Annotated in this window: 46 protein-coding genes (2 of these 46 cut by a window edge); 9 read left to right on the top strand and 37 right to left on the bottom strand. The window is 55.5% G+C overall.

Features of this window, described 5'->3' with window-relative positions; all coding sequences use genetic code 11:
- The 8 genes from menE to QEN32_RS07230 form a co-directional block, all read right to left on the bottom strand.
- On the bottom strand, positions 1-759 hold the 5' portion of the coding sequence (gene menE / locus QEN32_RS07265; protein ID WP_265322259.1) for an o-succinylbenzoate--CoA ligase. The gene continues 609 nt to the left of window position 1, outside the view; 759 of the gene's 1,368 nt are visible here — the first part of the coding sequence; the start codon lies at positions 757-759; its stop codon lies beyond the left edge, outside the window.
- A complete protein-coding gene (menC, locus tag QEN32_RS07260; RefSeq protein WP_265322258.1) occupies positions 756-1,718 on the bottom strand; it encodes an o-succinylbenzoate synthase in 963 nt (320 codons plus the stop codon). Before menC ends, menE begins: the two co-directional genes overlap by 4 nt.
- Complete coding sequence (gene menB, locus QEN32_RS07255; RefSeq protein WP_000640014.1) at positions 1,718-2,575, bottom strand: 1,4-dihydroxy-2-naphthoyl-CoA synthase; 858 nt, start codon at positions 2,573-2,575, stop codon at positions 1,718-1,720. Before menB ends, menC begins: the two co-directional genes overlap by 1 nt.
- Before the next feature lie 14 nt (positions 2,576-2,589).
- On the bottom strand, positions 2,590-3,348 hold the full coding sequence (menH, locus tag QEN32_RS07250) for a 2-succinyl-6-hydroxy-2,4-cyclohexadiene-1-carboxylate synthase (protein ID WP_000979143.1): 759 nt from the start codon (positions 3,346-3,348) through the stop codon (positions 2,590-2,592).
- Entirely contained in the window at positions 3,345-5,015 is a 1,671-nt protein-coding gene (gene menD, locus QEN32_RS07245; protein ID WP_000116395.1) for a 2-succinyl-5-enolpyruvyl-6-hydroxy-3-cyclohexene-1-carboxylic-acid synthase, read from the bottom strand. The genes menH and menD overlap by 4 nt, the downstream gene beginning before the upstream one ends.
- 85 nt (positions 5,016-5,100) lie before the next feature.
- Entirely contained in the window at positions 5,101-6,396 is a 1,296-nt protein-coding gene (menF, locus tag QEN32_RS07240; RefSeq protein ID WP_000555674.1) for an isochorismate synthase MenF, read from the bottom strand.
- A gap of 100 nt (positions 6,397-6,496) precedes the next feature.
- A complete protein-coding gene (elaB, locus tag QEN32_RS07235; RefSeq protein ID WP_001519663.1) occupies positions 6,497-6,802 on the bottom strand; it encodes a stress response protein ElaB in 306 nt (101 codons plus the stop codon).
- A gap of 54 nt (positions 6,803-6,856) precedes the next feature.
- Complete coding sequence (locus tag QEN32_RS07230; RefSeq protein ID WP_000568155.1) at positions 6,857-7,318, bottom strand: GNAT family N-acetyltransferase; 462 nt, start codon at positions 7,316-7,318, stop codon at positions 6,857-6,859.
- Between the two features lie 60 nt (positions 7,319-7,378).
- Between QEN32_RS07230 and rbn the strand changes: the two genes are divergently transcribed.
- On the top strand, positions 7,379-8,296 hold the full coding sequence (gene rbn, locus QEN32_RS07225) for a ribonuclease BN (RefSeq protein ID WP_000419093.1): 918 nt from the start codon (positions 7,379-7,381) through the stop codon (positions 8,294-8,296).
- Between the two features lie 64 nt (positions 8,297-8,360).
- A complete protein-coding gene (locus tag QEN32_RS07220; RefSeq protein WP_000368560.1) occupies positions 8,361-9,362 on the top strand; it encodes a chemotaxis protein in 1,002 nt (333 codons plus the stop codon).
- A gap of 40 nt (positions 9,363-9,402) precedes the next feature.
- Here the strand turns inward: QEN32_RS07220 and QEN32_RS07215 are convergent, their stop codons facing one another.
- From QEN32_RS07215 to lrhA, 17 genes are all read right to left on the bottom strand, one after another.
- The gene (locus QEN32_RS07215; protein ID WP_080185193.1) at positions 9,403-11,193 is read right to left on the bottom strand and encodes a VWA domain-containing protein; all 1,791 of its coding nucleotides are present in this window, start codon (positions 11,191-11,193) and stop codon (positions 9,403-9,405) included.
- Between the two features lie 720 nt (positions 11,194-11,913).
- Positions 11,914-21,114, bottom strand: coding sequence for an autotransporter-associated beta strand repeat-containing protein (locus tag QEN32_RS07210; RefSeq protein ID WP_280144444.1), 9,201 nt, complete (start codon positions 21,112-21,114; stop codon positions 11,914-11,916).
- Positions 21,115-21,723: 609 nt separating this feature from the next.
- Complete coding sequence (nuoN, locus tag QEN32_RS07205; RefSeq protein ID WP_000156667.1) at positions 21,724-23,181, bottom strand: NADH-quinone oxidoreductase subunit NuoN; 1,458 nt, start codon at positions 23,179-23,181, stop codon at positions 21,724-21,726.
- Positions 23,182-23,187: 6 nt separating this feature from the next.
- On the bottom strand, positions 23,188-24,717 hold the full coding sequence (gene nuoM / locus QEN32_RS07200) for an NADH-quinone oxidoreductase subunit M (protein ID WP_000926428.1): 1,530 nt from the start codon (positions 24,715-24,717) through the stop codon (positions 23,188-23,190).
- A gap of 76 nt (positions 24,718-24,793) precedes the next feature.
- Positions 24,794-26,635 carry an NADH-quinone oxidoreductase subunit L gene (gene nuoL, locus QEN32_RS07195; protein ID WP_001056582.1) on the bottom strand — a complete coding sequence of 614 codons (1,842 nt, stop codon included), beginning with the start codon at positions 26,633-26,635 and terminating at the stop codon, positions 24,794-24,796.
- Entirely contained in the window at positions 26,632-26,934 is a 303-nt protein-coding gene (gene nuoK, locus QEN32_RS07190; protein ID WP_000612687.1) for an NADH-quinone oxidoreductase subunit NuoK, read from the bottom strand. The genes nuoL and nuoK overlap by 4 nt, the downstream gene beginning before the upstream one ends.
- A complete protein-coding gene (gene nuoJ / locus QEN32_RS07185; RefSeq protein ID WP_000393522.1) occupies positions 26,931-27,485 on the bottom strand; it encodes an NADH-quinone oxidoreductase subunit J in 555 nt (184 codons plus the stop codon). The genes nuoK and nuoJ overlap by 4 nt, the downstream gene beginning before the upstream one ends.
- Positions 27,486-27,495: 10 nt before the next feature.
- A complete protein-coding gene (gene nuoI, locus QEN32_RS07180; RefSeq protein ID WP_000172747.1) occupies positions 27,496-28,038 on the bottom strand; it encodes an NADH-quinone oxidoreductase subunit NuoI in 543 nt (180 codons plus the stop codon).
- 14 nt (positions 28,039-28,052) lie between these two features.
- The gene (gene nuoH / locus QEN32_RS07175) at positions 28,053-29,030 is read right to left on the bottom strand and encodes an NADH-quinone oxidoreductase subunit NuoH (RefSeq protein WP_000118515.1); all 978 of its coding nucleotides are present in this window, start codon (positions 29,028-29,030) and stop codon (positions 28,053-28,055) included.
- A complete protein-coding gene (nuoG, locus tag QEN32_RS07170) occupies positions 29,027-31,753 on the bottom strand; it encodes an NADH-quinone oxidoreductase subunit NuoG (protein WP_001518099.1) in 2,727 nt (908 codons plus the stop codon). Before nuoG ends, nuoH begins: the two co-directional genes overlap by 4 nt.
- Positions 31,754-31,783: 30 nt before the next feature.
- Positions 31,784-33,121 carry an NADH-quinone oxidoreductase subunit NuoF gene (gene nuoF, locus QEN32_RS07165; protein ID WP_000800048.1) on the bottom strand — a complete coding sequence of 446 codons (1,338 nt, stop codon included), beginning with the start codon at positions 33,119-33,121 and terminating at the stop codon, positions 31,784-31,786.
- Entirely contained in the window at positions 33,118-33,618 is a 501-nt protein-coding gene (nuoE, locus tag QEN32_RS07160; RefSeq protein WP_000545038.1) for an NADH-quinone oxidoreductase subunit NuoE, read from the bottom strand. The genes nuoF and nuoE overlap by 4 nt, the downstream gene beginning before the upstream one ends.
- Before the next feature lie 2 nt (positions 33,619-33,620).
- The gene (gene nuoC / locus QEN32_RS07155; RefSeq protein ID WP_000247855.1) at positions 33,621-35,423 is read right to left on the bottom strand and encodes an NADH-quinone oxidoreductase subunit C/D; all 1,803 of its coding nucleotides are present in this window, start codon (positions 35,421-35,423) and stop codon (positions 33,621-33,623) included.
- Positions 35,424-35,509: 86 nt separating this feature from the next.
- The gene (nuoB, locus tag QEN32_RS07150) at positions 35,510-36,172 is read right to left on the bottom strand and encodes an NADH-quinone oxidoreductase subunit NuoB (protein ID WP_000386728.1); all 663 of its coding nucleotides are present in this window, start codon (positions 36,170-36,172) and stop codon (positions 35,510-35,512) included.
- 15 nt (positions 36,173-36,187) lie between these two features.
- Entirely contained in the window at positions 36,188-36,631 is a 444-nt protein-coding gene (gene nuoA / locus QEN32_RS07145; protein ID WP_000062993.1) for an NADH-quinone oxidoreductase subunit NuoA, read from the bottom strand.
- Positions 36,632-37,025: 394 nt separating this feature from the next.
- The gene (locus QEN32_RS07140) at positions 37,026-37,178 is read right to left on the bottom strand and encodes a hypothetical protein (protein WP_001121022.1); all 153 of its coding nucleotides are present in this window, start codon (positions 37,176-37,178) and stop codon (positions 37,026-37,028) included.
- A gap of 79 nt (positions 37,179-37,257) precedes the next feature.
- Positions 37,258-38,196 carry a transcriptional regulator LrhA gene (gene lrhA / locus QEN32_RS07135; protein WP_000606288.1) on the bottom strand — a complete coding sequence of 313 codons (939 nt, stop codon included), beginning with the start codon at positions 38,194-38,196 and terminating at the stop codon, positions 37,258-37,260.
- A 933-nt stretch (positions 38,197-39,129) separates the two neighbouring features.
- On the opposite strand from lrhA, the gene alaA reads away from it, so the two are divergent.
- On the top strand, positions 39,130-40,344 hold the full coding sequence (gene alaA / locus QEN32_RS07130) for an alanine transaminase AlaA (RefSeq protein WP_000074540.1): 1,215 nt from the start codon (positions 39,130-39,132) through the stop codon (positions 40,342-40,344).
- Between the two features lie 93 nt (positions 40,345-40,437).
- Positions 40,438-41,037, top strand: a complete 600-nt coding sequence (gene yfbR, locus QEN32_RS07125; RefSeq protein ID WP_000813882.1) for a 5'-deoxynucleotidase — start codon at positions 40,438-40,440, stop codon at positions 41,035-41,037.
- 90 nt (positions 41,038-41,127) lie between these two features.
- Here the strand turns inward: yfbR and QEN32_RS07120 are convergent, their stop codons facing one another.
- From QEN32_RS07120 to yfbV, 4 genes are all read right to left on the bottom strand, one after another.
- Positions 41,128-42,954 carry an SLC13 family permease gene (locus QEN32_RS07120; RefSeq protein ID WP_001012857.1) on the bottom strand — a complete coding sequence of 609 codons (1,827 nt, stop codon included), beginning with the start codon at positions 42,952-42,954 and terminating at the stop codon, positions 41,128-41,130.
- Between the two features lie 76 nt (positions 42,955-43,030).
- A complete protein-coding gene (locus QEN32_RS07115; protein WP_077907360.1) occupies positions 43,031-43,708 on the bottom strand; it encodes a sugar phosphatase in 678 nt (225 codons plus the stop codon).
- Positions 43,701-44,195 (bottom strand): YfbU family protein, encoded by a 495-nt coding sequence (locus QEN32_RS07110; RefSeq protein ID WP_000426135.1) that lies wholly within the window; start codon positions 44,193-44,195, stop codon positions 43,701-43,703. Before QEN32_RS07110 ends, QEN32_RS07115 begins: the two co-directional genes overlap by 8 nt.
- Positions 44,196-44,277: 82 nt before the next feature.
- The gene (yfbV, locus tag QEN32_RS07105) at positions 44,278-44,733 is read right to left on the bottom strand and encodes a terminus macrodomain insulation protein YfbV (protein WP_000106617.1); all 456 of its coding nucleotides are present in this window, start codon (positions 44,731-44,733) and stop codon (positions 44,278-44,280) included.
- A gap of 339 nt (positions 44,734-45,072) precedes the next feature.
- Here yfbV and ackA point away from each other — a divergent pair, with 339 nt between their 5' ends.
- From ackA to yfcC, 3 genes are all read left to right on the top strand, one after another.
- A complete protein-coding gene (ackA, locus tag QEN32_RS07100) occupies positions 45,073-46,275 on the top strand; it encodes an acetate kinase (protein WP_000095689.1) in 1,203 nt (400 codons plus the stop codon).
- 76 nt (positions 46,276-46,351) lie between these two features.
- Complete coding sequence (pta, locus tag QEN32_RS07095) at positions 46,352-48,496, top strand: phosphate acetyltransferase (protein WP_000086692.1); 2,145 nt, start codon at positions 46,352-46,354, stop codon at positions 48,494-48,496.
- Between the two features lie 217 nt (positions 48,497-48,713).
- Complete coding sequence (gene yfcC / locus QEN32_RS07090) at positions 48,714-50,234, top strand: putative basic amino acid antiporter YfcC (RefSeq protein WP_000117932.1); 1,521 nt, start codon at positions 48,714-48,716, stop codon at positions 50,232-50,234.
- A 48-nt stretch (positions 50,235-50,282) separates the two neighbouring features.
- Here yfcC and QEN32_RS07085 read toward each other — a convergent pair whose 3' ends face one another.
- The 5 genes from QEN32_RS07085 to QEN32_RS07065 form a co-directional block, all read right to left on the bottom strand.
- Positions 50,283-51,236: a transketolase family protein gene (locus tag QEN32_RS07085; protein ID WP_000593026.1), complete on the bottom strand. Its 954-nt coding sequence runs from the start codon at positions 51,234-51,236 to the stop codon at positions 50,283-50,285.
- Positions 51,229-52,059 (bottom strand): transketolase, encoded by an 831-nt coding sequence (locus QEN32_RS07080; RefSeq protein WP_001103257.1) that lies wholly within the window; start codon positions 52,057-52,059, stop codon positions 51,229-51,231. Before QEN32_RS07080 ends, QEN32_RS07085 begins: the two co-directional genes overlap by 8 nt.
- Entirely contained in the window at positions 52,056-53,447 is a 1,392-nt protein-coding gene (locus QEN32_RS07075) for a PTS ascorbate transporter subunit IIC (RefSeq protein ID WP_001522266.1), read from the bottom strand. The genes QEN32_RS07080 and QEN32_RS07075 overlap by 4 nt, the downstream gene beginning before the upstream one ends.
- Before the next feature lie 20 nt (positions 53,448-53,467).
- On the bottom strand, positions 53,468-53,740 hold the full coding sequence (locus QEN32_RS07070) for a PTS sugar transporter subunit IIB (RefSeq protein WP_000699818.1): 273 nt from the start codon (positions 53,738-53,740) through the stop codon (positions 53,468-53,470).
- A gap of 80 nt (positions 53,741-53,820) precedes the next feature.
- Positions 53,821-54,264 (bottom strand): PTS sugar transporter subunit IIA, encoded by a 444-nt coding sequence (locus tag QEN32_RS07065; protein ID WP_000901810.1) that lies wholly within the window; start codon positions 54,262-54,264, stop codon positions 53,821-53,823.
- Between the two features lie 252 nt (positions 54,265-54,516).
- Here QEN32_RS07065 and QEN32_RS07060 point away from each other — a divergent pair, with 252 nt between their 5' ends.
- Positions 54,517-55,536, top strand: a complete 1,020-nt coding sequence (locus QEN32_RS07060) for a LacI family DNA-binding transcriptional regulator (protein WP_000026949.1) — start codon at positions 54,517-54,519, stop codon at positions 55,534-55,536.
- Between the two features lie 5 nt (positions 55,537-55,541).
- Here QEN32_RS07060 and yfcD read toward each other — a convergent pair whose 3' ends face one another.
- The 3 genes from yfcD to yfcF are packed head-to-tail and all read right to left on the bottom strand — an operon-like array spanning position 55,542 to position 57,404.
- Positions 55,542-56,096 carry an NUDIX hydrolase YfcD gene (gene yfcD / locus QEN32_RS07055; RefSeq protein ID WP_000230215.1) on the bottom strand — a complete coding sequence of 185 codons (555 nt, stop codon included), beginning with the start codon at positions 56,094-56,096 and terminating at the stop codon, positions 55,542-55,544.
- 56 nt (positions 56,097-56,152) lie between these two features.
- Complete coding sequence (yfcE, locus tag QEN32_RS07050) at positions 56,153-56,704, bottom strand: phosphodiesterase (protein WP_000772458.1); 552 nt, start codon at positions 56,702-56,704, stop codon at positions 56,153-56,155.
- A 55-nt stretch (positions 56,705-56,759) separates the two neighbouring features.
- Positions 56,760-57,404 (bottom strand): glutathione transferase, encoded by a 645-nt coding sequence (yfcF, locus tag QEN32_RS07045; RefSeq protein ID WP_265322255.1) that lies wholly within the window; start codon positions 57,402-57,404, stop codon positions 56,760-56,762.
- Positions 57,405-57,546: 142 nt separating this feature from the next.
- Between yfcF and yfcG the strand changes: the two genes are divergently transcribed.
- Positions 57,547-57,671: the beginning of a GSH-dependent disulfide bond oxidoreductase gene (yfcG, locus tag QEN32_RS07040; RefSeq protein WP_000566562.1), read on the top strand. It continues 523 nt past the right edge of the window; 125 of the gene's 648 nt are visible here — the first part of the coding sequence; it begins with the start codon at positions 57,547-57,549; its stop codon lies beyond the right edge, outside the window.

Here is a 57,671-nt window from a genome sequence, read left to right as displayed (position 1 = left end):
TTCAACCGGAATCACCGCGCCGCCGAGCAAAACGGCTTTCAGCGTCACCGCCGCCCGATTCGCCAGCAGCCGCCATAGCTGCGTCGGCACCAGCGAAGCATGAGTACACCCTGCCAGCATCTGCTCCAGCGGTTGCTTATCGCGTACCGTCATGCGCGCCCCGGCGAAGAGCCAGCGCCACATAATACCCTGCCCGGATACATGAAACAGCGGCAGCGATAGCAGCCAGTTATCCTGAGGGCCAAACGGCATTAGCGAAAGCACTCCCTGCGCGCTGGCAAGATGCGCCTGGCACGTATGTACAGCCGCTTTTGGCAATCCTGTGGAACCCGATGTCAGCGTCATGGAAACCAGACGCTGCGGTTGCCAGACCACAGCATACGCCGCTGTGCTCTTTTGTATCTGCAACGCGGTTAACCCGGAAAATACGTTTTCGCCTTCCAGTGTCAGCGCAAAACGCAGCGTTAACTTCGGCACCAGCGCTTCCAGCAATGTCTGGGGCAACTGCGGATTGACGGGCAGAACCCGCGCGCCGCACTGCATCAGCGCAAGCCATGCCAACAGAGTGCGCGGCTGATTCCCGGCGCGCAGCAGGACACCGTCGCCCTCGCGTACGCCCTGCGCGGCAAACCCGCCCGCCAGCGCATCAATACGCTCACAGAGGGCGCGCCAGCTGAGCACTTCATCGTTCAGGCGCAGAGCGGGCGCCTGGCTGCGAACCTGACGCCAGTGGCGCCACGGCCAGTCCGTGAATGTCATAACAGTCGTTCCAGCTCATCACGCTTCAGACAAGGCAACGCGCTACCGGGCCAGGGGCGAATCTGTTGCGCCTGCATCAGATGCAAGGTATCCAGTCCGGGCAGCGTTCCCGGCGTCAACCAGGCGGCAATCCGCGCCAGTTGCGTCAGGCCGAGGCTGGACTCGATTGAAGAGCTGATGACCGCCGTCAGTCCCAACGCATGGGCGGCAGCGACTTGCTCACGCACTTTATCAAGCGATCCGGTCAGCGTAGGTTTAATAACCACAGCCCTGACGCCCTCTTCGGCTTCAAAGGTGAAATCCGCTTCGCGCAGACTTTCGTCCCAGGCAATCGCGATGCCGGTTTCACGGGCAAAGGCGCGGGAATCATCCCGCGTCTTACATGGTTCTTCGAGAAAGGCGATACGAGCGCGGTAGTCCGGATTAACATACTTTGCGAACTGTTGGGCTTTTAGCGGCGTCCAGGCGCGATTCGCATCCAGACGCAGATGCAGATCCGGGATCGCCTCCAGCAGCAAATTAACCACCATACCGTCGCGTACCGCTTCATAGAGACCCACTTTGACCTTAGCGATTTTCTCGCCGGGCATATCGGCAAGCCGCAGCACCAAATCGTCAGGATCGCCAGTGCATAACGGCGCAGCGCGATAGTCCGCCGCCTCCGGCAAGACGCCAGTCAGTTCCGCCAGCGCGCAGCTTGCGCCAAACGCGACCGAAGGCATCTCGGGTAATCCCTCGCTCCCCTGAAGCCAGTAGTTCCCCCATGTTAGTAGCGCCGTCTGCGCCTCTTCCCACGTTTCCTGACTGAACCCCGGCAGCGGAGAGATCTCTCCCCATCCCTCACGCTCGCCGTCACGCAGACAAACATACAGCCCGTCGCGAGTTTTTAACCGCCTGTCGCGCAGAACCACCCCCGCGTCCATGGGGATCTGCCAGCGGTATACCTGCGCGCTACGCATTATGGGTTCCGTTTGAATTTGCTGAAGTCAGGCTGACGCTTCTGGTTAAAGGCGTTACGGCCTTCCTGCCCTTCTTCCGTCATGTAGAACAGCATAGTAGCGTTGCCGGCCAGCTCCTGCAGCCCGGCCTGACCGTCACAATCGGCATTCAGCGCCGCTTTCAGGCAACGCAGCGCCATCGGACTGTTTTGCAACATTTCGCGGCACCAGCGCACGGTCTCTTTTTCCAGATCCGCCAGCGGAACGACGGTGTTAACCAGCCCCATATCCAGCGCCTGTTGCGCATCGTACTGGCGGCACAGGAACCAGATTTCACGCGCTTTCTTCTGACCAACGATACGCGCCATATATGAAGCGCCCCAGCCGCCGTCAAAGGAGCCGACTTTCGGACCGGTCTGGCCGAAGATGGCGTTTTCCGCCGCGATGGTGAGGTCGCACATCATGTGCAGCACATGACCACCGCCGATAGAATACCCCGCGACCATCGCGACAACCGGTTTTGGACAGGTGCGAATCTGGCGCTGGAAGTCCAGCACGTTCAGGTGATGCACGCCGGAGTCATCCTGATAACCGCCGTAATCGCCGCGCACCTTCTGGTCGCCGCCCGCGCAAAACGCTTTATCGCCTTCGCCGGTCAGAATAATCACGCCCACGCTGTCGTCGTAACGGGCATCCGCCAGCGCCTGAATCATCTCTTTGACGGTCAACGGACGAAATGCATTGCGCACCTGCGGACGATTAATGGTGATTTTTGCAATACCGTCGGTGGATTTTTCATAACGAATGTCGGTGTAACCCTCCGAGCAGTCGTGCCATTCTACCGGTGCGTAAAGCATTGTTTCATCAGGATAGATCATAGTGTGTCCTTTAGTCAGAGACGCAGAATCTGAGCCAGACTGTCTACCACGCCTGCGGGGTTTTCCCGATGCGCGTTGTGTCCGGCGTTACGAATAACATGGCATGTCGCCGCCACTTCCTGCGCCAGGGCGCGGAATTTGCTGTCGCGTTCGCCATATAAATAATAAAACGGAAATGCCAGCGCGTTGAGCGCCTCGCGTAAATCCGGCTGGGCGGCAAGCGATGTCGCCTCCAGCATCGCAGCCAGCGTTTCGCCGTTATTCTGGCTACGCAGCGCCGTCAGCGCCTGCCTTTGCTGCGCCGTCAGCGAGGCGAACACCGGCTGCTGATACCAGTCGTGAAAAACCTCAGTCAGGGGTTCACGACGAAAACGCTCTGCCCAGCGCCCGTCGGACAACCGTCTTTCAGCGCGCGCCTGTTCATTTTGCAGCCCCGGATGACCGCCTTCGACCACCAGGCCGCACAGACCTGGTATTCCCTGGCAGGCTGCCATCATCGCCACCCGGCCGCCAAGGGAGTATCCCACCAACCAAAACTTTAGTATGTTGTAACTAATTAGCGTAGCGCGCAGTAATCTGATGACATCGGCAAAGCCGCCGACCGGAATAGCCGTAGATCCGCCATGTCCCGGTAAGTCAATATAAAGCCGCGAACAGCCGTGAAACTGTTCGCCAACCGGCTGCCATTCGCGGCAATCGCCAGAAAAACCGTGCAGGAAAACCAGCGAGGGCGCCCCAGGCTGTCCGGGCATGTGCTGCGCGTGCAACATCATAGATGGCTTACCTGAGCCAAAAGTTGCTGCAGCGTCTGCGCGCCATCCGTATCGTTTACCACCAGCTCAATCACCGTTGTCGCCGGGGTTCGCCACGCGCCAGCCAGCGCAGACTCCAGTTCTTCCCAGTTTTCCGGGCGATGATAGCGCAGGTTAAACATGGCGGCCGCATGGTCAAAATGGACGTTTTGCGGCATCAGATAAAAGCGCTCACGCTTACTTTGCGGCGTCGGCAGCAGGGAAAAGATCTGCCCGCCGTTATTGTTGACCACAATCAACACAAACGGCGCGGATACCTGACGTAGTAACGCCAGCGCGTTAAGATCGTACAGCGCGGATAAATCGCCGACGATAGCCAACGTCGATTTGGCGCTGGCGCGCTGCACGCCCGCCGCCGTGGAAAGCAGGCCGTCAATGCCGCTCGCCCCGCGATTGCTGTATACCGGATAGCCAGCCGGCAACTGCGACAGCGCGTCGATCAGACGCACCACCAGACTATTGCCCACGAACAATTGCCCCTGCTCCGGCAGATAGTCGCGGATACGGTGCGCCAGCTGCGCTTCGCCAAAGGTGTCTCGCTGCGCGACCACCCGTTGCCACGCCAGTTCCGCCAGACGCGGGATCTCTACACACCACGGTTTACGTTTTTCCGCCGGATGCATCTCCAGCCAGTCGGCGATTTTCGCTACCAGTCTGCGTCCACGATGGTGCGCCGGGTCCAGACGACCTTCAATATTGTCGATTACCCAGTACTCTTCCGGCTCGCAGGTTGCCTGCCATTGCAGTAAGCGTTTTCCGGTAAGGCTACTGCCAAGCTGGACGACAATCTGCGCCTGCTGCAGTTCGGTCACCGCTTTGGCGTTGCCGAGCCACAGGTCGGCGCACGGCAGCGGCTGCCCGGTTTGCGACAATACGTCGCCAATTAATGGCCATCCCAGAGTTTGCGCCCACTGCGCCACTTTTTTGCCTTCTTCCGCGCTCATACGCCCGGCGACAACGACGCCGCGTTTTTGTCGCCAGAAGAACCAGTCGCGCTGTTTGTCGCTTTCCAGTCGACGCGCTTCGCGCAGCCAGGGTTTTTCATCCTGCCACCAGTCGCCGAGGCGCTGCTGCCAGACCAGACCGGTGTCATTCATATCGCCATACAGCGGTTCGGCAAAAGGACAGTTAATGTGCAGCGCGCCCGCATGAAGCATAGCGAGCGCATTGTCGATGGTCGACACCAGCCAGCGCGCCGGAATATCCTGCGTGGGACGCGGCAACGACAGAGTTTGGGAGGGGTGAGAGGCAAACATCCCCGCCTGACGGATCGCCTGGTTGGCGCCGCAGTCAATCAGCTCCGGCGGGCGATCGGCGGTAAGTAAAATGAGCTTCTCGCCCGTCAGACCCGCCTCAATCAGCGCCGGATAGAGGTTCGCCACGGCGGTACCTGAAGTGACAATAACGGCAACCGGCTGCTGGCTGACTTTCGCCAGCCCTAACGCCAGATGACCAAGCCCACGCTCATCAAAGTGCGTATGGTGAATAAAAGCAGGATTCTCTGCCGCCGCCAACGTGAGCGGCGTGGAACGGGAACCAGGGGCGATACAAACATGCCTGACGCCATGACGGGTTAAGGCTTCCAGGATGACCGCCGCCCAGCGCCGGTTAAATGCACTTACTGACATGAGTTTGTCCGGTATCAATCATTGGGACTAAGTATAAAGAGCTGCAAAAATGGATTATTGATATGGGTCGGGAATATGTGACTCATTACGCATCCATCTGCAATAAGGTACGTAACCCGGCCGCTTTATTATCTATTTCCTGCCATTCCTGTTCCGGATCGGAGCCGCGGACGATTCCCGCGCCGGCATACAACCGCACCACATTGGCCGTCACTTTGGCTGAACGTAACGTCACGCAAAACTCACTTTGCCGCGTGGAGAGATAGCCTGCCGACCCGGCATACCATTCACGTTCGAACGGCTCATGTTGTTCTATAAAACAACGCGCGGGTTCACGAGGGATCCCGGCGACCGCTGCGGTAGGCTGTAACTGGTGCAGGCAGAGCGTGTCGTCCGCCTGATTAAGCGCCGTCCAGATACAGCGGCGCAAATGCTGTACCTTGCGCAGTCTGAGCACCTGCGGCGGCAGCACATCCAGCGAGTGGGTGCAGTTTTGCAGTCGCTGGCAGATGTCTTCGACAACCAGCATATTTTCTCGCTGGTTTTTATCGTCTTTCATTAACCATTCGCCAAGCTGCCAGGCTTTATGGTTATCCGGATGGTTCGCCACCGTCCCGGCCAGCGCTTCGGTACGCAGCGCCGTTTCACGCCGCCGCCAGAGCCGCTCCGGCGATGATCCCAGAAAGGCGGTATCGGCGGAAAAGGCCATAAAAAAGTGGTAGCAGTTGAGATTTAAACGACGACTGGACGCCATCATCGCGGCGGCATTGACTGGACGGGAGAATTGTAAGTCGGTGGCCCGCGCCAGCACAACTTTATCAAACGCCTCTTGCGCAATGGTGTGGGTGGCCTGCTGAATCAGCTTCACCCAACCGTCTTTGTCCGGCCAGTGTTGTTCGCTCGTGAGCGAAAGGCGCAGCGCCGGAACAGGCTTAATGCCGACCAGAGAAGCGAGAAACGCTTTCGCCTGGCGCGCATCATCGCGTAGCGAAACGTCACTGTGCAGATGTAAGCGTAAGGTCGCCGTCCCCCCGCTACGTCGCCACTCCAGCCGCGGCAGCAATAAGTAGCCCTCTTTCGGCTCGAACGCATTCAGCCCCCAAATACGCAGGTCAGGCTGCGCGTGCTGACGTAAAAACCGTTGCGCCAGATCGAGCGATGAAAAAACGGTGATTGCCCCGAGAACGGCAGCTTCTTCGTCGCCATTGCGCTGTTGCCAGTAGAATTGCGGAAAGGATGACTGGCTGGCCAGCCAGCTCAATGCATCGAAGGCATCGTTTAAAGGGAAAGGCGCATCGAAAACGCAAAGCCCTGGCGTCGCCGGTATCTCTTGCGATAGCTGGCGCGTCAGATTTTCCAGCGCAGTAGTAATAGAATGCACGCGGACCCTCCCTGTTAAAAACCCCACATTATACGGGGTACTGCCCTAAAAAAGCAGTACCTCATTTAGGGAGGGTTGCAATTCTGTTCAGTGGGGGGATTTAGCGCCGCGCCAGCAGCAGTCCAAGTACCAGTCCTACCGCCGCGCCTACGCCAATACCCTGCCAGGGTTTTTCATGAACGTAGTCATCCGCTTTATAAACGGCCTGCTTTGCCCGGTAATAATAGCTATCCGACGCATGGCTTACGCGGTTTTTCACCTCTTCCAGCGCTTGTTCCGCGCGGGCTTTCAGCTCAATGTATTTTTGATCGGCGGGATCGCCTGAGGAACGTAAAATCTCTTCCAGCGTTTCGCTGAGCAAAGTCAGATCATCATCAACACGTGATTCACCAAATTGATATGACATTCTCATTCTCCGTTGTGTTAACACCTGCTCCTAACTATAGTCAACGGTTTCGGTTTATGCCTGATGAACCTCCCGCGCCATTCCCCGGTGCGGAATGCCGTCTTCGTCATAAACATCGGTGACGGGAATAAAACCAAACCGCGCATAAAAAGGTTGCAGATGCGCCTGCGCCCCCAGATATAGCGGCTTATCCGGCCAGTGCCGCCCACAAGATTCCAGCGTTTTCGCCATTAATTGCTGGCCCAGTTTCGCCCCTCGCCAGGCGTCGCTGACGATCACCCGGCCAATGACAACCGGGTCTGATTCGTTATCGCTTTTCAGAATCCTCGCATACGCCACCAGCTCATCCTGATGCCAGCCCAGAATATGCCGATTGTCGCCGACTAAATCATCGCCATCCACATCCAGGTAAGGACAGCGCTGTTCTACCACAAAGACTGCGCAGCGCAATTTGAGTAACGCGTAAAGTTGAGGAACGGTAAGTTCGCTATGGTGGAGATCCTGCCAGTCAATCATGATGCGCTCCTGTGTTGTGGTAATCTTGGGTTAAACGATAACCAAACGTGTATGGACAAGATGGAATTAATTTTTTTAGGTACGTCCGCAGGCGTTCCCACGCGCTCACGCAATGTAACGGCAATTTTATTACATCTGCAACATCCAACGCAGCCGGGAGTATGGCTTTTTGATTGCGGCGAAGGGACACAGCATCAAATGCTTAATACCGCGTTTCATCCCGGTAAGCTTGAGCGCATTTTTATCAGCCATCTTCACGGAGATCATCTGTTTGGCCTGCCGGGTCTGCTATGCAGCCGGTCGATGGCGGGGAATCCCCATCCGCTAACCGTATACGGACCTCAAGGCGTGCGTGAGTTTATTGCAACCACACTGCGCCTTAGCGGTTCATGGACCGATTTTCCGTTGCAAATTGAAGAAATTAGCGCAGGCGATATTCTTGACGACGGTCTGCGTAAAGTGACCGCGTTCAGGCTGGAGCATCCACTGGAGTGCTACGGATATCGCGTTGTTGAACATGACAAGCCTGGCGCGCTGAATGCCAGGGCGTTAAAAGCCGCAGGCGTTACGCCCGGCCCGCTGTTTCAGGCGTTGAAGGCAGGAAAAACCGTCACACTTGCCGATGGAAGGCAGATCAATGGCGCCGACTACCTTGCTCCCGCCGTGGCCGGGAAATCAGTGGCGATTTTCGGCGATACCGCGCCCTGCGAGGCCGCCCTCGCGCTGGCGCAAGGCGTGGATGTGATGGTCCATGAAACCACGCTGGATGCGTCAATGGAGGAGAAAGCCAACGCTCGCGGACACAGCTCCACCCGTCAAACCGCGACGCTGGCGCGGGAAGCTGCCGTCGGTCGGCTGATCATGACCCATATTAGCTCACGCTATGACGATAAAGGCTGTCAGCGCTTACTGGCGGAATGCCGCGCTATTTTCCCGGCGACGGAGCTGGCTTACGATTTTTCTGTTTTCCCGGTTTAGCGCTCCATTTTTTGTCCTCATTGCCGATAACACTAAAAAGGCAGGCTTTCATAATGAGGTTAGGATGGACAATTTTCAGAAAGATATTGATGACAGGGCCAATTTAACCCTGTCCAACCGTTTTGAACTGCTGTTATTCCGTCTTGGTACATCGCTGCATGAACAGAAGTCAGAGCTGTTCGGCATCAATGTATTTAAGCTGCGCGAAATCGTACCAATGCCCGCCTTTACGCGCCCGGCAGGCATGAAAGCGCCGCTATTGGGCATGGTCAATATTCGGGATCAGGTCATTCCGGTGATTGATTTACCAGCGGTAGCGGGCTGCAAGCCGGAAACCGGGCTGAATATTTTGCTGATCACCGAATATGCGCGTAGCGTACAGGCATTTGCCGTCGAGTCGGTGGAAAATATTATGCGTCTTGACTGGCAACAGGTGCATACCGCCGAGAAAGCCGTCAACGGTCGCTACATCACCAGTATTGCCTGCCTGGATGACAACAAAGAAACCAACAACCTGGCGCTGGTGCTCGACGTTGAGCAGATTCTTTATGATATTGTCCCCTCCAGCCACGATCTGCGCGCCACCAATCTGAAGACCAATAAATTTTATATTACCCCTGGCGCGGTAGCCATTGTGGCGGAAGACTCCAAAGTCGCCCGCGCGATGCTGGAAAAAGGGCTGAACGCGATGGGAATTCCGCATCAGATGCATGTGACCGGCAAGGATGCATGGGAGAGAATCCAGCAACTGGCGCAGGAAGCGGAGGCCGAAGGTAAGCCAATTAGCGAGAAAATCGCGCTGGTCCTGACAGATCTTGAGATGCCGGAGATGGATGGCTTTACGTTAACGCGTAAAATTAAAACCGATGAACGGCTGAAAAAGATCCCGGTCGTTATTCACTCTTCCCTTTCCGGCAGCGCCAACGAAGATCATATACGTAAAGTGCAGGCCGACGGCTACGTGGCCAAGTTTGAGATTAACGAACTCTCTTCGGTCATTCAGGAAGTGCTGGAGCGCGCAGCAACAAACAGCCAGGGACCACTGATCAGCCGCAAAAGCGCCTGACGTAACAGGGGATGCCTACAGTACAGGCATCCCCTGACGCTTAGTGAGACAAGCCTTCCGCCAGTTTTACCAGTTTAATAAACTCCGCGCGATAGCCTTGTTTATCTTCCCCGCGCGCCTGTTCACCCCATTTAATAATTTGCGGCCAGCTCGTATCTGCCAGCGTTTCTGAGCCACGCAGTTTTTGCCCGAAAGCCGCTACCGCCGCGCGGAAACGAAAATCTTCAGAGGCGTCAGCAAAGATCGGCATCTTTCCCATAACGACCGGGAACTCGGCTAATGTACTTTCGCTGCCCTGCGGCGCTTTCCAGCGCAATTTGATCCACGCCAGCTCGCTTGATTTTGTTGGCTTTGAGGCGGCTTTGTCCTGAGCGTAGCGCAGTTTATCCACCGAGGCTTTCTGCCCGTTAAGCGTCAGTTCAAAGAATAGCGTGACGTGTTTACCCGCGCCGATATCGCCGGCATCAACCTTATCGTTATTGAAATCCTCGTCGCGCAGTTGGCGTTTTTCATAACCAATCTGCCGGTACTCAGTCACCCACTGCGGATTAAATTCGATTTGCGATTTTACATCTTTGGCAACGGTGACCAGCGTTTGATGCATCTCATCCTTGAGGACTTTTTGCGCCTCAGAGAGGGAGTCGATGTAGCTGTAATTGCCGTTACCCACATCAGCAATTCTCACCATCATGGCTTCGTTGAAATTGTCATCGCCGACGCCCAGCGTAGATAAGGTAATACCTTTCTCGCGCTCTTTTTTTACCAGCGCTTCGATGTCTTTGGGATCGGTAATACCGAGGTTAAAATCACCGTCGGTGGTCAACAAAATGCGGTTAACGCCGCCTTTGATAAACCCTTTTTCGGCCTGCTCGTAGGCTAGTCGTAATCCCGCTTCACCACCGGTACTCCCGTAAGCATCCAGATTATCAATTGCCGCTTTAATCGCGGTTGTGTTATTTCCCGCTGTAGACGCCAGCGCGACGTGAGTGCCGCCCGCGTAGGTCACAATCGTGATGTTATCCTGCGCACGCAGATCGTTCACCAACAGTTTTAGCGCCGACCGGATCAACGGCAGGCGTTCCGCTGGCTGCATAGAGCCGGAAGTATCAATGAGAAAAACCAGGTTGGCAGGTGGTAGATCTCTGGTCTGCATGTCCCGGGCCTGAACATCAACTTTTAATAGCGTACGCTGCGCGTTCCACGGCGAGGGAGCCAGTTCGTATTTAACCGCAAATGGCATCGGTATACAGGCCGCAATGGGTTTAGTGTTATCCTGCTTATCCGCAACGGGCTGAGGCGCGGGAAAATAGTTGAGCATCTCTTCTACCCGCACGGCTTCCGGCGGCGGCAGTTGCCCCTGATTCAGAAAGCGCCGCACGTTAGCGTAGCTGCCAGTGTCTACATCCAGACTAAACGTGGCGAGCGGCGCCTGACTTACCTGTTTAATCGGATTTTCATCGTAGTGTTCGTAACGCGCGGTCCCCATTACATTACCGCCTTGTGCAGCGAACGCTTTTGATGCCGCGGCACGTGTCCGCATTTCATATTGCGGTGCTTCAGCTGTTGTCAGAGATGCCGCTTTGGCATCTGCCAGGGCTTTGGCTTCAGCATTCGCTTTATATTCGGCTGCTTTTTTCGCAGCCTGTTGGGCGGCCTCGGCTTGTCTTTTCTGGACAGTGTCATCCCCGGCCTGAGCGCTATTTTCTTTCTGGATAGCCTGCTCCTGTTTTAACTCAGCCGGATTATTTCCCTGCGGGTCGGAGGGCTCCGGCCCACAGCCCGAGAGAACAACTCCACCCAACAACAGCATTAATGTTTTTCCATTAAGCATACAAATTCCTTTTCAATTATATTCGGGTAACTCTCTGCAGATGTCCTGCATTATATTCCGCTTTACTTTTATTATCTGCATGGCGAAAGTAGAAAATGGTATTACCTGAGTTAATAACCATCCATAATAAAAAAGATAATTATATTTTTGAGGCAAATAATATTTACGTTTAAGATGAACGGCTTAATCAGTTGCTGGCGTTCGACCCACAGATTCTGCGTGAAGAACACTATTTACAGGTGACCGATTTACCAAAATTGAATATATAAGATGGGGGACTATCTGCACTGTACCCTCGCCGAGACTTCCTTTTACAACCCACCAAACAGCAATCCATTAAGCCGTGCCGACACTCACGTTATTGATGGAAAGAGATTATATGCCGCCGTCACACGAAATAATGAACTGAGCGCGATCGTTGACGCCCTGAAAAACGCTGACAGAAATACGCTTCAGATCAAATTTTTCCCATTGAAGTCGATGAATAAACATTTATCCGGGAAACGGCTCACGAAAACAGTTGGGAGAGTTGTTCCACTGCCTGCTTGCGGAACCGGATACCGAATGTTGCGTTGCGCTCTACCCAACCTACGCCTCACCCAACGCCTGATGGCGCTTCGCTTATCAGGCCTACGAATTATCCTATATTGATAACCCTGCAGGCCGGATAAGGCGTAGCCGCCATCCGGCATAAATGTTGTACTATGCCTGGTCAGCAACCTACCAGTTATAGCGCATGTTCAGGCTAAAGCTGGCGTCGCCGTAGTCGTTCTTTCCCTTCTGACCAGCGGCCTGGACGTAAACGCTTAGCCGTTCGCTGACGTTTGCCTGAATCCCCACTTTCACTTCCATGCGGTCGTTCGGCAAATCCTGCGATACCTTCGTGTCGCCAAAGGTGGCCGAGGCATTGTCGCTGGCGTGCAGCCAGTTGACCTCCATAAACGGCTGGATCCTGCCGCTCTCTTTGTACAGTTTACCGTCCACACGCACGCCTAAGCGCGTCCTCCAGCTATCATCGTTCTGGCCGCTGATGCGGGTACCGCCATCGTCAATAACCGTGTCGGCGCTGTAGCGCTGCCAGGTGACCTGCGCCTGCGGTGTCAGGCTGACCGTGTTGCGGTTGCTTAACGCAATATCATAACGATAACCCGTTTCCAGCGAGACGGCGTGCGCGGCGGAGTCGTAACGGCTGGCGCTGAGTCCGTCGTTATCCACGCTGTTGTTGTAAGCGCCGTACTGATACCAGCTATCGATGTAAGCCCCGCGATGGCTTTGAGCATCGGCAAACCAGGTGGCGTAGAGGCCGAGGTTGTAGCCGTCCACGCTACCGTTGGCGGAGAACTGGCTGCCGTCCCCCCCCCGGTTGCCGGTGCTGTCGGTGCTGGCGTTGATGTAGCTGCCCATCAGGCCAACGGTGACGCTCTGCGCGCCGTCGCTCCAGGTCAGGATGTCGCCGCCGAGCTGGAACTGCGAGTAGTCGCTGTCGATATCTACATTGCCGTTAACCGCCTGCGATCCGGCTTTACCGGCCTTAAAACGCATCCAGATGCTACCGTCGGCGGAACGGTACTGGCTGCCTTCCCGGTCATAGAGGGTCTGCATTTGCAGGTTGCGCGCCATCCACTGGTTGCCGAGATAAACGCCAATGTCGGCGCGGTACTGCGGCGCCACGGGCGTGACGTCGCCGCCGTCAGGTGGAGTGATATCGCCGCCATCGTCAGGCGGAGTGATATCGCCGCCGTCGTCAGGCGGAGTGACCTCACCGTCATCGTCCGGCGGAGTGACCTCGCCGCCATCGTCCGGCGGGGTGACCTCGCCGCCGTCGTCAGGCGGAGTGACCTCGCCGCCATCGTCAGGCGGAGTGACCTCGCCACCATCGTCAGGCGGAGTGACCTCGCCACCATCGTCAGGCGGAGTAACCTCACCGCCGTCGTCCGGCACGTCATCAGACTCGGAGCGCAAGTACCAGTCGCCGCCGTCTTGTTTCAGCGTGTAGGTCCAGGCGTTAATATCAACATGCCCTTTGTAGAGCCTAAAATCACCGTCGGACTGACCGCCCACCTCAATAACTTCAATACCGTTAACCGTTTTTGCGCCCAGGCCATTGACGTTGGTGATATGCAGCGTGGTGCTGCCGGCGGTGTCGCCGGTGACGATCAGTTTATCGGTGGGCGAGCTGTCATCGCCCAGTTGGGTATTGAGATAGAGATGACCGTCGTTGCCGGTATAGTTTCCCGCGATCGTCAGCGTATTGTTGGGCTGGTCGCTGCCGCTTATCATCGCGCTGCTGTTGACGACATCGCCGTTGACGGTGAACGTATCGGCAAAGTACAGGCTGCCCAGGTTGTTAACATGGCCGTTCACCGTGGCGTTGTGGCCGCCAAAGGCGGCGTTCGCGGCGATATTAATCGCCTGCGCGCTCCCCGCAGAGCCGATAGTCGCCGTTTCGGCCAGCCATAGCGCGCCCTCCTGCACGTCGGTGTCGCCGCTGTAGGTATTTTGCGCCCCCAGGATCAGCGCGCCAGCGCCCCGTTTGATGAGCGATTTGCCGTCCCAGTAGGTGGCGCTGTCGGGATTGAGCGTGGCGTCAACGTCCGTCAGCGCGGTGTTCAGCGTGAAGCTATGACCTTGCTCGCTCAGGGTGAAGGTACCGTGGGCGTCGGTGGCGGCGTTGTCGCTGTCGGCATACCAGGACAACGAGGCGGTTACGTCATAGCGGGTGTCGTCGGCGGCGTTCACGCGCCCATCGACGGTGAGAAAATCCACCTGTTTGGCGTCCATACCGGCTACGGTGAATTGCGCAAAATCGCTATTGATGGCGCTGTCCGTGTCAATCAGCGTGTAGGCGTACGCGTCGCGGGTCCAGGATTTCGCCACGTTGCCGATGCCGGTAATATCCAGCGTACCGCCCAGGTTGGCGCGGTCGGCGGTGACGATGGCACCGCTGTTGCTGTCGGTCAGGTGTACGGCCAGGGTGCTGTTCGCCTCCTGCGTTAGCGTATTTGCCCGCAATGCGCTGCCTGCGCCGATTGCGGTGGTGGCGTTATCGTGAGTGGTGAGATTTGCCGTAACGAACTGGCCGCTGGCGTTCAGTTGCAGGCTGGCGTAATTGTCGATATCGCCGCTGCCCAGCGCCTCAACGTTACTGGCGACCAGCGTGCCGCCGTTGATGGTGGTACCGCCGGTGTAAGTATTGGCGCCGGAAAGCGTGAGCGTCTTATCGCCGGATTTTACCACCTGGCCGCGGCCGCTGATGGCATTGTCAAAATCACCGCCGGTATTCAGTTCCAGCGTGGCGTTGTCGGTGACGTCACCGGTGCCCAGCGCATCAACGTTGCTGGCGACCAGAGTACCGTCGCTGATAAGGGTGCCGCCGGTATAAGTATTGCTGCCGGAAAGCGTGAGCGTGTCTGCGCCCGATTTTACTACGTTGCCGCTGCCGCCGATGGCGTTGTCAAAATCGCCGCCAGTGTTCAGTTCCAGCGTGGCGTCGTCGGTGACGTCGCCGGTGCCCAGCGCATCAACGCTAGTGGCAACCAGCGTGCCGTCGTTAATGGTGGTGCCGCCGGTATAAGAATTGGCACCGGAGAGCGTGAGCGTCTTATCGCCGGATTTCACCACCTGCCCGCTGCCGCTGATGGCGTTGTCGAATGTACCGCCGGTGTTCAGTTCCAGCACGGCGTTGTCGGTGACGTCGCCACTTCCCAGCGCATCAACGCTAGTGGCAATCAGCGTGCCGTCGTTGATGGTGGTGCCGCCGGTATAAGTATTGCTGCCGGAAAGCGTGAGCGTCTCGTCGCCGGATTTCACCACCTGCCCGCTGCCGCTGATGGCATTGTCGAACGTGCCGCCTGTGTTCAGTTCCAGCACGGCGTTGTCGGTGACGTCGCCACTTCCCAGCGCCTCAACGCTAGTGGCGACCAGCGTGCCGCTGCTGATAAGGGTGCCGCCGGTGTAAGAATTGGCGCCGGAGAGTGTGAGCGTCTCGTCGCCGGATTTCACCACCTGCCCGCTGCCGCTGATGGCGTTGTCAAAATCGCCGCCGGTGTTCAGTTCCAGCACGGCGTCGTTGGTGACGTCGCCACTTCCCAGCGCATCAACGCTAGTGGCGACCAGCGTGCCGCCACTGATGAGGGTGCCACCGGTGTAAGTATTGGCTCCGGAGAGCGTGAGCGCGTCGTCACCGGATTTGACCACATGACCGCTGCCGCTGATGGCGTTGTCGAACGTGCCGCCGGTGTTCAGTTCCAGCACGGCGTCGTTGGTGACGTCGCCGGTACCCAGCGCCTCAACGTTGCTGGCAACCAGCGTGCCGCCGCTGATAAGGGTGCCGCCGGTATAAGTATTGCTGCCGGAAAGCGTGAGCGTCTCGTCGCCGGATTTCACCACCTGCCCGCTGCCGCTGATGGCGTTGTCAAAATCACCGCCGGTATTCATCTCCAGCGTGGCGTTGTCGGTGACGTCGCCGCTGCCCAGCGCCTCAACGTTGCTGGCGACCAGCGTGCCGCCGCTGATGGTGGTGCCGCCGGTGTAAGAATTGGCGCCAGAAAGCGTGAGCGTCTCGTCGCCGGATTTCACCACCTGCCCGCTGCCGCTGATGGCGTTGTCAAAATCACCGCCGGTGTTCAGTTCCAGCACGGCGTTGTCGGTGACGTCGCCAGTACCCAGCGCGTTTACATCGTTGGCGACCAGCGTGCCGCTACTGATAAGGGTGCCGCCGGTATAAGTATTGCTGCCGGAAAGCGTGAGCGTCTCGTCGCCGGATTTCACCACCTGCCCGCTGCCGCTGATGGCGTTGTCAAAATCGCCGCCAGTGTTCAGTTCCAGCACGGCGTTGTTGGTGACGTCGCCGCTGCCCAGCGCCTCAACGTTGCTGGCGACCAGCGTGCCGCCGCTGATAAGGGTACCGCCGGTATAAGTATTGCTGCCGGAAAGCGTGAGCGTCTCGTCGCCGGATTTCACCACCTGCCCGCTGCCGCTGATGGCGTTGTCAAAATCGCCGCCGGTGTTCAGTTCCAGCACGGCGTCGTTGGTGACGTCGCCAGTACCCAGCGCCTCAACGTTGCTGGCGACCAGCGTGCCATCGCTGATAAGGGTACCGCCGGTATAAGTATTGCTGCCGGAAAGCGTGAGCGTCTCGTCGCCGGATTTCACCACCTGCCCGCTGCCGCTGATGGCGTTGTCAAAATCGCCGCCGGTGTTCAGTTCCAGCACGGCGTCGTTGGTGACGTCGCCGGTACCCAGCGCCTCAACGTTGCTGGCGACCAGCGTGCCGCCGCTGATGGTGGTGCCGCCGGTATAGGTGTTTTCCGCATTCAGGATCAGCGTGCCTGCGCCCTGTTTGATCAGCGATGTGCCGTCCCAGCCGGTGGCGCTGTCGGGATCGAGCGTGGCGTCAACGTTTTCCAGCACCGTATTGACCGCAAAACTGCCGTCGGCATTGGTCAGGTTAAACGTGCCGTGGGCGTCGGTAACGGCGTCGTCGCGGTCGGCATACCATGTCAGGGCGGTGGTCAGTTCGTACTGCTTGCCCGTGTCATCAATGCGGCCATCGACGGTGATAAAGTCGGCCAGATCGGCGTCCATTCCGGCGACGGTAAGCTTTTCGAAATCGCCCGCAATGGTTTTATCTGACGCGATCAGGGTGAAGGTATCCAGATCGTCCGTGCTGGCGGGATCGCTGTCCAGCACATCGCCGACGCCGGTGATGTCCAGCGTACCGGCCAGCGAGACCTGAGAGGCGGCGTGGATAACAGGATCGGCGGTGTTGCTGTTCAGGTTGATGGTCAGCGTGCTATCGCTTTTTTGCGTCAGCGTGGTCGCCTGTAGCGTACTGCCTGCGCCGATTTCGGTGTTGCCGCCGCTTTCGGTGGTGAGATCCGTTACCGTAAACTGGCCGCTGGCGTCCAGCAACAGGCTGGCGCGGTTGTCGATAGCGCCCGTACCCAGCGCGTTGACGTGAGTGGCAATCAGCGTGCCGCCGCTGATGGTGGTAGCGCCGCTGTAGCTGTTGGCGCCTGAGAGCGTGAGCGTCTTGTCGCCGGATTTCACGACCTGGCCGCTGCCGCTGATGGCGTTGTCAAAATCGCCGCCGGTGTTCAGCTCCAGCGTGGCGTTGTCGGTGACGTCGCCAGTGCCCAGCGCGTCAACGTTGGTGGCGACCAGCGTGCCGCCGCTGATAGTGGTGTCGCCGCGATAAGTATTGGTACCGGAAAGCGTGAGCGTCTCGTCGCCGGATTTCACCACGCTGCCCGTACCGCCAATGTTGTTGGCGAAGTCACCGCCGGTGTTCAGCTCCAGCGTGGCGTCGTCGGTGACGTCGCCACTCCCCAGCGCCTCAACGTTAGTGGCGACCAGCGTGCCGCCGCTGATGGTGGTGCCGCCGGTATAAGTATTGCTGCCGGAGAGCGTGAGCGCGTCGTCGCCGGATTTCACCACCTGGCCGCTGCCGCTGATGACATTGTCGAACGTGCCGCCTGTGTTCAGTTCCAGCACGGCGTTGTCGGTGACATCGCCGGTACCCAGCGCCTCAACGTTAGTGGCGACCAGCGTGCCGCCACTGATGATGGTGCCGCCAGTGTAAGTATTGCTGCCGGAAAGCGTGAGCGTCTCGTCGCCGGATTTCACCACCTGGCCGCTGCCGCTGATGGCGTTGTCAAAATCGCCGCCGGTGTTCAGCTCCAGCGTGGCGTTGTCGGTGACATTGCCGGTACCCAGCGCCTCAACGTTGTTGGCGACCAGCGTACCGTCGCTGATAGTGGTGCCGCCGGTATAGGTGTTTTCCGCATTCAGGATCAGCGTGCCTGCGCCGGTTTTGGTAAGCGACTGGCCGTTCCAGCCGCTGTTGGCGTCAACGTTTTCCAGCACCGTGTTGACCGTAAAACTGTCGTCGGCATCCGCCAGGTTGAAGGTGCCGTGGGCGTCGATGGCGGCGTTGTCGCGATCGGCATACCACGTCAACGTCTCGACCAGATCATAGTGTGTGTCATTGACGTTTTTTTGCCCCACGACGGTAATAAACGCGTCCGGGTTCATGGCGTTGCCGTTGATAGTGATGCCGTCAAAATCGCCGCTAATGGCATTGTCCGATTCGATAAGCGCCAGGGAGATCAGATCGTCGGTGCTGCGTATCGGCTCCTGACTGGCGGGCGAGGCGACATTCAGCGTACCGTCCAGATTCACGTTTTTTGCGCGGATGGCGGGGCCGCTGGTCTCCGCCAAATCGGCCGTCAGCGTGCTGCCGTCCTGCTGGGTCAGGGTATTGGCCTGTAGCGTGCTGCCCGCGCCGATTTCAACGGTGGCGCCGCTGTGGGTGGTGAGATCCGCCACGATAAAGGGATCGCTGGCGCTTGCCGCGTCCAGTTTGAGGTAAGCGCGGTTGTCGATATTGCCGCTGCCCAGCGCGCCGCCAGCGGTGGCGGTCAGCGTTCCCTCTGCAATGGTGGTGCCGCCGCTGTAGCTGTTGTTGTTACTGAGCGCCAGCTCGCCGCCGCCCTGTTTTACCACGTTGCCGCTGCCGCTGATGACGCTGCCGTAGGCGGCGGCATCGCTGCGGTTAAACGTCAGCGTGCCGTTGTCAACGATGTCGCCGTTAAACGCGCCCAGCGTGCCGCCGTTGCCAATCTGCAGCGTCGTGCCGCTATCGACGGTCGCGCCTTTGGCGGTCATCGCGCCGTTCAGTATCAGCGTGCCGGATTTTACCCAAAGCGCGCTGTTGGTTGTTCCCGAGAGGTTCATCGTCGCGCCCGACAGCGTCCAGTCGCCGCTGCTGGTCACGCTGTTCAGGCCGCTGATGCTGCTGCCCAGCGTACCCTCTCCGTCCAGAATCAGATTATTGTTGGCGCTGGCGCTGTTGTTGTCGTCGGTAATGCTGCCGGATATCTCCGTACCGGTATTGAGGGTGAGGGTGTTGTTCTTGCTGCCGCTATTGATGAGAATGGCGTTGGTTCCGCCGGTTATTTTCCCCTGACTGGTCAGGGTGTTGCCGGAGCCGTTGATGGTTACGCCATTGGTGTCGCCGGAGATTGCGCCCGCATTGGCGAGCTTATTATTGTTGCCGTGGAACTGAACGGCGGTATTTGCCGTGATGGAGCCGCCGGCCAGGTTATTGAGCGTGTGGCCCGTGGTGACGTAGACGCCGAATACCGAGGAGTCCATCGTGCCGCTGTTGTTAATCGTGACAGCGCCGCCGTGGGCATAGACGCTCGCGTCCCCGGCGCCTTTACCCGTTGTGGTAATGGTGCCGGTGTTGGTGATAGTGCCGCTGGCGCCGCTATTGTACTGGATGCCGTAAGACATATTGGAGCCGGTCGCCGTGATGCTGCCGCCATTGGTGACGTTGTTGGCGCCGCTGTTAATCAGGATGCCGTTGTCTTTGGCGACGATAGCGCTTCCGCTTTCGGTCGTTATCTGGTTATTGCCGCCAGCGATACTGATGCCGGTGCTGGTGGTGGTGATCTTACTTCCACTTTTGGCCGTGATCTGGTTGCCGCTGCCTTTACTGACGCGGATACCATTTTTGCCTGAAATTTCACCGCCTGAGGTGGTGACGATATTGTTATTGCCGCTGATAAGGAGGCCGTCGCTTACGCCGGTCATCTTCCCCTGGTTGGTGATGGTATTGCCGTTGCCATTAATCGCCACCGCCGTGTTGGCCGAGATTGCGCTCCCGGCCTGGTTATTGAGCGTATGGCCTTTGGAACGTGCCGAGTCGAGATAGACGCCATAGACGGTGGAACTCATGGTTCCGCTGTTGTTGACGACGGTGCCGTCGCCGTTGCCGTGGACATAGACGCTGGCGTCTCCCGCGCCGCCGCCCGTGGTGGTAATGGAGCCGGTATTGGTGATAACGCCGCCGGAGGTACTTTCGCCATAATGGATGCCGTAAGTATTGGCGGTGCCATACGCGGAAATCGTGCCGTCATTGGTGACGAGGTTGTCGACGCCCACTTTAAGTTCCATGGCGGTGGACTTGATGCCGACGAGGCTGCTGTTTCCCGCCGTGATCACCCCGCCGACACGGTTGACCACTTCAAAATGAGAACCGTGATAGAGCGCAACGGTAATAAAATCAGACTGCATAAGGCCGCTATTATCAACAGAAACAGAACCACTCACCGCCATATCATTCAGGGTGTGGACATAAATCGCCGCATCCTCGATCTTGTTTGAACCATCGCTGGCCGTGGTGATAATGGTGCCGGTATTGACAATCGTACCGTAAGTACCGTCGCGAAACTCGACGCCATAAGAGCGCCACGAGCCATCGGAGTTAATCATCCCGCCGTTGGTGATGTGGGCCTCGCCGCTCTGGACGATCACCCCGGAAACGCCCTCCAGCACCCCGCTTTCGCTGCTGACGTAACTGCCGCCATTGAGCATATAAACGCCGGCATATTCCTGGGGGATATCCTCAGGATCATGCTCATACGTTGCGCTGTTTTCGATTAGGGCATCGTTGATCACGCTGCCGCCGTTTTGAAGCATTATCGTTCCATCTTCGTTGGAACCGGTGATCGTCCCCTGGTTATGTACGCTGGTGGCGCCCGTTGACGAATCCAGGTTCATCGCCTGGCTGTCGGTCAGACTGCTCCCCACGACAGCGCCGCTTTCAATCAGCAGATCCCAGTCGTTGCTGTTATCGCCGACGATGGCGGCGCTGGCCGCTGTGTCGGTGGCGATGGTATTGTCCGTTTCCACGACGAACGGCGTAGCGCCTGACAGGGTGTAGGTGGTGGTCTGGGAGGGAATGGAAACTCGCGTTTCCTCTGCGACGGCGGGGGCAGCATCCATCGCCAGCAGAGTTACCGCGCACGAGGCGCTGACGCTGACGATAGCGCGGCTACCACTGCGCGCCAGTTCGGAGGTGACAATATACATGCCGCGGGCGGCGTTCCATATAATATTGTAGGTTTTGTTCACTTACTATGTCCTTATTTTCTTTTTGTCCTTTTTGTTTACCTCCGTGGAGCAGCACAAAACCCGGCTATATCGGAGTAACGTTTACGACATAATAAATCGGAATTTGTCATTTTATTAAATTTTATAAATGAACATTAGCATGACATGGCATGTAAATAAATTTATTTAACGATTATATGCACTTAGATGTTGCGGTAATAATTAGCAATTCTACCGTTTGGATTCATGTAAATTAAATAAATCAAAATAACATTACTGCGAATTATATTAACAAAGCTGACTGGTTTTGAATTTTATCGCTTCGGTCTATTATTCAGGGGGGAATATAGAGGAGATGTGAATATAATAGCGCCTGGCGGCGCTGTCGGATGGCTGACAAAGGAGAATACAACGTTGATGCCGGATGGCGGCTACGCTTTATCCGGCATCTGGTTCTGTGTTCGTTGGAAAAGTGTTGGGTTTCGGCTACGCCTCACCCAACGAGTCTATGGTCTCTATGCGTCACAGGTTTTCATAAGTTGGATGCAATCCAACATTTAGAGGCTCCGGTGTTGGTCATCAGCCTCAACCGCCGATAAATCGGCGGTTATTGACATCATCAACGCGGCATTACATCAGCGGCATCGCCAGTTGCACAAGGCTAATCAGCGGCTGCGGCCAGACGCCCAGTACCAACACCAGCAACGCGGAGATCAGCACCACGATACCGCCTGCGCTGTACTGCCAGTTTGTCGGCGCGTCGCGTCCCGGTTGCTGCGGCGCGTGCAGGTAGAGACTCACCGCAACACGCAGGTAGTAGTACAAACCAATCGCGGAACCCACTACCACGGCGGCGACCAGCCACCACAGGCTGGCCTGAACGCCGACCGCCAGCACGTAGAATTTGCCGATAAAGCCCAGCGTCATCGGGATACCTGCCAGCGACAGCATCATCACCGTCATTACCGCGGCAAGAACCGGACGGTGCCAGAACAGACCACGGTAAGAGTACAGAGAATCCGCGTCCGGGCCGCGGAACGGGCTGGACATCAGGCTGACCACGCCAAACGCGCCGAGGCTGCTGAACAGATAACCGGCCAGATAAACGCCAACCGCTTCCATCGACATCTCGCCGCTCTGCAGGGCAATCAGCGCCACCAGCAGATAGCCGAGGTGAGAGATAGAAGAGTAACCGAGCAGACGTTTGATGTTGGTCTGGCTCAGCGCCATCAGGTTACCGAAGATGATAGAGGCAAAGGCGATAATGCCCAGCACCACGCGTACCGCTTCGCTGTCGCCTACCGGCGCATAGAGGAACAGACGCATCACCACGCCGAAGATAGCAATTTTGCTCGCCGTCGCCAGGAAGGTGGAAACCGGCGCAGGCGCGCCCTGATAAACGTCTGGCGTCCACAGGTGGAACGGCACCAGAGAGAGTTTAAAGCCCAGACCGACAATCATCAGGCCAAAGCCCGCCAGCAGCAACGGCTCGTGCAGCATACCATCGCCGAGGCTCTTACCGAGCGCTTCGAAAGACAGGTTGCCGGACTGCGCATAGACCAGCGCCATCCCGAACAGCAGGAAAGACGAGGCGGCAGCGGAGAGGATGGTGTATTTGATACTGGCTTCCAGCGAGCGTTTCTGGCGGAAAGCATAACCAATCAGGCCGAACAGCGGCAGTGAGATCAGTTCAATACCGAGGAACAGCGCCGCCAGATGGTTGGCGTTCGCCAGCAGAATTCCGCCCAGGCTGGCGATTAACACCAGCAGGTAGAACTCTTCCTGGTTATCGTTATAGCCTTCCAGCCACGGGTAGGCAAAGGTACAGGTGGCGAGGCTCGCCAGCAGCACCAGCCCGGTGTAGAGCATCGCAAAGCCGTCAACGCGCATCAGCGGCGTGACGTCCATTGCCCCGGCCTGGCCGACAAACCAAAGCGAAACCAGAGCAGCGTTAAGCCCAATGACCGACAGCGTGGCATTGAGGAAGTGATTGCGTCGCCACGCAATGGAGAGCATCACAACCACCACCGTCAAGCCGACGATCAGCAGCGGTAGCAGCGCAATCAGGTGTTGTGGAGTTATTGTCATGGCGATTTACGGCCTTGTAGTAGTAACGGAATTAACAAACCACTGCTGGATGTTGCTCATCGCAGAATGCGAGGTATCCAGAATCGGCTGCGGATAGAAGCCAAGCAGTACCAGAAGCACCACCAGCAACAGAATGATAAACAGCTCGCGCAGCGACATCCCTGGCAGTTCCTGGCTGGCAATCTGGCTCTTCGCTTTACCGAAGTAAGCGCGATGCAGCATCGCCAGCGAGTATACAGAGGCGAATACCAGCCCAAAGGTGGAGATCACGGTAATCATCGGCACCACCTGGTAGCTGCCGAACAGAATCATAAACTCGCCGACAAAGTTACCGGTGCCCGGCATACCGAGCGTCGCCACCGCAAAGAACATGGACAGCGCAGGCAACCACTTCATCTTGCCCCACAGGCCGCCCATCATACGCATGTCACGCGTATGCAGACGTTCGTACAACTGGCCACACAGAATGAACAGACCGGCTGCGGACAAACCGTGCGCAATCATCTGAATCACCGCGCCCTGGTACGCCAGTTGGCTGCCGGTGTAGATAGCGATCAGCACGAAGCCCATGTGGGAAACGGAGGTATAGGCAATCAGGCGCTTGATGTCGTATTGGGTAAAGGCCATCCACGCGCCGTAGAAAATGCCGATAACGCCCAGCCACATGGCGATAGGCGCAAACTCCGCCGACGCGTTCGGGAACAATGGCAGGGAGAAACGCAGCAGACCGTAAGCGGCGGTTTTCAGCAAGATACCGGCCAGGTCGACGGAACCGGCGGTCGGCGCCTGGGAGTGCGCATCCGGCAGCCAGCCATGCAGCGGCACCACCGGCATTTTCACCGCGAAGGCGATGAAGAAGCCCAGCATCAGCAGATATTCCACACCGTGGGACATCGGCGTGTTCAGCAGCTCTTCATAATTGAAAGTCCACACGCCGGTCGCGTTGTAGTGCACAAAGACCAGCGCCAGGATGGCAATCAACATCACCAGACCACTCGCCTGGGTGTAGATGAAGAACTTGGTCGCCGCCGTGATACGCGTTTTCCCGTCAGAAGCTTTGTGGCCCCACAACGCTATCAGGAAGTACATCGGCACCAGCATCATTTCCCAGAAGAAGAAGAACAGGAACATGTCGATGGCCAGGAACACGCCGATAACGCCGCCTAAGATCCACATCAGGTTCAGGTGGAAGAAGCCCTGATATTTTTCGATTTCTCGCCAGGAGCAAAGCACCGCCAGAACGCCGAGCAGGCCGGTCAGCACCACCATTAGCAGCGACAGTCCGTCGAGCGCCAGATGGATAGAGATGCCAAAACGCGGGATCCACGGCAGGACAAATTCAGATTGCCACTGCGGAATACCGGCGGATTGCGTCAGTGAGTAGCCGCCCTGCAACCACAATTGCAGACCGAGCGCCAGCGTCAGCCCCATGGTAATCAGCGCTATCCAGCGCGGCACCTTCACGCCAAAGCGTTCGGTCTGCCAGCACAGAAAGCCGCCGATAAAGGGAATCAATATTAGCCAGGGTAGTAACATGGCGATTTTTATTCCTTTTTAAGGCCTCTGACAGAGGCCTGATTTTCAACGAATTTGGATAAAATTCACTTTACGATCAACGCAGTACCATCAACAGCGCCAGCACCACAACCGCGCCGATGCTCATGGATGCCACATACCAGCGCAAATAACCGTTCTCGCTTAGTACCAGGCCTTTGCCTGCAAAACGGGAAAGGATAGCCGGAATGTTCATCAACGCATTAAGCGGGTCGCGCTTCAGCAGCCAGGCGATACCGAGGAATGGCTTGACGAATACTTTGTCGTACAGCCAGTCAAAGCCCCAAGCGTTATACCACCAGGTCCCCAGCAGACGGCCCGGCGCGCTGTTGGCGATCGACGTCACCAGCGTGCGTTTACCCAGCCACAGCCATGCGGCAATCAGGATGCCGGCAATCGCCACTACGCCAGAGGTAATTTCCAGCGTCATGACGCGACCATGCGCCAGTTCAGTTGTCTGCGGCAGCACCCCCTGCAACGGCGGTACAATCAGCGCGCCAACAAAGGTAGACAGGATCATCAGGACAATCAGCGGCAGATGATGGGTAATCCCCTTCCCTGCATGAGCATGAATTTGTTCTTTCCCGTGGAATACGATGAAAATCATCCGGAAGGTGTACAGCGAGGTCATGAACGCGCCGACCAGACCCGCCACCATCAGATTGATATGGCCGTTCGCCATCGCGCCAGCCAGGATCTCATCCTTACTGAAAAAGCCCGCAGTGACCAGCGGCAGCGCCGACAGCGCCGCGCCCCCCACCAGGAAGCAGGCATACACCAGTGGAATCGACTTACGCAGACCGCCCATCTTAAAGATGTTCTGTTCGTGATGACAGGCCAGAATCACCGAGCCGGAGGCCAGGAACAGCAGCGCTTTAAAGAAGGCGTGCGTCATCAGGTGGAAAATCGCTGCATCCCACGCCTGTACGCCCAGCGCCAGGAACATGTAGCCAATCTGGCTCATGGTGGAATAGGCCAGCACGCGTTTGATGTCGGTCTGCACCAGCGCGGCGAAACCCGCCATGACCAGCGTAATCGCCCCGATAATGCCCACCAGATGCAGAATTTCCGGGGTCATCAGGAACAGACCATGGGTACGAGCGATCAGGTAGACACCGGCGGTCACCATGGTAGCGGCGTGGATCAGCGCGGAGACCGGCGTCGGACCGGCCATCGCGTCGGCAAGCCAGGTCTGCAACGGTAGCTGCGCAGATTTACCGACCGCGCCGCCCAGCAGCATCAGCGTCGCCCACATCAGCATGTTGTTGCCGTCAGCAAAGTGCGCTGGCGCCAGCTCGACCATTTCGCGGAAGTTCAGCGTGCCCAGTTCGTTGTAGAGAATGAACAGCGCGAAGGCGAGGAACACGTCACCGACACGGGTCACCACGAAGGCTTTCATTGCCGCTGCGCCATTCTTCGGATCGCTGTAATAGAAGCCGATCAACAGATAAGAGCACAGGCCCACGCCTTCCCAGCCGAGGTACATCAACAGCAGGTTATCGGACAGCACCAGAACAACCATGCTGGCGATAAACAGGTTGGTATAAGCGAAGAAGCGAGAGTAGCCCTCTTCCCCACGCATGTACCAGGACGCGAACATGTGGATCAGGAAGCCGACGCCGGTGACCACAGAGAGCATGGTCAGCGACAGGCCGTCCAGCACCAAATTAAAACCGATGTTGAAGTTACCGACCGACATCCACGTCCACAGCGGCTGGCTGAACGCCTGTTTGCCGTTGGCGAAGAAATCCATCCCAACAAACGCTGTCACCAACGCCGCCAGACCAACGGAGCCCACGCCAATGGTCGCGGAGAGATTTTCCGACCAGCGTCCGCGAGAGAACGCCAGCAGTACAAAGCCAATCAATGGCAGAATAATGGTTAAGGCAAGCATGTTCATCCACGCATCTCACTTACTGAATCGATGTTCAGGTTCTGGCGACGGCGATGGAGTTGCAGCAACAGCGCAAGTCCAATACTCGCTTCCGCAGCCGCAAGGCTGATGGCGAGAATGTACATCACCTGACCATCGGTCTGGCCCCAGTAGCTCCCGGCGACCACAAAGGCCAGCGCGGAGGCGTTAATCATGATTTCCAGCCCGATCAGCATAAACAGCAGATTGCGGCGGATAACCAGACCGGTTAAACCCAGGACGAATAAAATCGCAGCGAGGATCAGTCCGTGTGTTAAGGGGATCATGCGCGCTCCTCCGTTTTTCTTTTCGCGCGGTCATCGGCGCGGTTGCTTAGCACTTCGCCCGCACGCTCTTCACGACCGACGTGGAACGCCACCACCAGGCCTGCCAGCAGCAGCATAGACGCCAGTTCGACCGCCAGAACATAAGGCCCGAACAGCGTAATGCCCACCGCTTTCGCGCTAATCGGCGTGCCGTCGATGCCCTGGTCGTTAACGCCCAGAATGGCGTACACAATGACCGCCAGCATAATGGCCGACAAAACCGCCGGACCAATCCACACCTGCGGCTTCAGCCACTGGCGTTCCTGTTCGATTTCGCTGCCGCCGAGGTTGAGCATCATCACCACGAACACAAACAGCACCATGATGGCGCCTGCGTAGACGATAATTTCCAGCGCACCGGCAAAGTAAGCGCCCAGCGAAAAGAACACCCCGGAAATCGCCAGTAGCGATATCACCAGATACAACAGCGCGTGTACCGGATTGGTATGGGTGATCACTCGCAGGGTCGCGAGGATGGCTATCAGGCCACAGATATAAAAAGCGAATTCCATTGCCCTCTCCTTACGGTAACAGGCTCTTGACGTCGATAGGCTTGGCTTCGTTCTCTGCTTCGCCTTTATCTTTGCCGTCGATTGCCATACCCGCCATCCGGTAGAAGTTATATTCCGGGTATTTGCCCGGACCGGAAATCAGCAGATCCTCTTTTTCGTACACCAGATCCTGACGTTTGTATTCGCCCAGTTCGAAGTCCGGGGTCAACTGAATCGCCGTGGTCGGGCACGCTTCTTCGCACAGGCCGCAGAAGATGCAGCGTGAGAAGTTAATGCGGAAAAATTCCGGATACCAGCGGCCATCTTTGGTCTCCGCTTTTTGCAGAGAGATACAGCCTACCGGACAGGCTACCGCGCACAGGTTACAGGCAACGCAGCGCTCTTCACCGTCCGGGTCGCGCGTGAGCACGATACGACCACGGTAACGGGGCGGTAAATAGACCGGCTCTTCCGGATACATCCGCGTTTCGCGTTTGGCGAACGCATGCAGGCCGATCATCCAGATACTGCGTACCTGAGTGCCGAAACCTACTAATAATTCTTTTAAGGTCATGGTCTTTGTGTCCCTTATTGCGCCTGCCACAGAATGACAGCCGCCGTTACCAGCAAGTTGATGAGCGTCAGCGGCAGGCAAACTTTCCAGCCGAAGGACATTACCTGGTCATAACGCGGACGCGGTAACGACGCACGAATCAAAATGAACATCATCATGAAGAACGCGGTTTTCAGCGCGAACCAGACGAATGGCGGTAAGAACGGGCCATGCCAGCCACCGAAGAACAGCGTTACCATCAGCGCGGAAACGGTGACGATACCGATGTACTCCCCCACGAAGAACAGACCGAATTTCATACCGGAATATTCGATGTGGTAACCGTCCGCCAATTCCTGCTCGGCTTCCGGCTGGTCAAACGGGTGACGGTGACAGACCGCTACGCCCGCGATGGCGAAAGTAACAAACCCAAAGAATTGCGGAATCACGTTCCACAGATGCGCCTGGTTATTGACGATATCGGTCATATTAAATGAACCGGCCTGCGCCACCACGCCCATCAGGGAAAGACCAAGGAACACTTCGTAGCTCACCGTCTGGGCAGACGCGCGCATCGCGCCCAGCAGCGAGTATTTGTTGTTGCTCGACCAACCGGCGAACAGCACCGCGTAAACTGCCAGACCGGCCATCATCAGGAAGAACAAAATCCCGATGTTTAAATCGGCCACCACCCAATTAGGGCTAACCGGCACAATGGCGAAGGAGAGCAGCAGCGAAGTAAACGCGATCATCGGCGCCAGGGTAAAGATGACGCGATCCGAGAATTTCGGGATCCAGTCTTCTTTAAAGAACATCTTGATCATATCCGCGACCAGCTGGAGCGAGCCGCCCCAGCCAACGCGGTTTGGTCCATAACGGTTCTGGAACAGACCCAGCAGACGACGTTCGCCAAAGCTCATGAAGGCCCCGCAGGTGACGACCACCAGCAGAATCACCACCGCTTTGAGAATGCTCAGCAGGATCTCAATCAGATCCGGTGTAATCCAACTCATTGTTGCGCCTCCCGCAGATCCTCAAGACGCGCGCCAGCCAGAACCGGCGCGATGCCAGGCATACCCATCGGCAGCCCTACCTGCCCTGCCGCTAACCCTTCAGAGATTTCAACCGGCAGCGTCACCGTATTGCCATCGTAGCTAAAGGAGACGCGCGTCCCGGCATTGACGCCCAACTTCGCGGCATCCGCCGGGTTAAGTTTGATATACGGCTGCGGCATACGGCTCTGGAAGACCGGAGAACGCTGAGACAATTCGTCGCTGCCAAACAGGTGGTAATACGGCGCAATACGCCACTGACCGTCCTGCGCCTGGAAGCTTGCCGGCACGGTAGTGAAATAATCCAGACCGCCCTCAGTCGCTTCAATCAAACGCACGCCCGGATCGCCGTGACGCAGTTTGCCGCCCACTTCATCCTGGAATTTGTTCCACGCCTGCGGGGAGTTCCAGCCCGGCGCCCAGGCGAACGGAATTTCAGATCGCGGGGCAGTCGGTTGGTTATTCCCTTCCATCGAGAAGGCGAACATGGTGTCTTTATCCTGCGGCTGACGTGGTTCATGCACGCTGATATTGGCGCGCATCGCCGTACGACCGCTGTAACGATGCGGTTCGCGCGCCAGCTTCTGCCCACGAATGCGGAAGGTCGCATCCGGCGCGGCGTCCTTAATGCCGGCAAATTGCGGCATGGCGGCAATGACCGCGTCGATCACGTGGTCAAGCTGAGTCCAGTCCACTTCGCGGTTTTCGACGGTGCTGTGCAGCGAATGCAGCCAGCGCCAGCTTTCCAGCATAATCGTCTTGTTATCGTAGTAGGCCGGATCATAAACCTGGAAGAAGCGCTGCGCGCGGCCTTCGTTGTTGATGACCGTACCATCGCTTTCGGCGAAGCTTGCCGCGGAAAGCACCAGATGAGCATTTTCCATAATCGCCGTGCGCTGATGGTCAACCACCATTACCAGCGGCGCTTTGGCGAGCGCAGCGTTCACGCGCGTAGCGCTTGCATGACGGTGGAGATCGTTTTCCAGCACCACCACCGCGTCCGCACTGCCGGTTTCCAGCTCGCCCAGCGCATCATCAAGCGAACCGCCGCCCATCATACCCAGCCCCATGCTGTTCACGGAGCGGGCAATCATAGTAATACCGACGTCGGCGCCACGGCCTTTCAGCGCTTTCGCCACGTTAGCGGCCGCCTGAATCACCTCACTGCTACCGGCGTTAGTGCCGGAGATAATCAGCGGTTTTTTCGCGCCGGCCAACGCCTGCACAATGACATCAATTTTGTTTTGCAAGTCGCTGTCGATACCGTCAACCGCAGGCGCTGTATTGTCCAGCGCATGGGCAATCGCAAAGCCCAGGCGCGCCTGATCTTCCACCGGCGCGCGATAGGTCCAGGCGGCGATATCATCCAGACGGGTGTCGTCCACGTTGGTCACGAACAGCGGATGTTTGGCACGCTGGCCGATGTTAAGGATGGCCGCAATCTGCCAGTCGGCCACTTTCTGCGCCGCCGCCATTTCACGCGCTTTACCCTTCACCGCCTGACGTACCGCCAGCGCAACGCGCGCGCCGGTCTGGGTAACGTCTTCGCCCAAGACCAGTACCGCGTCATAAGATTCGATTTCCCGCAGCGCCGGGGTGTAAATTCCGCCTTCACGCAGCACCTTCAGCGCCAGTTGCAGACGCTCCTGCTCGCCGCGCGCGATACCGGTGTAGAAGTTTTCCGCACCAACCAGCTCACGCAGCGCAAAGTTGCTCTCAATGCTGGCGCGTGGCGAACCGATACCGATCACTTTCTTCGACTGGCGCAGAATATCCGCCGCGCCCTGCATCGCCTGCTCGGCGTTGAGAGTAATAAAGTCATCGCCGCGGCGCTGAACCGGCTGACGCGGACGGTCTTTCAGGTTCACATAGCCATAGCCGAAACGACCGCGGTCGCAGAGGAAGTAGTGGTTAACGGTACCGTTGTAACGGTTTTCGATACGGCGTAATTCGCCATAGCGCTCGCCCGGGCTGATGTTACAGCCGATGGAACACTGCTGGCAGATGCTCGGCGCAAACTGCATGTCCCATTTACGGTTGTAACGCTCGGAGTGCGTTTTATCGGTGAAGACGCCGGTCGGGCAAATCTCGACCAGGTTACCGGAGAATTCGCTTTCCAGCGTACCGTCTTCCGGACGCCCGAAGTAGACGTTGTCATGCGCGCCATAGACGCCCAGATCGGTGCCGTCGGCATAATCTTTGTAGTAACGCACACAACGGTAGCAGGCGATGCAGCGGTTCATTTCGTGCGAGATGAACGGCCCCAGATCCTGGTTGCGGTGGGTACGTTTGGTGAAACGGTAGCGGCGGAAACTGTGCCCCGTCATCACGGTCATATCCTGAAGATGGCAGTTACCGCCCTCTTCACAGACCGGACAGTCGTGCGGGTGGTTAGTCATCAGCCACTCCACCACGCTTTCACGGAACTGTTTCGCTTCTTCGTCGTCAATAGAGATAAAGGTACCGTCGGTGGCTGGCGTCATACAGGACATCACCAGGCGACCACGCGTATCTTCCGCGTTTTGGTATTGCTTCACCGCACACTGGCGGCAAGCACCGACGCTTCCCAGCGCCGGGTGCCAGCAAAAATACGGAATATCAAGGCCGAGGGACAGACATGCCTGTAGCAGGTTGTCCGCGCCGTTGACCTCGTATTCTTTGCCGTCTACATGAATCGTAGCCATTAGCATGCTTCCAAATTAAAAATCGTTAACTCACCAGCGCTCTTTGAGCAGGTTCGGCTGAATACCATTGATTAAATGGGTATTGCTGAACGGCTGCTTGATGCCAGCTTCGAATTCTTCGCGGAAATACTTAATTGCGCTTTGCAGTGGCTCAACCGCGCCCGGCGCATGCGCGCAGAAGGTTTTACCCGGTCCGAGGAAACGACACAGTTGCTCAAGTGTCTCGATATCCCCCGGCTGGCCTTCGCCACGCTCCAGCGCGCGCAGAATTTTCACGCTCCACGGCAACCCGTCGCGGCATGGCGTACACCAGCCGCAGGATTCGCGGGCAAAGAACTCTTCCAGGTTACGCACCAGCGACACCATGCCGATTTCGTGGTCTACCGCCATCGCCAGCGCGGTGCCCAGACGGCTGCCTGCTTTACCGATGCTTTCGAACTCCATCGGCAGGTCAAGATGCGCCTCGGTCAGGAAGTCGGTTCCCGCCCCGCCCGGCTGCCAGGCTTTGAATTTCAGGCCATCGCGCATACCGCCCGCGTAGTCTTCGAGGATCTCGCGCGCGGTGGTGCCGAACGGTAATTCCCACAGTCCCGGATTCTTCACGCGGCCTGAGAAGCCCATCAGCTTGGTACCCGCATCTTTGCTTTTCGAAATGTTCTGGTACCACTCCACGCCGTTGGCGAGGATTGCCGGGACGTTGCACAACGTTTCGACGTTATTCACACAGGTCGGTTTGCCCCATACGCCGGAGGTCGCCGGGAAGGGCGGCTTGGAGCGTGGGTTCGCGCGGCGGCCTTCGAGGGAGTTAATCAGCGCCGTTTCTTCACCACAGATGTAACGCCCTGCTCCGGTGTGGACAAACAGTTCAAAGTCGAACCCGGTGCCCATGATATTTTTGCCAAGCAGCCCGGCCTCGGTTGCTTCAGCAATCGCACGGCGCAGATGTACAGCCGCTTCGATATATTCGCCGCGCAGGAAGATGTAACCACGATACGCTTTCAGCGCGAACGCGGAGATCAACATACCTTCCACCAGCAGGTGCGGCAGTTGTTCCATCAGCAGACGGTCTTTATAGGTGCCCGGTTCCATTTCATCGGCGTTACACAGCAGGTAACGGATGTTCATGGATTCATCTTTCGGCATCAGGCTCCACTTCAGACCGGTGGAAAAGCCCGCGCCGCCGCGCCCTTTCAGACCGGCGTCTTTTACCTGGCTGACGATTTCATCCGGAGACAGGCCGGTCAGCGCCTTACGCGCGCCTTCGTAGCCGTTTTTGCTACGATATTCATCCAGCCAGACCGGCTGTTTGTCATCGCGCAGACGCCAGGTCAGCGGATGGGTTTCGGGAGTACGGATAACGTTTTTCATTTATACCGCTCCAGTAGTTCAGGAATGGCTTCCGGGGTCAGATGGCTGTGAGTATCCTCATCAATCATCATGTTCGGCCCTTTATCGCAATTCCCCAGGCAGCAGGTCGGCAGCAGCGTAAAGCGACCATCAAAGGTCGTCTGCCCCGGTTTGATGTTGAGATTTTTTTCCAGCGCGGCCTGAATCCCCTGATAGCCGGTGATATGGCACACCACGCTGTCGCAGTAGCGAATCACGTGGCGACCGACCGGCTGACGGAAGATCTGGCTGTAGAATGTGGCGACGCCTTCGACGTCGCTCGCCGGAATACCCAACACATCGGCAATAGCGTAGATCGCGCCGTCCGGCACCCAGCCACGCTGCTTCTGAACGATTTTCAGCGCTTCAATGGACGCCGCACGCGGGTCTTCGTAGTGGTGCTTCTCGTGCTCTATCGCTTCACGCTCTGCCGCACTCAGCTCAAAAGCCTCGGTTTGTGGTTGTTGATTCTCGTGCATAATTAGCGGTCCACATCTGACATAACAAAATCGATACTACCCAGATAGACAATCAGGTCGGAGACCAGGCTACCGCGGATCGCCGAGGGAATCTGCTGCAGGTGCGCAAAGCTCGGCGTGCGCACGCGGGTACGGTAGCTCATAGTGCTGCCGTCGCTGGTCAGGTAGTAACTGTTAATCCCCTTCGTCGCTTCCACCATCTGGAAGGACTCCTGCGCCGGCATCACCGGGCCCCAGGAGACCTGCAGGAAGTGGGTGATCAGGGTTTCGATATGTTGCAGCGTGCGCTCTTTCGGCGGCGGCGTGGTCAGCGGGTGATCCGCTTTGAACGGGCCTTCCGGCATGTTATCGAGGCACTGCTGAAGAATGCGCAGACTCTGGCGCAGCTCTTCCACTTTCAGCATCACGCGGGTATAGCAGTCGGAAACGCCGCCGCCCACCGGCACTTCAAAGTCAAAGTTTTCGTAGCCAGAGTATGGACGCCATTTACGTACGTCGAAGTCGATCCCGGTCGCGCGCAGCCCTGCGCCGGTGGTGCCCCACTCCAGCGCCTCTTTCGCGCCGTAAGCGGCAACGCCCTGCGAACGCCCTTTCAGAATGGTGTTACGCAACGCGGCTTTCTCGTAAGAATCCAGACGCTTCGGCATCCACTCAAGGAACTCTCGCAGCAGGCGATCCCAACCGCGCGGCAAGTCGTGCGCGACGCCGCCGATACGGAACCAGGCCGGGTGCATACGGAAACCGGTAATGGCTTCCACCAGGTCATAAATTTTCTGCCGGTCGGTAAAGGCAAAGAAGACCGGCGTCATCGCGCCGACGTCCTGAATAAAGGTCGAGATGTACAGCAGATGACTGTTAATGCGGAACAGTTCGGAGAGCATCACGCGGATGACGTTCACACGATCCGGGACGGTGATCCCTGCCAACTTTTCTACCGCCAGCACGTACGGCATTTCATTGACGCAACCACCGAGGTATTCGATACGGTCGGTATAGGGAATGTAGCTATGCCAGGACTGGCGCTCGCCCATTTTTTCGGCGCCGCGGTGGTGATAGCCGATATCCGGCACGCAGTCGACGATTTCTTCACCGTCAAGTTGCAGGATAATACGAAACGCACCGTGCGCAGACGGGTGGTTCGGGCCGAGGTTGAGGAACATAAAGTCCTCGTTGTCAGTCCCGCGCTTCATCCCCCAGTCTTCCGGCTTAAAGGTCAGCGCTTCCATCTCCAGATCCTGCTTGGCTTTGGTCAGCTCAAACGGGTCGAATTCGGTCGCGCGCGCCGGATAATCTTTACGCAGCGGATGGCCTTCCCAGGTTTGCGGCATCATGATGCGCGTCAGGTGCGGGTGGCCTTCGATATCAATACCAAACATCTCCCAGGTCTCACGCTCGTACCAGTTGGCGTTAGGGAAAAGTTTAGTGAAGGTCGGCACGCGCAGGTCGTTTTCAGACAACGCCACCTTGAGCATGATATCGCGATTACGCTCAATGGAAATCAGGTGGTAGAAAACGGAAAAATCCGCGGCGGGTAACCCGTCACGGTGCGTACGCAGGCGTTCATCCATGCCGTGTAAGTCAAACAGCATGACGTAAGGTTTCGGCAGTTTCTTTAAGAAATCGCCAACCTCCAGTAGTTGTTCACGCTTGACCCAAACAACGGGGATACCGGTGCGGGTCGCCTGAACGGTAAAGGCATCCGGCCCAAAACGGTTGCGCAGTTCGCCGATAACCGGATCATCAAGATGATCGCGGGTACTCCATGCAGCGTCTTGCGCGGTTAAGTCGGTCATATTGTTCACCATTGCAAATGGTCCGTGGTGGTCGGCAGTGCTTCGCGCTATTAAAATAGTGGTTAGCGAAGTGAAGTGCTGCTGCCGACAGGCGCAAATTAAATCTCGTCCGGGGTACGCAGGTTCGTGACGGCAATACGCTCGCCGCGTTTACGTTCGCGTTCTGGCTGCATATTGGCGCGATACACGCCCTGATCGCCCACCACCCATGAGAGCGGACGGCGCTCTTTGCCAATCGATTCTTGCAGCAGCATCAACGCCTGCATATACGCTTCCGGACGCGGCGGACAGCCAGGGATATACACATCCACCGGGATGAACTTATCAACGCCCTGCACTACCGAATAAATATCGTACATGCCGCCGGAGTTGGCGCAGGCGCCCATAGAAATGACCCATTTTGGCTCCAGCATTTGGTCATACAGACGCTGAATAACCGGGGCCATTTTGGTAAAGCAGGTACCGGCCACCACCATCAGGTCAGCCTGACGTGGCGACGCACGCAGCACTTCCGCGCCGAAACGGGCAACGTCATGCACTGCGGTAAAAGAGGTCACCATCTCTACATAGCAGCAAGAAAGGCCGAAGTTGTAGGGCCAAATTGAGTTTTTACGGCCCCAGTTAACCATGTCATGCAGTTTGCCCATGAACACGTTTTTGTTAACTTCCTGCTCCAGGGGGTCGGTTACGATCTCCTGTTTTTGCAGGGGGTAACGGTCATTCTCACCGTTAGGATCTATGCGGGTGAGCGTATAATCCATCTTAATGCCTCGCGGTTAGCGTTGACGATTAGCGATACTGTTCGTTTCCGGGTTCATACGCTCGCGGCGTGAACGCGCGGGCGTCCAGTCCAACGCGCCAATACGCGCCAGATAAACCAGACCAGCCAGTAACACAAAAATAAAAATTGCAGCTTCCACAAAGCCAACCCAGCCGCTTTCGCGGATAGAAGTCGACCATGCGAACAGATACAGCGCTTCAACGTCGAAGATAACGAAGAACATGGCTACCAGGTAAAACTTGGCAGACAGGCGTAAGCGGGCGGTGCCGACCGAGTCGATACCTGATTCAAACGGAACGTTCTTGTGCCTCGCGCGTGCGCGACCGCCCAAAAACCAACCGCCTACCAGCATCAGGCAGCACAGGCCAATGGCAACGATAAGAAAGATAGCGAATGCCCAGTGATGAGCGATGACTTCAGTGGATGTTGACATACTCATTGCTTACTCATCAAAAGTAGCGCCAGTTTCTCTGCTCTTTACGGCAGATGGGCGCCACATCGATTCATGGGGAGGAATAAAAAAAACCCTACAATTACTGTAGAAAATGATAAAAACAGCTAATTGATGTGGTTTTTTACTCCTTTCTATAACCTTTTGTCAACTTTAACAAAAGTTCCTTCACATTAATTTACATCAATTCATCACCATTAACATTAAGTGCCATCCTGGAGAAAATGACTCTTCGGCCAGGGGGGATTTTATGTTGTTGAATCGTGTCCGTTGTGAAGCAAAAGAAATAACACACACCTATTTTGACAGGAATTTGTGAAGATGCCTCCCCCTAAATGGGAGTATTTTCTTGATCTGTGACACGCTTTTGTTAATTCACCCCCTAAAACAGCAACAATTTCTCTAGTTTTTTAACATGCAAATTCATAAAATGGATGTTCTGGTTATTTTTTACCCACATTGAACTGCGAATCGCTACTGGCTGATTTACCGCAACTTTTACAATTTGTGCGGTTAAGCGCGTACAGATGGGCACAAAAAAAGAGCCACTGAGCGTTTTTTCATCGCCAGCGGCTCTTTTTTACATTTACGACTTAGCGCCTTTTGCCTGCGAGCTACTCAAAACCCCCTTCCACCATCAGCGGATCATCTCCGCCCTCTGCAGAAAACTGGTTGTAATGCCATGGGTTTTGATAGCTTTCCATCGCATGGAAAATCACCATCGCCAGCTCGTTCTGGCTATTGGGATCGCGGCACAACAGATATTCCGTATCCGGCAAAGGCGGTAATCCGTCTGCGGCGCCCAGCACGCGAAGGTCGGGACTCATCATTTCGACAGGTCGAGCCGTTACGCCAAGACCGGCTTTAACGGCCGCGCGTACCGCCGGTAATGTAGACGCCACATAGGCCAGCCGCCAGGGAATACCCGCTGCATTTAGCGTCTCCAGCACCATATCGCGGAATGGGCTGGGATCGTCCAGCAGGACTAATGGTACGGGCTCTCCCCTTTGCAAAACATACTCAGCCGCACAATACCAATGGGTGGGCGAGGTCCGCAAATTCAGACAGTCCAGCGAATGAGGTTGGTTAGTCGTCACCACCAAATCTACTTCCTGCGATTTAACCATGTCCACCATATAGGCGTTGCGTTTTACCCGTACATCAAGCGCGAGTTTCGGATAAACCGAGCTGATTCGGCTAAGCAAAAAAGGCAGGATAGTATCAGCTGATTCATCAGAAGCGCCGATTGTTAACACTCCCTGAAGATTACTGAACATTAATGATGAACACGCCTCATCATTAAAACGCAGGATTTTTCTGGCGTACCCCAGAAGCTGGATACCGTGTTCGGTCAAAAGTTTGTTACGGCCATGGCGGGCGAACAATTCCTTTCCCACGAGTTGCTCAAGACGCTGCATTTGCTGACTGACCGCAGACTGAGTACGACATACCGCCGCCGCCGCCGCGGCGAAGGTGTTCAGATCGGCAACGGCCACGAACGTTCTCAGCAGATCGAGATCGAGGTTAATTATCGGACGATTTGCATTTATCATAATTTTTCACTTACTGGCGGGTCATATCGGGCTGACCTGGTTAATGCTGTGCATTCAGAAACAAGCAATTCCATTTGTAATGTGCATCCTTCGCAGTACCGCCTGGTTACCCAGGTAAATGTTAGAATGTAATTGAAAATACGACCAAAACACTTCTCTTACTTACTGATATAATACCAAATGCAACTGATTGGGATATATCAAAGAGAATGTGTCATACCTTTAGGCGTCTACAGATTTCTGCTAATGATGGACGTGTAAATCTTGTAACAAGCGTCAAATAGTTTACCGAGACGCACAGATACAAAAAACAATATATTGAACAATAGGTTATGTATAAAATCGCGTCATGAAAATTAGCAGACAACGCAGACTACGCCCCCGTTTCGGATCATTATCTTAACCTAAAACCGCTATATTTATAAGTATTATTACGAATAATCTTAATCTTGGATATGTTATACTAATCGGACCAGAAAGATATTATTACGACTTTAGTAAATGCTTTTTAAATATTAAATAATAATTAATTAAGATTTCTACCATTCATTAATTATACTTAACAATAGTTTCACACCCCCCGCCGCCGGAAAGGTCTAACCTTCTCATTTTACCTTTAATACTCAGTATTTCCGAAATAGCCAGCGCGACACTAATGATGAATGCTTATCTCTCATAAAACAGATAATTTCTGACAACATAAAAAACCACATTACGCGCAATCATATAGAATAAAACACTATACATACAGACAAAAATAGAAAATGCATCTAACCAAATGATTTTATGAAGTTTTAAACAGCACGAAAGCGCGTTAAAAATAAACAAAATCTTCTTCTGTTCACTCTTCAAAACTCACCGTCGTGGGAGTACATTGTTTCGTGCTGACTTCCACGGCAGGGAGTGGCAATAACAGCTAAAAGGTCAAGATTCATGTCCCCCATTGAAAAATCCAGCAAACTCGAAAATGTCTGTTATGACATTCGTGGCCCCGTTCTGAAAGAAGCGAAACGCCTTGAGGAAGAAGGTAATAAAGTTCTTAAACTGAATATCGGCAACCCCGCCCCCTTCGGATTCGAAGCGCCGGACGAAATTCTGGTCGATGTCATTCGTAATTTGCCGACGGCGCAAGGATATTGCGACTCGAAAGGGCTTTATTCCGCCCGTAAAGCGATTATGCAGCATTATCAGGCCCGTGGAATGCGCGATGTAACCGTGGAAGATATCTATATCGGTAACGGCGTTTCCGAGCTGATCGTTCAGGCGATGCAGGCGTTGCTTAACAGTGGCGATGAAATGCTGGTTCCCGCGCCCGATTATCCGTTATGGACAGCGGCGGTATCGCTCTCCAGCGGCAAGGCGGTACATTATCTTTGCGATGAATCTTCCGACTGGTTCCCGGACCTTGACGATATCCGCGCCAAAATCACCCCACGTACGCGTGGTATTGTCATTATTAATCCAAACAACCCTACTGGCGCCGTCTATTCTAAAGAATTGTTGATGGAAATTGTCAACATTGCGCGCGAGCATAATCTCATCATCTTCGCCGATGAAATTTATGACAAGATTCTCTATGACGATGCCGAGCATCACTCTATCGCCGCACTGGCGCCTGATCTGCTGACCATCACCTTTAATGGGTTGTCTAAAACCTATCGCGTCGCCGGCTTCCGCCAGGGCTGGATGGTGCTGAACGGGCCGAAAAAACATGCGAAAGGCTATATTGAAGGGCTGGAGATGTTAGCCTCAATGCGCCTGTGCGCCAACGTCCCGGCGCAACATGCTATTCAGACCGCGCTCGGCGGCTATCAAAGCATTAGCGAATTTATTCTGCCGGGCGGTCGACTGTATGAACAGCGTAACCGCGCCTGGGAGTTGATTAACGATATTCCCGGCGTTTCCTGCGTAAAACCGCGCGGCGCGTTGTACATGTTCCCCAGGATCGACGCTAAACGTTTTAATATTCACGACGACCAGAAGATGGTGCTGGACTTCCTGCTACAGGAAAAGGTGCTGCTGGTGCAAGGTACCGCCTTTAACTGGCCGTGGCCGGATCACTTCCGCATTGTGACGCTACCGCGTGAAGATGACCTGGAGATGGCCATCAACCGCTTTGGGCGTTTCCTCTCAGGTTACCATCAATAATCTTAAATTCAGGCTACTTCGGTAGCCTGAATTGCATCTTCATCCCCCTCCCCGCACAATGAAGTCTGCCGCAGTGAAAACAAAAGGTAATCTATGAAGCAGAGCCATTTTTTCGCCCATCTCTCCCGCATGAAGTTGATTAACCGCTGGCCGCTGATGCGTAACGTGCGTACGGAAAACGTCTCCGAACATAGTCTGCAGGTGGCGATGGTCGCCCATGCGTTGGCGGCGATAAAAAACCGTAAATTTGGCGGTCAGCTCAATGCTGAACGCATCGCGCTTCTGGCGATGTATCATGATGCCTCGGAAGTACTGACCGGCGATCTGCCGACGCCGGTAAAATATTTTAATTCCCAGATAGCCCAGGAATATAAAGCGATCGAAAAAATCGCCCAGCAAAAGCTGGTTGATATGGCGCCGGATGAATTACGCGATATTTTCGCACCGCTTATTGATGAGAATGCCTGGAGCGAAGAAGAACAGGCAATCGTAAAACAGGCCGATGCGCTTTGCGCCTACCTGAAATGCCTGGAAGAGCTCTCGGCGGGAAACAATGAGTTTGGACTGGCAAAAACGCGGCTGGAAAAAACGCTGGAATTACGTCGCAGCCAGGAGATGGACTATTTTATGGCGGTGTTCGTACCAAGTTTCCATCTCTCTCTTGACGAGATAAGCCAGGATTCACCGCTTTAGTTGCCGGATGGCGGCTAACGCCTTATCCGGCCTACCGTTCTTCCCGTAGGCCTGATAAGCGTAGCGCCATCAGGCCTTTTCCAGCCTGGGTTAAAACGGAAACAACATCGGAATCATCACAATACAAACCGCCATCACAATAAGCGTGAACGGCACGCCAAGCTTCACAAAATCGCTAAAGCTATAGTTTCCCGGCCCCAGAACCAGAGTATTGACCGGCGATGAAACCGGCGTCATAAAGGCGGCGGATGCCGCCATCGCCACCGCCATCGCAAACGGATAGGGCGACACCCCCATCGATTTCGCCGCCGCCAGCGCAATCGGCGCCATCAGCACCGCCGTTGCCGTGTTAGAAATGAACAGTCCTATGACGGCACACAGCACGAACAGGCATCCCAGCATCATATACGGCCCATAGCCGCCGCCGATATTCATTAACCCTTGCACGACCAGAGAGACGCCGCCGGTTTTTTGCAACGCCTGCGCAAACGGCATCATACCCACAATCAAGATAATGCTCGGCCAGTGGATCGCTTTATACGCGCTTTCAGCATCAATACAGCGAAATTTACCCATCAGCAGGCAGGCGATAATCGCCGCGATCGGGTTGGGAATTTCATCGGTCAACATCAGCGCCACCATCAGTACCAGGCAGAAAATGGCGTGCGGCGCCTGGCTGTGCGCAGGAGAGGCTTCGCTGACCTCGACCGGCATATTCAGCACCACAAAGTCGCGGCCTTTTTGCCCCAGCAGGCTGATTAACTTCCAGTTCCCCACGACCAGAATGATATCGCCCATCAATAACGGCTCATCGGCCAGCGACCCTTCCAGCGCGACGCCGTCGCGTTTCAGGCCGACCACATTCAGCCCGTAACGTGTACGGAAGGCGATTTCACGCACCGACTTGCCTATCAGTTCAGACTCCGGAATAAGCGAAATTTCCGCCATGCCAACATCCAACGCCTGATCGGAAAAATATTCTCCACGCAATACCATCGGTTCCAGCAGTTGCTCGGCGCAGAACTCTCTGAGGTCAACCTCCGCCGCCGACATATCAATCAGCAGAACGTCGCGAGCGCGAAACTCCGATACGCCGTTCACATTGACGATAACCCGCCGAAAGCGCCGCCAGCGTTCAACGCCGATGACATTGGCGCCGTAACGTTCGCGCAGTTTAAGGTCGTCCAGCCGCTGTCCCACCATCGGCGAACCGGGGCGAATCGCCAGACGCCGAGCGCGCCCCGTCAGACGGTACTCGCGGATAAGATCGCGGAAAGTGCGACGCTTACCGGCCTGTTGTCCGGGCGCATCGCCTTTTAGCATGAAGCGCATCACCAGCATATAAACAATGCCGAGCGCCAACACCACTATCCCCAGCGGCGTCACGCTAAAAAAGTTGAACCCGTGCAGGCCTTCACGCAGCAGTTCACTGTTAACCACCAGGTTCGGCGGCGTCGCCACCAGCGTCATCATTCCGCTGATAAGCCCGGCAAAACTCAGCGGCATCATCAGGCGCGAAGGCGAGGTCTGCATATGCATAGAAACGCTAAGAACAACGGGGATAAAAATCGCCACCACGCCGGTTGAACTCATGAAAGCGCCAAGTCCGGCGACGGTGATCATCAGTAAAACCAGCATTTTGATTTCACTGCTGCCCGCCATTTTAACCAGCCAGGTACCGACCACCGTCGCAACGCCGGTGCGCACGAGGCCGTCGCCAATAATAAATAAGGCGGCGATAAGAATGACATTCGGATCGCTAAAGCCGGAGAAGGCTTCCGGAAGGGTCAAGGTACCGCTAAGGACAAAAGCAACAATGACGAATAAAGCCACCGCATCCATACGTACTTTGCCCGTCGCAAACAACACGACGGCAATCGCCAGTAAAGAGAGAACCCAAATCAATTCACCGTTCACAACATATCCTTGTCAGATGAGAAGATAACGCGATTCTGCCATAAATATGCCCCGCCAAAGCGGGGCGATATCATGATCAGGTCTTTCTTAACACCACCACATCGCCGTTTGGTTGTTTAGCGACCGATAATTGCGTCAGGCTATCCAACGCAAAATCAACATCCGCCAGACGCGGCGTGTCGGCCGGCGCATTGACCGCAATGACGTGGCAGCCCGCAGCCAGTCCGGACAGCACGCCAGCCGGGGCATCTTCTACTACGACGCACTCCTGAGGGGCCAGGCCAAGCAGTTGTGCGCCCAGCAAATACGCATCCGGCTCCGGTTTGCCGCGTTTGACTCGTTCGGCGGTGACAAACACCTCTGGCGCTGGAAGGCCCGCGACCTGATGGCGCGCACGCGCGACCGGCATTGAACCGGAGGTGACGATAGCCCACGGAATGCCCGCTTTATTCAGGTGATTGAGTAAATCGACTGCCCCCGGCAGCGCGGTGATCCCTGCGGTTTCAGTGGCTTCTATTTGCTCCAGGCGCGTAAACTCAGCGGCAATTTCCGCCTCCGATTTACCCGCCATAAAATGCCGCAACGAGGTGATCGCCTGTTTGCCATGAATAAAGCCCAGCACATCATCATGAGCAAGGTTAAAACGATCGGCCCAGCTACACCACGCGCGTTCAACGGCAGGTAATGAGTCAACCAACGTTCCATCCAGATCAAACAGAAAACCTTTACACTGCACGCGAGCCTCCTCAGGCATTAATGATTTGATTGATTTCATTCGCGCTCAGGTGGTACTGACGCGGGCAGGCATGCCAGACATTCAACATCCGCTGGTATTTTTCCCACATCGGCGTCTGGGCATTAAAGCCGTGTGTCCCGGCGTCAAAGTGAGTGTAGCGTCCTTCTATATTCACCATAAAACGGACATAGCCGAGGTAACGCGCTTCCGTCGCGGCGTCAAACCCCAGGAAGGTGACGCGACGTTCGTCGATGGCTTGCGTATCTTTGAGGTTGGTCCAGGAGACGTGCAGCGCATGGTACATCTCCATAATATCGATGATGGTACGACAGGTCTCTTCCGTCAGCTCGCCAAACTCGCGATCCAGCTCGCGCATCTGCAGGCCGTAGCCGCGTTCAATAATTGTTTGTAAGCGACGGTAACGCTCGGCGTTGGTGGGATCGAGCATCGTCATCATTTTGTACTGGTTAGACAAAATCAGACGTTGCGCGTTGGTCATTTCCATTTTGAACTCCTGTATCACGCTATGGCGATGAAAAAAAGAAGGCATTGGTATGCCTTCTTTTATATGCGTAATCCGGGGTCAATTACAAATCATCCAGGAAAGTTTTATCCAGTTGTTTGAAGGCGCGCTTAAGCGTGTCAGCTAATGCCTGGTAATCCGGCTTTCCTTCTACCGGCGCCAGCGCTTGTCCAGCCTCCTGCAATTTACCGCGAACTTCGTAAAACCAGTTAAGGATTGAAGGCGGCAATGGCGTCACAGAACGTTTCCCTAACCACCATAATCCCTGCATAGGCAAGCTCAGGGCGAACAGGGCGGTCGCCACGGCCGGACCTAACTGACCGCCCAGCGCTATCTGCCAGCATAATGTAAAAACGGCGACAGGCGGCATAAATCGTATGGCATAGCGCGTCATACGAATGACGCGGTTTTCGACGAAAACGGGCGCCAGCCGCTTTTCCATCGGCCACGTCTTCGCGTAGTGCTGCCCCCGGCGAAATAAGCTAAAAAAATTTACGGAGCGATTATCCGGTGTCGACATGGCCTACCTCAACTTCACATATAAAATTTAAAAAATTTGTGCAAAACAACAACTGCGAGGGACAACGTTCAAAACATTTTGTCTTCGATACCCACTATCAGGTATCCTGTGTCGGCCTGTCAAAGGCCGGTAGTTTAAAATCATTGAGTCGTCAATATTACACATAGTATGCCATTGGCTGAAAAATACGCAAAATGGCATAGACTCAAAGGTATTTCTTCCATCATGCCCAAAAAAACTCCTGCGCATGATGTTAATCATAAATGTCAGGGCTATCATGCGCTACGCTCTATGGCTCACTGACGTTTTTTTAGCCACGTATCATAAATAGGTACTTCCATGTCGAGTAAGTTAGTACTGGTTCTGAACTGCGGTAGTTCTTCACTGAAATTTGCAATTATTGATGCAGTTAATGGTGATGAATACCTTTCTGGTTTAGCCGAATGTTTCCATCTGCCAGAAGCACGCATCAAATGGAAAATGGACGGCAGTAAACAAGAAGCGGCTTTAGGTGCAGGCGCCGCTCACAGTGAAGCGCTGAACTTTATCGTTAACACTATTCTGGCACAAAAACCAGAACTGTCTGCGCAGTTAACTGCAATTGGTCACCGTATCGTACACGGCGGCGAGAAGTATACCAGCTCCGTAGTCATTGATGAGTCCGTCATTCAGGGCATCAAAGATTCCGCCTCTTTCGCACCGCTGCATAACCCGGCTCACCTGATTGGTATCGCCGAAGCGCTGAAATCTTTCCCGCAGCTGAAAGATAAAAACGTTGCAGTATTCGACACCGCCTTCCATCAGACCATGCCGGAAGAATCTTACCTGTATGCCCTGCCGTACAGCCTGTATAAAGAACACGGCGTTCGTCGCTATGGCGCACACGGCACCAGCCACTTCTATGTAACTCAGGAAGCGGCAAAAATGCTGAACAAGCCGGTAGAAGAACTGAACATTATCACCTGCCACCTGGGCAACGGCGGTTCTGTTTCCGCTATCCGTAACGGTAAATGCGTGGATACCTCTATGGGTCTGACCCCGCTGGAAGGCCTGGTCATGGGTACCCGTTCCGGCGATATCGACCCTGCGATTATCTTCCACCTGCACGACACTCTGGGCATGAGCGTGGATCAGATCAACAAAATGCTGACCAAAGAGTCCGGTCTGCTGGGTCTGACTGAAGTGACCAGCGACTGCCGTTATGTTGAAGACAACTACGCCACCAAAGAAGACGCTAAACGTGCGATGGACGTTTACTGCCACCGCCTGGCGAAGTACATCGGTTCTTACACCGCTCTGATGGACGGTCGTCTGGATGCAGTCGTGTTCACCGGCGGTATCGGTGAAAACGCCGCGATGGTTCGCGAACTGTCTCTGGGTAAACTGGGCGTGCTGGGCTTTGAAGTCGACCACGAACGTAACCTGGCGGCCCGCTTCGGCAAATCTGGTTTCATCAACAAAGAAGGTACCCGTCCGGCGGTGGTGATCCCAACCAACGAAGAACTGGTTATCGCGCAGGACGCGAGCCGTCTGACTGCCTGATTTCACACCGCCAGCCTCGCTGGCGGTGCTGTTTTGTAACCCGTCTCCAAAAGACGGTAACGAAAGAGGATAAACCGTGTCCCGTATTATTATGCTGATCCCTACCGGAACCAGCGTCGGCCTGACCAGCGTCAGCCTCGGCGTCATCCGTGCTATGGAACGCAAAGGCGTTCGTCTGAGCGTCTTTAAGCCTATCGCCCAGCCTCGCGCTGGCGGCGATGCGCCTGACCAGACCACCACTATCGTTCGCGCGAACTCTACCCTGCCGGCGGCTGAACCGCTGAAGATGAGCCACGTTGAATCTCTGCTCTCCAGCAATCAGAAAGACGTGCTGATGGAAGAGATCATCGCGAACTACCATGCGAATACCAAAGACGCGGAAGTGGTGCTGGTTGAAGGTCTGGTTCCGACCCGTAAACATCAGTTCGCTCAGTCTCTGAACTATGAAATCGCGAAAACGCTGAATGCGGAAATCGTTTTTGTCATGTCTCAGGGTACCGACACGCCAGAACAGCTGAACGAACGTATCGAACTGACGCGCAGCAGCTTCGGCGGCGCGAAAAACACCAACATCACCGGCGTTATCATCAACAAACTGAATGCGCCGGTTGATGAACAAGGCCGTACTCGCCCGGATCTGTCGGAGATCTTTGACGACTCTTCCAAAGCGCAGGTGATCAAAATCGATCCTGCTAAACTGCAGGAATCCAGCCCGCTGCCGGTTCTGGGCGCGGTGCCGTGGAGCTTCGACCTGATTGCGACCCGCGCTATCGATATGGCGCGTCACCTGAACGCCACCATCATTAACGAAGGCGATATCAAAACCCGCCGCGTTAAATCCGTTACGTTCTGCGCGCGTAGTATTCCGCATATGCTGGAACATTTCCGCGCAGGATCGTTGTTAGTGACCTCCGCTGACCGTCCGGACGTACTGGTCGCAGCTTGCCTGGCCGCGATGAACGGCGTAGAAATCGGCGCCCTGCTGCTGACCGGCGGCTATGAAATGGACGCGCGCATTTCTAAACTGTGCGAACGCGCATTCGCCACCGGTCTGCCGGTCTTTATGGTGAACACCAACACCTGGCAGACTTCGCTGAGCCTGCAAAGCTTCAATCTGGAAGTCCCGGTTGATGACCATGAGCGCATCGAGAAAGTTCAGGAATACGTCGCGAACTACGTTAACGCTGAGTGGATCGAGTCGCTGACCGCCACTTCCGAGCGTAGCCGTCGTCTCTCTCCGCCGGCGTTCCGCTACCAACTGACTGAGCTGGCGCGTAAAGCCGGTAAACGCGTAGTGCTGCCGGAAGGCGACGAACCGCGTACCGTCAAAGCGGCGGCAATCTGCGCTGAACGCGGCATCGCCACTTGCGTACTGCTGGGCAACCCGGATGAAATCAACCGCGTCGCGGCATCTCAGGGCGTTGAGCTGGGCGCAGGTATTGAAATCGTCGATCCGGAAGTGGTGCGTGAAAGCTATGTCGCTCGCCTGGTTGAGCTGCGTAAGAGCAAAGGCATGACCGAACCGGTTGCCCGCGAACAGCTGGAAGACAACGTGGTGCTCGGCACGCTGATGCTGGAGCAAGACGAAGTCGACGGCCTGGTTTCCGGCGCGGTTCATACCACCGCCAACACCATCCGTCCGCCGCTGCAGCTTATTAAAACGGCGCCGGGTAGCTCCCTGGTCTCTTCTGTGTTCTTTATGCTACTGCCGGAACAGGTTTACGTTTACGGCGACTGCGCAATCAACCCAGACCCGACTGCAGAGCAGCTGGCAGAAATCGCGATTCAGTCTGCGGATTCCGCCATTGCCTTCGGTATCGAACCGCGTGTGGCAATGCTCTCCTACTCCACCGGCACCTCTGGCGCGGGCAGCGACGTAGAGAAAGTACGTGAAGCGACGCGTCTGGCGCAGGAAAAACGTCCTGACCTGATGATCGACGGTCCGTTGCAGTACGACGCCGCGGTCATGGCTGACGTAGCGAAATCCAAAGCGCCGAACTCGCCGGTTGCGGGTCGCGCTACCGTGTTCATTTTCCCGGATCTGAACACCGGTAACACCACCTACAAAGCGGTACAGCGTTCTGCCGACCTGATCTCCATCGGGCCGATGCTGCAGGGTATGCGCAAGCCGGTGAACGACCTGTCCCGTGGCGCGCTGGTTGACGATATCGTCTACACCATCGCCCTGACGGCAATTCAGGCTTCTCAGCAGCAGCAGTAACAGTAAAAGCTAATGCCGGATGGCGGCGTGAACGCCTTGTCCGGCCTACAGGTGAGATACCGTTGTAGGCCGGACAAGACGCGTTAGCATCGCCATCCGGCATTCTGCTATTTACCCTACAAAGCGGAATTTTTTGCTTAACTGCGCTGCATCAATGAATAACTATTCCCTTCTTCTCATACTTAGCCTCTTTGCTTTGCAACAGGGATAGTCTGTCATGTCTGTCGTTACAGAATCAAAAACAGCCAGAAAATGGGCAATGCCCGATACGCTGGTCATCATCTTTTTTGTCGCCATTTTAACCAGTATCGCCACCTGGGTCGTCCCCGTTGGGATGTTTGATAGCCAGGAAGTGCAGTATCAGGTCGATGGTCAGACAAAAACCCGCAAAGTCGTCGACCCGCACTCTTTTCGCATTGTGACCAATGAGGCCGGGGAAGCGCAGTATCATCGCGTACAATTTTTCACTACCGGCGATGAAAGACCAGGGCTGATGAATTTTCCGTTTGAAGGGTTAACATCCGGATCGAAATTCGGCACTGCCGTCGGCATCATTATGTTTATGTTGGTGATTGGCGGCGCATTCGGCATCGTGATGCGTACCGGCACCGTGGATAACGGCATTCTGGCGCTTATTCGCCACACGCGGGGCAACGAAGTCCTGTTTATTCCGGTGCTATTTGTCCTCTTTTCGTTAGGGGGCGCCGTATTTGGCATGGGCGAAGAGGCGGTCGCCTTTGCAATTATCATAGCCCCGCTGATGGTCAGGCTGGGCTATGACAGCATTACCACCGTCCTGGTGACCTATATCGCCACCCAAATTGGCTTTGCCAGTTCGTGGATGAACCCTTTCTGCGTAGTCGTCGCCCAGGGGATTGCCGGCGTGCCGGTACTTTCCGGCTCCGGGCTGCGTATTGTGGTCTGGATTGTCGCCACGCTGATTGGGCTGGTTTTTACGCTGGTCTATGCCTCACGCGTGAAAAAGAATCCGCTGCTGTCCCGCGTCCACGAATCCGATCGCTATTTCCGCGAACAGCAGGATGAAGTCGTCCAGCGCCCTTTCACCTTCGGCGACTGGCTGGTACTGCTGGTCCTGACCGGCGTAATGATTTGGGTCGTCTGGGGCGTGATTGTCCACGCCTGGTTTATTCCGGAGATCGCCAGCCAGTTTTTCACCATGGGCGTGGTGATCGGCCTCATCGGCGTTATCTTCCGCCTCAACGGTATGACGGTCAACGTGATGGCGTCCTCATTCACCGAAGGGGCGAGGATGATGATCGCGCCCGCCTTGCTGGTGGGTTTTGCCAAAGGCATTCTGCTGCTGGTCGGCAACGGCGAAGCCGGGGAACCCAGCGTGCTCAATACGTTGCTTAACAGTATCGCGCATGGCATCAGCGGGCTTAATAATGCTATCGCCGCCTGGTTTATGCTGCTCTTCCAGGCGGTATTTAATTTCTTTGTCACGTCCGGTTCGGGCCAGGCGGCGTTAACCATGCCATTACTGGCGCCGCTCGGCGATCTGGTCGGCGTTAACCGTCAGGTGACTGTTCTGGCCTTCCAGTTTGGCGATGGCTTCAGCCATATTATCTATCCGACATCGGCCTCGCTGATGGCCACGCTGGGCGTGTGCCGGGTCGATTTTCGCAACTGGCTGAAAGTGGGGGCGTCGCTGCTGGGACTACTGTTTATTATGTCCAGCGTGGTCGTCATTGGCGCGCAGATGATGGGATATCATTGATCCAAAATGCCGGATGAGCATCAGCGCCATCCGGCAATATCTCCATGATTAAAGCAGTGATTTCGCGGCTTCTACAATCGCTTCGGCGGTGAGTCCGTACTCTTGTTGTAAGAAATCCTGCGTTCCTACCTGCCCATAACGCTCTTTGACGCCAACACGGCGCATCGGCACCGGGCAGTTTTCCACCAGCACTTCCGCCACCGCTGACCCCAGTCCATTATGGATGCTGTGGTTTTCACACGTGACGATACGCCGCGTTTTTTCCGCGTAGTTTTTCACCAACATGCGATCGATAGGCTTTAAGGTGAACATATCAATGACCGCGGCGCTCACGCCTTCCTGCTCCAGTTGGCGCGCCGCCTCCAGCGCCTCCGCCACCATAATGCCGTTGGCGATAAGCGTAATATCATCGCCCTCGCGCAGTACGTTGCCCTTGCCAATGGTAAAGGTAGAGCCTGGCGCATAGATACTCCGCGCCTGCTTACGGATGGTACGCAGCCAGTAAAAACCGTCCAGGTCCATTAGCTGGCGTAAAATATCCGCGAACATCACCGCATCCGTGACCTCCAGTACTACGGAGTGCGCCAGCCCGCGAACAATCCCCATATCTTCAAAAGACATATGGGTGCCGCCGTTATGGCACGCTGTCACTCCGGCATCGGAGGCGATCACTTTGACGTTGTTACGCTGATAATCCAGCGCCATGAAGAGCTGATCAAAACAGCGACGACTGGCAAAAGCGGTAAAGGTATGCACAAACGGTTTACGACCGGTCAGCGCCAGCCCCGCCGCCGTGCCAATCACATTCGCCTCCATAATACCGCAGTTAATGACATGCTGCGGGTAGTCACGCGCCACGCTGTCCATCGCCATTGAGCTCATTAAATCAGCCTCAAGCGCAATAATTGGGCTTCCAGCCTCAATCTGCCCGGCGACAAAACCGGCGTAAACTTTGCGCATTTCGATATCGTCTTTAAGCCCTGCGGGCGCAAGCTTAATCATGCATGACCTCCAGTTGATGAATGGCCTCATTGAGCGTCTGCTTCATGCCATCCGTCAGGCGTAAGTGGTGAGAATTCGTTAACTGCTCCAGGCATGGCACCCCCTGCCCTTTAATGCTGTCAAGGATCACAACCCGTGGCCGGGCATCGGCGGGCGGCACAGGCTGAACCACCGCCAGTAGTCCGGCGATATCATCGCCTTTGACGGTGACGACATCGAAACCAAACGCACGGAATTTCCCTTCCAGATCGAACGGATTGATAATCTCCTCCAGCTCGCCGTCAAGCTGCTGTTTATTCCAGTCAATGAAAACGGTCAGATTATTCAGGCGGTGGTGGGCAATAAACTGAAACGCCTCCCAGCACTGCCCTTCATTCAGCTCCCCATCGCCGACAATGCAAAATACCCGATTGGGTCGCCGCGCCAGTTTATGCGACAACGCCATACCGCCCGCAATAGAGATGCCCTGTCCCAGTGAGCCGGTCGTGGCGTCCACGCCGCGCGTTTTTAGCCGATCCGGATGGCTGGGAAGACGGGTGCCGTTCTGGTTAAGCGTATTCAGCTCTTCGAGCGGGAAATAGCCTTTAATCGCCAGGGTACTGTACAACGCGGGGCCCGCATGGCCTTTCGACAGTACGAAGTAATCGCGCTCCGGCCAGTCCGGGTCGGCAGGGTCGATTTTCATCACCGCGCCGTACAGAACCGCCAGAGTTTCCACTACCGACATGCTGCCGCCATAGTGACCAAAGCCAAGATGGTTTAAGGATTTGAGCGTGGCGACGCGAATGTCGCGCGCCAGTTGGGTGATTTCGGTTACGTTCATTCTTTCGCTCCGCTATTTTCCTGCACTTCGGCAGTCGCTTTTTTGTTTTTGGCCAACACGTTGTACGCCACCAGTAGCGCGAATAGCGCCACCACCAGCCCCGTGATAGCCATCGGCGACAGATAACGCGCCAGGTTGCCCAGCAAAATACCGATTACGCCAAAGTCAGCATCCGAGAACGTGGTATTGGCGAAGCCGATCGCGCCGAGAACCGGCAGTAACAGCACTGGCAGGAAAGTGATTAATAGACCATTAGCAAATGCGCCGATCATCGCCCCGCGGCGACCGCCGGTGGCATTGCCAAAGACGCCTGCGGTCGCGCCGGTAAAGAAGTGCGGCACAACGCCTGGCAGGATTAACACAAGCTTCATCTGTCCAAGCAGGAACAGCCCCACCAGCCCGCCGAGAAAACTGAACAGGAAGCCAATCAGTACCGCGTTAGGGGCATAGGGATACACCACCGGGCAGTCCAGCGCCGGACGCGCGTTTGGCACCAGTTTTTCTGAAAAGCCGGTAAAGGCCGGAACAATTTCCGCCAGAATCAGACGGACGCCTTGCAGAATGATGAATACGCCGGCGGCGAAGGTGATTGCCATGATGATGGCGTACACCAGATAGTTTTGCCCGCCGCTAAACGTCGCTTCGACATACTCACGCCCTGCGCTGACTGCCATGATCAGATAGATAATCATCATGGTCAGCGAAATCGAGATAGAACTGTCGCGTAAAAAACTGAGGTTTTTCGGCAGGTTCATCTCTTCCGTGGAGCGGGAGCCTTTACCACACAGGCTGCCAATCCAGCCGGAAAGCACATATCCCAGGGTACCGAAGTGACCAAACGCAATGTCATCGGTACCGGTAATCCGCCTCATATAACGTTGGGCCAACGCCGGGAAGAAAGCCATCACCAGCCCCAGGATCAGCGATCCGGTGAAGACCAGCCCTACGCCCTCAAACCCCGCCACGGTCAGGATTACGCCAATCATACAGGCCATGTAAAAGGTGTGATGCCCGGTCAAAAAGATATATTTAAGACGCGTAAAGCGCGCCACGACAATATTGGCCACCATACCAAATGCCATAATTAACGCCGTGGACGCGCCATATTTTTCCAGCGCGATTGAGACTATCGCTTCATTATTAGGAATAATGCCCTGAATATTAAAAGCGTGTTCAAACATACCCCCTAGCGGATTTAATGAACCCACCAGTACGGTTGCGCCGCCGCCAAGCACAATAAAACCTAAAATGGTTTTAATCGTGCCTTTTACCACATCGGAAAACGCTTTTTTCTGCGCCACCAGACCAATCAGCGCAATTAACCCTACAAGCACCGAGGGCACTTTTAAAATATCAACAACAAAATTCAGCGTTTCAAGGATAAACATATCCACCTCGCCAGCAATAATTATTGTTTAGCGAACCATGCGCGCAGCTGCGTTTCCAGTTCGTTGATGTCGATGATGTTATTGATCACCACCAGTTGGCTTTCCGGTACGCTGGCGCTGGCCGCAATATCTTTGGCCATTACAAAAAGATCGGCGGCCCCGGGTGTGGCCGATGAGAGATCGGAGTGTTCCACCTCGGCGTCAATATTGAGTTTCTTTAATACTTTTTTAATGTTCATTTCTACCATAAAACTACTACCCAGGCCGGAACCGCAAATTGCCATGATTTTCATTATTGTCACCTTTTAAAAGTAGAGTTGGTCTGCATCACGCACGGGCGTAATGTTATTTACCGCAAGAAAATGGAATAAAATCAGAAACGGTCAATAATCGTTTTAATGTCCTCCAGGTTTTTTGCCTGATGTAATTTTTCCATATCTACATCACTGGAAAATAATTCCGCCAGCGCCGATATCATTTCGATATGACTGTGCTTATCAGGCGCCGCCAGCATAATAATGATGTCAACCGGATCGAATTCGTCTGCGCCAAATGAAACGCCGCGCTGTAGTTTCAGTAACGATAAACCTAACCCTTTCGCCCCCTCTTCCGGCCTCGCATGCGGCATCGCTAACCCTGGCGCTAATACATAATACGGCCCAAGCTTTTGGTGCTGCTGAACAATCGCCGTAATGTATTCCGGTGCGATAACACCTGCGTCCAGCAGGGGTTTGCCGCAAATTTCCAGCGCCTGCGGCCACGTTTCCACGCTCTCCTGTAGCGTGATGGTTGCGTCAGATAACCAGGTTCCCAGCATGTTATTCGCCCCCACGGTGTATGAAATTATGAACAAACTTTATTCAAGCCATTCGATATTAGCTGCGATCGTTATCACAAAGATAGCGCTACCAGCGACTATTACTCAGAATTGTGATAGCGCTATCAAATTAAAATCATGGTGTGAAATCACAGCAAAAAAGCGGATTTAAGGCGTATACTGCCAGTCATGCGAAGCAAAGAACGACAATAAAAAAGCATCTCAACATGTTGTAATGACGCAGGAATTTGTATGTCGATACCCCGTAAACGGCGCAGTACCGGTAAAGTGACTATCGCCGATGTAGCCCAACTTGCCGGTGTAGGCACGATGACCGTATCACGAGCCTTACGCACGCCGGAACAGGTCTCTGATAAACTCCGGGAAAAAATCGAAGCGGCAGTGCATGAGCTGGGCTATATGCCTAATCTCGCCGCCAGCGCGCTGGCGTCTGCCTCCTCGCACACCATCGCAATGGTCGTACCGAACCTTGCGGAAGCGGGGTGTTCTGAAATGTTCGCCGGGCTGCAACAAATTTTACAGCCCGCTGGCTACCAGATTATGCTGGCGGAATCGCAGCATCGCGTGGAACAAGAGGAGAAGCTGCTCGAAACGCTGCTGGCCTCCAACATTGCCGCGGCGATTCTGCTTAGCGTCGAACATAGCACTACCGTGCGCCAGTGGCTGAAAAACGCCTCTATCCCGGTGATGGAGATGGGCGCGATTCGCAGCGATCCTATTGATATGAATATCGGTATTGATAACGTTGCGGCAATGTATGAGCTGACGGAAATGCTGATTCAGCGCGGTTATCAGAATATCGGGCTGCTATGCGCCAATCAGGAGCAGTGGATTTTTCAGCAACATCTGCACGGCTGGTACAAAGCGATGCTTCGCCACCATATGTCGCCAAACCGGGTGATTAATGCCGCCTTGCCGCCCAATTTTTCTACCGGCGCGTCGCAACTGCCGGAGTTTTTACTGGCGTGGCCGGAGCTGGACGCGCTGGTATGCGTATCGGATGAGCTGGCCTGCGGCGCGTTATACGAGTGCCAACGACGGCGGATCAAAGTTCCGGACGATTTAGCGGTGGTCGGGTTTGGCGATAGCGATGTCAGCCGGGTCTGCCAGCCGCCGTTAACCACCATGGCCGTACCGCACCGTAAGATTGGCAGTGAAGCCGGACGGGCGCTGTTGGAAAGGTTAAATCAGGGAAACTGGAGCGATCGAAAATCCATCGCCTCCAGTTTATGTATGCGGGAAAGCTGCTAAAACGCTTATTCCGTCTCTTCCGGTTTCTCCTGGAGCGCGGCTTCGTTTTTGGCGTTGCGGGTCATCCACAGCGCCAGCGCTTTGAGCGAATCTGGCGTAAACTCATCACAGCGCGCGGTGATCTCCTCCGGAGTCAGCCAACACACTTCGCTGACTTCATCTTCCTGAAGCGCGAAAGGCCCGTGGGAAACGCAGCTAAACAGCGCGCCCCAAACCCGGCAATGTTGGTCTTCAAAGTAAAACAGACCGTGTTCGGCAAACGGCACGCCTGCAATACCCAACTCTTCTTCCGCTTCGCGGCGGGCAGATTCCAGTAGCTGCTCATCAGCCTGGACCACGCCACCTGCGGTAGCATCTAACATACCGGGCAAAAAATCTTTTGTTTCGGTACGACGCTGCACCAGAATTTTACCCATACCATCATGAACGACGATATACGTCGCACGATGCCGTAAGCGTTGCGCACGCATCTGTTCCCGGCTGGACTGTGCAATGACTTCATTGTCTTCATTCACAATATCCACCCATTCCGTACTTGCCAAACGACGCTGTTCCACCATCAGGAAACCTTCTTATTTCTGGCGCTCTTACGGCGCATTTACGTTTGTGAGGTAAATTACGAGTTAATTGCAACCTGCGCAATGATACTTTGATCATTGAGTGCGATTACGCTCAACACATTATCATCCAGAATACCGTAGCTTGCCGCATACCCGCCTTTCGGGATGCTCACTGACCCAGGATTAAAGTGATACAGTCCTTCCTGCTGTTGCGCCACCGGCAGATGCGTATGACCATAAACCAACACATCGCCAGTATGCAGAGCGGGCAGATTCGTCGGCCCGAAGAGGTGCCCATGCGTTAAAAATAGCCGCCTCTCTTGCGTCAATATTTGCTGCCACGGCGCAGTTATCGGGAAATGCAGCAGCATCTGATCCACTTCGCTATCGCAGTTGCCGCGCACGGCAATGATTTGCGTCGCCACCGCGTTCAGGCGTTCGGCGACCTGGGCGGGCGCATAGCCTTCAGGCAGCGCATTTCGCGGCCCGTGGTTAAGGACATCGCCTAATATCACCAGCCAACGCGCGCCGCTTTGCGCGAACCGCTCAAGCACGCGTTCCGTGGCGGGTAAAGAACCATGAATGTCCGATGCGAACATCAGTTTCATCGCTCACTCCTCGTTGTGAAAAACGGCGTTATGATACTGGAATATGAATAGATTTTCAGCCTGAACGCTTCGAGGAAAGCGCAATAAAACGCTGTACGGAAGCACGCTGCCACTGGAATGTCGCATACGCCGCCAGCGACGCCGGCACGTCATCGCCATGCAGCGCCAGACGATTGATCATCAATGCCAGATCGGTATCGGCAATGCACCATTCACCAAATAAATTTTGCGTCCCCTGCCCCAATAGCGCTTCAGCCGTCGCAAACAGTTTTGCCGCGCTGGCTTTTCCAGCCTCGCTTAGCGGCGCTTTTTTCGCCCCGGCAAACACCACGTCGGTAGGCCGTTCTTCGCGAAGCGGCAGTAAATCGCTGCGTAGCCACGCCTGAATCTGTCGCGCGCGGGCGCGTTTTTGTAAATCGTGCGGGTAGATACGCTCCCACTGCGGCGGCGCGAAACGCTCCTCCAGGTATTCCGCAATAGCGGACGACTCGCTCAACTCAAAATTGTCGGCCTCAAGCACCGGTACGCGCTGCGTCAGCGCATATCCACGCCAGCCAGGTTGCAGATGTTCTCCCTGGTCCAGATCGCGGGTTTTCAGAGTAAAGAAAAGCCCTTTTTCTTGTAATGCCACCCAGGCGGACAAGACGTAGGGAGAGAAAAATTTCGCATCCGACCACAGCACAATAACAGGCTTACTCATAATGTCCTCTTGAGGGCGTATTAAGTTTCTTCCCAAAATATAGCGTCTTTCGCCTGCTGTCACCTGATGAAAACTCACACACATCAGGAGGCTTTCTATACTTAATTCAGCCCAGACTCTTTACGCACATGCAGGAGCCAAAATGATTGACCTTTACTACGCCCCCACGCCCAACGGGCATAAAATAACGCTGTTTCTGGAAGAGGCGGAGCTGGCGTATCGTTTGCTAAAAGTAGATATCAGCAAGGGCAATCAGTTTCGCCCTGA

Origin of the sequence: Salmonella sp. SA14318 (genome assembly GCF_029866905.1) — a bacterium.
Taxonomy (GTDB): domain Bacteria; phylum Pseudomonadota; class Gammaproteobacteria; order Enterobacterales; family Enterobacteriaceae; genus Salmonella; species Salmonella enterica.
This window is presented reverse-complemented; position numbering and strand designations above follow the sequence as displayed.

Coding starts and splice junctions, on each gene's coding strand:
- nuoC (WP_000247855.1), bottom strand. CDS start 35,423: ATGGTGAACAATATGACCGACTTAACCGCGCAAGACGCTGCATGGAGT.
- nuoI (WP_000172747.1), bottom strand. CDS start 28,038: ATGACCTTAAAAGAATTATTAGTAGGTTTCGGCACTCAGGTACGCAGT.
- nuoB (WP_000386728.1), bottom strand. CDS start 36,172: ATGGATTATACGCTCACCCGCATAGATCCTAACGGTGAGAATGACCGT.
- QEN32_RS07075 (WP_001522266.1), bottom strand. CDS start 53,447: ATGTTTATCCTTGAAACGCTGAATTTTGTTGTTGATATTTTAAAAGTG.
- QEN32_RS07110 (WP_000426135.1), bottom strand. CDS start 44,195: ATGGAAATGACCAACGCGCAACGTCTGATTTTGTCTAACCAGTACAAA.
- nuoG (WP_001518099.1), bottom strand. CDS start 31,753: ATGGCTACGATTCATGTAGACGGCAAAGAATACGAGGTCAACGGCGCG.
- QEN32_RS07215 (WP_080185193.1), bottom strand. CDS start 11,193: ATGCTTAATGGAAAAACATTAATGCTGTTGTTGGGTGGAGTTGTTCTC.
- QEN32_RS07080 (WP_001103257.1), bottom strand. CDS start 52,059: ATGAACGTAACCGAAATCACCCAACTGGCGCGCGACATTCGCGTCGCC.
- nuoH (WP_000118515.1), bottom strand. CDS start 29,030: ATGAGTTGGATTACACCGGATCTGATTGAGATCCTGCTGAGCATTCTC.
- ackA (WP_000095689.1), top strand. CDS start 45,073: ATGTCGAGTAAGTTAGTACTGGTTCTGAACTGCGGTAGTTCTTCACTG.
- nuoA (WP_000062993.1), bottom strand. CDS start 36,631: ATGAGTATGTCAACATCCACTGAAGTCATCGCTCATCACTGGGCATTC.
- yfcF (WP_265322255.1), bottom strand. CDS start 57,404: ATGAGTAAGCCTGTTATTGTGCTGTGGTCGGATGCGAAATTTTTCTCT.
- nuoN (WP_000156667.1), bottom strand. CDS start 23,181: ATGACAATAACTCCACAACACCTGATTGCGCTGCTACCGCTGCTGATC.
- nuoF (WP_000800048.1), bottom strand. CDS start 33,121: ATGAAAAACGTTATCCGTACTCCCGAAACCCATCCGCTGACCTGGCGT.
- yfcD (WP_000230215.1), bottom strand. CDS start 56,096: ATGGTGGAACAGCGTCGTTTGGCAAGTACGGAATGGGTGGATATTGTG.
- QEN32_RS07230 (WP_000568155.1), bottom strand. CDS start 7,318: ATGATTGACTGGCAGGATCTCCACCATAGCGAACTTACCGTTCCTCAA.
- menC (WP_265322258.1), bottom strand. CDS start 1,718: ATGCGTAGCGCGCAGGTATACCGCTGGCAGATCCCCATGGACGCGGGG.
- menB (WP_000640014.1), bottom strand. CDS start 2,575: ATGATCTATCCTGATGAAACAATGCTTTACGCACCGGTAGAATGGCAC.
- yfbV (WP_000106617.1), bottom strand. CDS start 44,733: ATGTCGACACCGGATAATCGCTCCGTAAATTTTTTTAGCTTATTTCGC.
- yfcC (WP_000117932.1), top strand. CDS start 48,714: ATGTCTGTCGTTACAGAATCAAAAACAGCCAGAAAATGGGCAATGCCC.
- QEN32_RS07065 (WP_000901810.1), bottom strand. CDS start 54,264: ATGCTGGGAACCTGGTTATCTGACGCAACCATCACGCTACAGGAGAGC.
- alaA (WP_000074540.1), top strand. CDS start 39,130: ATGTCCCCCATTGAAAAATCCAGCAAACTCGAAAATGTCTGTTATGAC.
- rbn (WP_000419093.1), top strand. CDS start 7,379: ATGGAATTAATTTTTTTAGGTACGTCCGCAGGCGTTCCCACGCGCTCA.
- QEN32_RS07070 (WP_000699818.1), bottom strand. CDS start 53,740: ATGAAAATCATGGCAATTTGCGGTTCCGGCCTGGGTAGTAGTTTTATG.
- nuoE (WP_000545038.1), bottom strand. CDS start 33,618: ATGCACGAGAATCAACAACCACAAACCGAGGCTTTTGAGCTGAGTGCG.
- QEN32_RS07115 (WP_077907360.1), bottom strand. CDS start 43,708: ATGCCTGAGGAGGCTCGCGTGCAGTGTAAAGGTTTTCTGTTTGATCTG.
- yfbR (WP_000813882.1), top strand. CDS start 40,438: ATGAAGCAGAGCCATTTTTTCGCCCATCTCTCCCGCATGAAGTTGATT.
- menD (WP_000116395.1), bottom strand. CDS start 5,015: ATGTCAGTAAGTGCATTTAACCGGCGCTGGGCGGCGGTCATCCTGGAA.
- lrhA (WP_000606288.1), bottom strand. CDS start 38,196: ATGATAAATGCAAATCGTCCGATAATTAACCTCGATCTCGATCTGCTG.
- QEN32_RS07085 (WP_000593026.1), bottom strand. CDS start 51,236: ATGATTAAGCTTGCGCCCGCAGGGCTTAAAGACGATATCGAAATGCGC.
- elaB (WP_001519663.1), bottom strand. CDS start 6,802: ATGTCATATCAATTTGGTGAATCACGTGTTGATGATGATCTGACTTTG.
- nuoM (WP_000926428.1), bottom strand. CDS start 24,717: ATGTTACTACCCTGGCTAATATTGATTCCCTTTATCGGCGGCTTTCTG.
- QEN32_RS07220 (WP_000368560.1), top strand. CDS start 8,361: ATGGACAATTTTCAGAAAGATATTGATGACAGGGCCAATTTAACCCTG.
- nuoJ (WP_000393522.1), bottom strand. CDS start 27,485: ATGGAATTCGCTTTTTATATCTGTGGCCTGATAGCCATCCTCGCGACC.
- QEN32_RS07060 (WP_000026949.1), top strand. CDS start 54,517: ATGTCGATACCCCGTAAACGGCGCAGTACCGGTAAAGTGACTATCGCC.
- menH (WP_000979143.1), bottom strand. CDS start 3,348: ATGATGTTGCACGCGCAGCACATGCCCGGACAGCCTGGGGCGCCCTCG.
- nuoL (WP_001056582.1), bottom strand. CDS start 26,635: ATGAACATGCTTGCCTTAACCATTATTCTGCCATTGATTGGCTTTGTA.
- yfcE (WP_000772458.1), bottom strand. CDS start 56,704: ATGAAACTGATGTTCGCATCGGACATTCATGGTTCTTTACCCGCCACG.
- nuoK (WP_000612687.1), bottom strand. CDS start 26,934: ATGATCCCCTTAACACACGGACTGATCCTCGCTGCGATTTTATTCGTC.